Below are 57,671 nucleotides of genomic sequence, written 5' to 3' on the forward strand. Positions count from 1 at the left end.
AAAACCGAAACTGTCTTTTAATTCATTAAGCAGATTTAAAACCTGTGCCTGAACTGAAATATCCAAAGCCGAAACCGATTCATCGCAAACAATTAATTTAGGCTGTAAAGCTATGGTTCGTGCAATTCCGATACGCTGACGTTGCCCTCCTGAGAATTCATGCGGATAACGGTTAAAATAATCTTCTGATAAACCAACACGCTCTAATATTTCAATCACTTTGGTTTTCCGTTCTTTATTCGAATTATAAAGTTTATGCACCTGCATGGGCTCCATAATAGCTTCACCAACAGGGATTCTCGGGTTTAAAGACGAATAAGGATCCTGAAAGATAATCTGAATATCCTTTCTAAGCGATTTAATCGCCTTATTTGATAGTTTGGTAATGTCTGTGCCTTTATAAAGTATTTGGCCGGCAGTAGCTTTATCTAGCTGAAGAATGGCGTTACCTAAAGTTGATTTTCCACAGCCCGATTCTCCAACTAAACCTAAGGTTTCACCTTCATAAAGTTTAAAACTAACATCATTTACGGCTTTAAAGGTAATGGGTTTGCTAAACCATCCACTTTTAGAAATATATTCTTTTTCAACATTAATAACTTCCAATAAAGGTGGTTTGCTGTAAATGGCCTCATGCTTTTGTTTACGGTCTTCGTAAGTAATAATGCTATCTTTGATCGTGCCTTCTAAATAATCCTTAATTGTTGGCAATACTTTTAGTCGTGTGTCTAAAGACGGACGTGCACTAATGAGAGCCTTAGTATAAGTGTGCTGAGCCTTGTGAAATATAGTGTGCGCATCGCCCTTTTCAACAATATCACCTTTATACATAACCAGAATGCGGTCTGCAATTTCTGAAATTAAGGACAAATCATGTGTGATGAAAATGATGCTCATTTTGGTCTCAACCTGAAGCGCTTTCAGTAGTTTGATAATGTCTTTTTGTACTGTAACATCTAAGGCTGTTGTAGGCTCGTCGGCAATTAAAATGTCGGGTTTGCAACTTATGGCCATGGCAATCATTACCCGTTGCTTTTGTCCACCGGAAATCTCATGCGGATAGGCATCGTAAACTCGTGATGGGTTGGGAAGTTTTACCTTTTCAAAAAGAGATAGGGTTTCTTCTTTGGCTTCTTGATTTGATAACTTTGTATGTTGCAATAGAATTTCCTGAACCTGTTTTCCGCAGGTCATAGACGGATTTAAGGAACTCATAGGCTCCTGAAAAATCATGGCTATTTTTTTACCACGAATATCTTGTAATGCTTTGGATGATATTGTGGTTAAATCTTCATTATGAAACAGAATTTGTCCCGAAGTAATCTTCGATATTTTCTTAGGAAGTAGCCCTAAAACAGCTAATGAAGATACCGATTTTCCAGAACCCGATTCACCAACAATGCCTAGTATTTCATTTTCAAATAATTCATAAGAAATGTTGTGAATCACTTGGTTATCGCCAAAAGCAATGGCTAAGTTTTTTATGTTTAAAATGGGGTTCTTTTGCATTTATATATGAATAATTTCATCATCGGTTAATAGCTCGTCGCCTCGTAATCGTAAAAAGATTTGAGCCACGGCAATAGTGTCTTTTTCGCAGTAAATTACAATACGATCGATTTCGTTTTCTTCGTAATACACACGATAGACTTCACTGCCATCAATATCGTCTTTTGGCGAAGGTACACCTAAAACGTTGGTAAGTAGCTTTAACGAGGTGTAGCTTTTAAAATCACCAAATTTCCAGAGTTCTAAGGTGTCGATATGAGGAACTTCCCAAGGTTTTTTACCAAATAAATTGAGTTTGTGCGGGAGTTCAATGCCGTTTATAATCATGCGCCGCGCAATATAAGGAAAGTCGAATTCCTTGGCGTTATGGCCACAAAGCAAATGATTTGGGTGGTTGAAATGTGTATTCAGTAAATTTTTAAAATCTTTTAATAATTTAGCTTCATCACCAAAAAACGAGGTCACTCTAAAGTTTCGGATGTCGCCTTTAAACGTAAAATACCCGACTGAAATACATACAATTTTCCCAAATTCCGCCCAGATGCCGGCGCGATCGTAAAATTCTTCAGCCGTGTAATCGTCTTTGCGTTGGTATTGCGATTTTTGTTCCCATAGGGCTTGTTTGGTTTCATCTAAATCTGTGAAATGCTGAACCTCAGGAACCGTTTCAATGTCTAAAAATAATATGTTTTCTAAGTTGATTTTAGAGATCATTTATTCATCATTTTATAAGCTTCTTCTATATAAATACTAATATCTTTTGTGAAATCATCAACAGGTTCGTCAGGTGATTTTTTGTGTCCTAAGCGTACAATGATGACATTGTCTTCAGGTTGTACGATAACGTATTGTCCTAAATGCCCGCGCATCATAAAAAAGTGTTTGCCAATTACGTCTTTCATCCACCAGCCATAGCCGTATTGCGGACTTTCGGGGAAACGCGGTGTAATGCTTTTTACTACATAAGCCGAATCTAGTAGTTGCTTGCCGTTCCAGTTTCCGTAATCTTTATAAAGTTTTCCAAATCGAGCAAAATCTCTGGCATTACTGGAAATACAACAAAAAGCTTTTGCTAGTTTATGTTTACGGTCGTCTAGTTGCCAAAGGGCATCGTCGGTGGCACCCATAGGTTCCCAAAAACTTTCGGTTAAATATTTGGCAAGCGATTTTCCGGTAGCTTTTTGAATAATCATACCCAATAATTGGGTGTCACCACTTAAATACTTAAATGCTTTTCCAGGCTCTTCTATGACTTTTTGGTTGAGAATGGTTTCGGCTAAATCGTCATCATAATTTGCTCTGGCTGTTACTGAAAACGGACTGGTATAAGATTCTACCCAATCTAAACCAGAGGCCATAGAGGCTAAATCGCCAACAGTGGTTTTGGCATAACTATATTGCGGATAGAAATCACTAATGGGTTGATCTAAACTTTTAATATAACCATCCATAATGGCTTTGCCCAGTAAAGATGTGGTGATACTTTTGGCCATTGAGAACGAATTGGTTTTTGAGTTTTTATCGAAATTTTCGGAATAATTCTCAAACCAGATACTATCATTTTTAATAATAAGATAGGCAATAGTTCCCCAATCGGCATTTACTTGTTCTAGTTTTTCGGTGGCTTCTATTGTGTTGTAATTTTTATGAATTGGCCAAGGGTTGGGATTTGTCCCTGCTTTAATGGTGTCGTTTTCAAAATAGGGGTAATCATCAATAAAGGCTGTATCATGACCTGTTAAATACACTATTCTGGCACCTCGAATAATATAACCGTAATCGAAAAGATAAAGCAAGGCGATTAGTAAAGCAAGAGTAATTACAATCCATTTGAGTAGTTTCTTCAGAAATTTCATGATATCGGGTTTAGTTGAATTAAATATAGGAAATATTTTAAGGAAACAAGGTCTTCATATGACTCGTCCAAACAAAAAATAAGTATTAAAATAAACGTTGTTGCTGGTTGGGGCTTTCGTGTTCCAGTAACCATTGTTTGCGATGTAATCCACCGGCATAACCGGTTAAACTACCGTTGGTGCCAATAACGCGATGACAGGGCACGATAATCCAAAGTGGGTTTTTGCCATTGGCATTGGCTACGGCCCGAATGGCTTTAACGTCACCTAGTTGTTTGGATAATTCTAAATAAGATATGCTTTTTCCGTAAGGTATTTGTTGTAATAATGCCCATACAGATTGTTGAAAATCGGTACCTTTCGGATTTAATTTCAGGTTGAAGGTTTCTCGTTCGCCGTCGAAATATTCATTCAGTTGGGTGACGCAATCTATTAAGGTTTCCGGAATGGTTTCAGAAACCTGTTCTTCCGAATTCAAGACGGTGACTGATGCAATACCAGAAGTATCTCCTGTAATTTGGGCAAAGCCTAGAGGTGATTTAATAATACAGCTATCCATGTTAATTTTCAGAGTCATCAATAATGCCTAAGCGTTTTGCTCGAGCCTCCCAGCTTTTTCTGGCCAAATGTTGTAAATCGGATACGTTATCACTTTCGTCCATAATTTCCAGGCCAAGTAAGGTTTCAATAACATCTTCAACAGTTACAATACCACTAACCGAACCGTACTCGTCAACTACCAAAGCCATGTGATTTCGACTATCAATTAATTTTTCGAATAGGGTAGGAATAGGAAGGTTGCGAGGAACAACAATGATGTTTCGTTTTAATTCAGATAGTTTTTTATTGCCGTTGTCTAAGGCCATTTCTTTGTAAACATCGTCTTTTAAAACGAGCCCTTTAATATTGTCCTGATCGTTAGCATATATAGGAATTCTTGAGAAACGAAGATTGAGATTCTTTTTAAAGAAAGCTTCTACCGTTGTGTTTTCATCTACAATTTTCATAACGGTTCGTGGGGTCATGATATCTTTGGCAAAGACTTCTTTGAAAGTCAACAGGTTTTTAATAACCTTACTTTCATTTTCTTGAAAAACGCCTTCTTCATGGGCTAAATCCGTCATAGCCATAAAGCTTTCTCTGTTTAAAATACTGCCGTGCCCTTTACCGCCAATCAGTTTTGTGGTTAGTTGTAAGATCCAAAGCATCCCTGTCCATTTTAGAGGGAAAATTAAAATAGTTAAGGTTGTGGCCGTAAATCCAGCTAAATTTTTCCAGTAAGTGGCACCAATGGTTTTTGGAATAATTTCTGAGGCAATTAAAATGAGTAAGGTCATAATTGTTGAAACTACTCCTACGGTATTAATTCCAAATAGTTCAATTTTATATGGTAATTTTTCGGATTGAATTCCCACCATCATCGCCCCCATTGTATGAGCAATGGTGTTGAGCGTTAGAATGGAAATAAGCGGTTTATCGATGTCTTTTTTCAGAGCTTCTAAAGTGAACGCATAGTCTTTACCTTCTTGTTTTTTTAGGTTGATAAACGTAGGAGTTACGCTAAGCAACACCGCTTCGAGTATGGAACATAAAAAGGAAAAGAAAATAGAAATTGTTGCCCAAAAAAGAAGTGCGCTCATAAATAAGATATCGTTTTCTACGAAGTTACGAAATCTGATTTACTCCTTTAACAAGAAAAGCATATTCTGAAATTGAATAACCTCAAAATATGCTTTTAAGTGTGTTTTGAGGTTATTTTTTATGAAATTAACTTCACTACATCTTTTGCAAAGTAGCTGGCGATAATATCGCCACCAGCTCGTTTAATGGCGGTAACTTGCTCCATCATTACAGCATCATGGTCTAACCAGCCTTTTTCGGCAGCAGCTTTAATCATGGCGTATTCACCAGACACCTGATACACGGCAACAGGAACATCAACAGTATTTTTAATATCACGCACAATATCTAAATAGCATAAGCCTGGTTTAACCATAACAATATCGGCACCTTCATTAATGTCCATTTCGGTTTCACGAATAGCTTCAATTCGATTTGAATAATCCATTTGATAGGTCTTTTTGTCTTTTGGAATGTCTACCATATCAACCGGAGCAGAATCTAAAGCATCACGGAATGGTCCGTAAAATGCAGAAGCATATTTTGCTGAATAGCTCATGATTCCCGTATTTGTAAAGCCTTCATCTTCTAACAATTCACGCATTTGAATAATGCGACCGTCCATCATATCGCTTGGAGCAACAAAATCGGCACCCGCCTGAGCATGTGACAAAGCCATTTCAGAAAGTACCTGAGACGTAGGGTCGTTTAAGATAATACCGTTTTCAATAATACCATCATGTCCAAAAGCCGAATACGGATCTAAAGCGACATCGGTCATCACTAACATATGCGGACAAGCATTTTTAACGGTTTTAATAGAGCGTTGCATGAGTCCGTTAGGGTTTAATGCTTCTGTTCCCTTGTTATCTTTTAAGTTATCAGGAACTTTAACGAAAAGTAACACCGATTTTAAGCCCAGATTCCAAAGTTCTTTTACTTCCTTTTCCAGTAAATCTAAACTGTAACGGAAGTAGTTTGGCATGGAAGCGATTTCTTCCTTAACACCTGAACCTTCAACTACGAATAAAGGCACTAAAAAGTCGTTAGGTGTAATAATGGTTTCTCTAACCAAGCTTCTTATAGCTTCGTTTGCTCTTAATCGTCTATTTCTTCTTAATGGATACATAATTTAAAGTTTTGTGTTTTAAGCCATATGGTTTATTGACTTAATCCTAGATATTTCCAAATGTTATTTTCTTTTACAAAGGCCGATTTTTCGTAAATGACATCTAACTTGCCGTTTTCATAAAAATAAGCATTAAACGTTACGGTACCGTCGTTATCGGTCGCTGTGCCTTTTGAAGTTTTTTGAACTTCCAATTTTATCCACTGTACCGATTTGGCCCAGTTTACAATGGCTTTTTTCTTTTTTACAGGTCGGGTTGAGCTATGATGACTCAACATTAAATAGTCGCCATTAGCTAACACAAAAGCACTGTAACGCGAGCGCATGAGTTGTTCGGCAGTTTCTGTTTTTCCTCCGTTTTTATGAAATACTTCGCAGCATTCACTATAGGGTTTATTATTTCCGCAGTAACAGTTCATCAACTTTTTAATTTTAGCATTTCGTTTATACTTTCAGCAGTCTTGATAAATTTTTTAGGAGCTTTAAATCTGTAGCCTACAAAAATATTAAAAAATGGGATGTTATCTATTACTTGAGAACCGCTATCTGCATTATGATTTAAACTTAAATAACTATAATGAAGACCACAATATAAATTGTTTATATCATAGTTTGCTGAGCCTCTAAAGCTTAATTCGGTTAAAAGGGTTGTTAAATGGTCTTCGCCACGAGATTTGGAGTGGTTTAAACCAATTCCTGCCGAGATTCCAACTGATAGAAATAAGTTTTTGGAGGGGACATAGTTATAATAATAGGAAGGAGCAAAGGCAATATCCAATGAATAGTAGCTTGAGTCTAAATTATTAAATGCACTATTATCTTTTAAATGAAATTTTGAGTAATAATAGGTTATGTTAGGGATAAAACTTGCGGTACTTTTTAATTGCTTTTCATCTTGTGATGAAATGGCTTTAAAGGAGAAATTTTCGTTAAAGATATAAGATGTTGTTCCTCCAATTTTAAAATTTTTTGTTTCAGGAAAATATTGATTGACCTCATTATTTTTGATATAGAATCCCTTTTGATTAAACAAATGGAAGGTTTGCATGAGGTGTTGACCTGAAAAGGTTCTTAAATTAAGATTGAATAATTTTGAATTTCGATTGTCTTTGTTTTCGCTTATAAAGTCCGGAGCAAATGAATAAGAGACATTAAAGCTTCTAAATGCCAAAGAAAGACCAATTCGATCTTGTTTATTAGGTTCTAAATTAAAAGACTGATTGGATTTTCTATCTTTTACTTTTAGGGTATTTGATGTGTTTGTAAAAAAGGCACGAGTGGTAATAACGTTATGGTAAATCTTTTTGTATTTGGTTAGATTAACGGCATTAGAGTCTGTAATACTTTGTGCTATGTTAGGTGTTGTGTAAAAAGTTAAAGAAATAATTATAACTAAAGTTCTTAAACCCATAATTTAGGATTTTGTAAAATCTTAACTAATTTTTCTTCTTCACTGCCAACTTCCGGATGATGATCATAAACCCATTGTACATGCGGTGGTAAGCTCATTAAAATGCTTTCTATACGTCCGTTTGTTTTTAAGCCAAATAACGTGCCTTTGTCGTGTACTAAATTGAATTCTACGTAACGCCCGCGACGGATTTCCTGCCAGGTTCGGTGAGCGTCGGTGTACGGTAAATCTTTACGCTTTTCAACAATAGGTACATAGGCTTCTAAAAAACTATCACCGACCTCGGTAACAAAATTATACCAGTCTTCCATACTGGTGTCTTTGGTCGCTTTACAATAGTCGAAAAATAAGCCGCCAATACCACGACCTTCATTACGATGGGTGTTATAAAAATACTCGTCGCAACGTTTTTTGTAGGTTGGATAAAATTCCGAGTTATGTTTATCACAAGCGGTTTTACAGGTTTTATGAAAGTGTACGGCATCGTCTTCAAACAGATAATAAGGCGTCAAATCTTGTCCGCCGCCAAACCATTGATCTACAATGTTCCCGTTTTTATCATACATTTCAAAATAGCGCCAGTTGGCGTGAACTGTCGGTACCATCGGATTCTTTGGGTGAAGCACTAAACTTAATCCACAGGCAAAAAAATCGGCATCTTCAACACCAAAATACGCCTGCATAGTATCGGGTAGTTTACCGTGAACGCCTGAGATGTTTACGCCTCCTTTTTCAAATACATTACCGTTTTCAATGACACGGGTTCTTCCGCCGCCGCCTTCGGGGCGCTCCCACAAGTCTTGCCGAAATGTGGCTTTGCCATCAATGTTTTCCAGTTTAGAAGTAATGGTATCTTGAAGTTGTTGTATGTATGTGTAAAATTTATTTTTCATCCTCAATTATATGTTTTCAATCGTCATTCAATGATTTTTTTTTGGAATGCTAAAATAGCATAGCCCACCAAAGTGGATATTAAAGACCCTATTAATACGCCTATTTTGGCAGAGTCAATATACGCTGGACTTGAACTAAAAGCCAATCCTGCTATAAAAATAGCCATTGTAAACCCTATGCCGGCAAGAAAGGATACACCTATAATATGAAAAGTGTTAATATCTGATGGTATTTCTATAATTTTCAGTTTTTTAGCCAGTAATACAAAAACAGAAATTCCAACACTTTTTCCTAAAATCAAGCAGATAGCGATATTAAAAACTAAGGAAAGATCTAAAGGCACACTGCTGTTTAATGCAACACCGGCATTGGCTAAAGCGAAAATGGGAATGACAAAATAAGCAACCCAATCATGTAGTCTATTTTCTAAATGTTGTAATGGGGATTGATATTTTTTTATCCAGTCTTCTAAATCGTCAATTTCATGAATTTGTTCCTTCGATAAAATAGGTTTAGATAATTCATGAGTTTGTTTAACATTGTTGGTTATGCTTATCAGGTTATTAACAAATTCACGTGTTTTAATTTTTTGTCTTATTGGAACAGAAAAAGCCAATAAAATACCGGCCAGAGTCGGGTGAATACCTGCTTTTAAAAACAGCGTCCAGATAATAATACCGAATAAAATAATTATAAATTTTGAATAAAGCCCTTTAAAAGAAAGTATATAAAGAAAGATTAGCATCGCAATGGCAATGCCTAATAAAATAATTTTAATACTTCCGCTGTAGAATAAAGCAATAACTACTACGGCACCTAAATCGTCAACAATGGCAAAGGCTGTTAAAAAAACTTTTAAACTTAAAGGAACCTTGTTTCCTAATGTTTTTAAAACAGCTAATGAAAAAGCTATGTCTGTAGCCATTGGAATACCCCAACCTTTCAAGGTTTCCGGATTTTGGTTTAACATAGTATAAAACAATACAGGAATAACCATGCCCCCTAATGCGCCAAATAAAGGAAAGGCAACTTTCTTAGCTGAATTTAATTCACCAATTAAAAACTCACGTTTAATTTCTAAACCAATTAAAAAGAAAAAGATAGCCATCAAGCCATCATTAATCCATAGAATTAAAGGTTTATTAAGCTCAAAACTTTGAGTCGTAAAACCCATTTTAAATTGCCACAATGTATTATAACTGTCCGAAATTGGTGAATTTGCCCAGATAAGGGCAATAACAGTTGCCAGAAATAATAGAATACCACTTGAGCTTTCTATTTTCACGAATTTTTGGAACGGAGATAGCAGGTTCTGTGACATTATTACATTATTTTTTTTAAATGAAGCGCCTCAATAGTTTTTACTGAAGCCGCGGTTACCGATAATGGTAATACTAATATAACTCCGATAAACGGAATTAATAAGAATAAAATAAACACGATACCATTACCAATGGCTAATCCGCGATGGCGTTTTACAAAGTTAATGCTTTCCTTGTATTTATAATGCCGTTCTAAGGTATAATCCATATTACCAAACCCGGCGTAATAGGATTGAACGAAGAATATAAGTATGGTAAACAGGATGCCTATCAAAGGTATAAAGCTTAATATTAAAAGTGGAATTGTGATAAGTAATTCCATGAGTAAATTTCGCACATTAATGCGAATGGCTCGCCAAAGTTGTTCGGTAAAGGAGGTAATTCGGTAGGTTTTATCACTACCAACTAGGTGAGCTTCAATTTTTTCGGAAACCGGACTCATAAACGGTGCCGATAGGGCCATGATAATATGCTTATACAAAATTAGTCCTAAGATAATAATTACCAATCCACCAATAATATTCCCAATGGTTGTAAAGGTGTCTTTTCCCCATTCCCAAATCCAAAGTTTGGAGATGAAAGCACCAATATTATCTGAAAGTCCGTAAGCAGAAACCCCAATAACCATAGCCGTTATAAAACTAATAAGCATGGGAATGGCAAAGTATTTCCAGAGATTTAGTTTCGAGATTAAACTTAAGGCTCCGAAATAGGCTTTAATTCCTGAAACGATATTTTTAATCATGGCTGTTGTTTTGCGTTAGCGATAGAGGCTTTGTTAAAGCTCTCCCGGTTATAAATAACCGGGAAGCGACTGCCGAAAGCGCGATCTTAGGGGAACGCCCAAAAATTAAGCGCTATAGTTTTTTACAGCATCAACAAATGCTTGTGCATTTTCCAGTGGGATGTTTGGAAGGATGCCGTGTCCTAAATTAACGATGTATTTATCTTTACCAAATTCGTTAATCATTTGGTGAACCATGCGTTTAATATCGGCAGGGGGCGATAATAATCGTGATGGATCGAAATTACCTTGAAGCGTGATATTTCCACCAGTTAAATATCTTGCATTTCTTGCGGAACATGTCCAGTCTATACCTAAAGCGGAAGCGTTACTTTGTGCCATCTCGTGAAGCGCAAACCAACATCCTTTACCAAAGGCAATCACAGGAGCATCGTCTTTTAATGCTTCGATAATCTGATTGATGTATTGCCAGGAAAATTCCTGATAATCGGTTGGAGATAGCATACCACCCCAAGAATCGAATACCTGAACGGCATTAACACCAGCTTTTACTTTTTCTTTTAAGTAAGCAATGGTGGTATCGGTAATTTTTTGAAGTAAGGTGTGTGCTGCTACTGGGTTGGTAAAACAGAATTCTTTAGCTTTATCATAGGTTTTGCTGCCTTGACCTTGTACCATGTAGCAAAGAATGGTCCATGGTGATCCCGCGAAACCAATTAATGGAATTTCATCGTTTAATAATTCTTTGGTGGCTTTAATAGCCTGATAAACGTAATCTAAAGCCTCTTTTACATCCGGAACAATAACATTCTCAACATCTTTGGTGGTACGAATTGGGTTAGGAAGATAAGGCCCGAAATTTGGTTTCATTTGTACCTCGACATTCATCGCCTGTGGAATCACTAAAATATCACTAAATAAAATAGCGGCATCCATACCGTAACGACGAATAGGTTGTACGGTAATTTCACTGGCTAACTCAGGCGTTTGGCAACGTGTAAAGAAATCGTACTTATCGCGTAATGCCATAAACTCTGGTAAATAGCGTCCTGCCTGACGCATCATCCAAACTGGTGGACGGTTAACAGTTTCGCCTTTTAATGCTCTTAAAAACAGATCGTTTTTTATCATTTTAAATGTTTTTGTTTCTTAAATCGTATTCTTCTTCACCCATACAGTAATTTTCGATGTCTTTGTTGTTTCCGTAAACCACTAAAATATCGTTCTCTAAAATTACGGTGTCTGGGTTGGTGCGGCCAATAGTTTCTTTTACTATTGTTTTCTTGCCTATCAAATTTTTCTTCTCCTTTTCGCGAATAACGGTAATCAACGTTAAGCTATATGTGTCTATCGAGTCCAGTTCGCGTAATGTCTTCCCGTAGAATTCTTTTTTGGCTCTAACTTCTGAAATGGTAAAGTTGTTATCCAGCTGATAATTCTCAAGCGTAGATTTAAAGTTGATTTGTTTTGTAAGTCGGTCTGCCGAATCCTGCTCCGGGTGAATAATACTATGAATTCCCATAGCTTCCAACACAGTATCGTGAATAGGCGATAAGGCACGACTGATAATTTTTACCGTACTCAGTTTTTTAATAATGGCTGTGGTAATAATAGCGGCTCCTTCGTTTTCTCCAATGGCTACCACCACTTTGTCGGCATCATTTAGCGGCACAGCTTCGTAAGCGAGCTCATTGGTAGAGTCCATACAAATGGCATGTGAAATTTTGTCTTTCACCAGGTTAATCTTGTCCATTTGCTTGTCTATGGCAATAACTTCATTTCCAGTTTCGGTAAGGCTTAAGGCTAAGGCTGTACCAAAATTTCCGAGTCCAAAAATTATTATTTTCATGAGTTGTTTATTTTGTTAGAATCGGTTTTTAGTTGATTAAAATATTTTCTTTTGGATACTCATAGAACTGATGATTCAACTGGCGTAGTAAACCAATCATTAAGTTGAGCATACCAATTCTCCCTACAAACATCACGATAATGATGACGTATTTGCTTGGGTCTGAAAGTGTAGGTGTAAAATTCAAACTCAATCCAACGGTACTATATGCCGAAAAACACTCAAAAGCCACGGTAAGCAACGGGGTGTCTTTCGGTTCAAAAATGAGTAAAGCCATAATGGCCATACCAATAACAATTAACGAAATACATAAAATAGCAAACGCTCTTAAAGTTGACTCAGCCGTAAGGCGTCGTCCAAAAAGCTCTATTCTACTTTTTCCTCGCGCTATCGCAATGATATTGAGCGTTGCAATAGCAAAGGTACTGGTTTTTATACCACCACCGGTCGATGCTGGTGAGGCTCCAATCCACATCAAAAAAATAACCAATAGCAATGAAGGCAGCTTCATAGACGAGTAATCGACCACGTTAAATCCAGCGGTTCTTGGGGTGACCGATCCAAAAGCGACATTGGTAAACTTTCCAAAGGCTGAGGTGTGATCTAATAAGGTATTGTTAAATTCGGAAATAAACAGAAAACCAGCGCCACCAATAAGTAAAATAATAGTGGTATAAATCACAATTTTTGTATTTAGAGTAATTACTGGAATACGTTTGTGAATGCGTTTTTTACTGAATAGCTCCAGAACATAGGTTTTTATATATTGCACGAAGTTGAAGACAATATTATGTCCTAAACCTCCAAAAACAATCAGAATCATGATAATCCATTGAAAGCTGTAATTAAAACGAATGCTTTCGTCAAATAAACCAGATGAGAAAATAGAAAATCCGGCATTACAAAATGCCGATATGGAATGGAATACCGAAAAGAAAAATTTATTGGTTATGCTGCTAACATCTAGTATGGAGTAGTAAATAAAAAAGGCACCGATAATTTCTAGCGATAACGTAAAAACAACCACATGCAGGGCCGCTTTAAATACGTCTTGCAGTCCTTCCTGAGCAATAAAATCGCGGGTATTTAATCCTTCTTTAAAAGATGAACTACCTCTGAAGAAAAAGGCGAAAAACGAAGTAAAGGTTAAAATTCCAATGCCGCCCAATTGAATTAATACTAAAATAATGGTTTGCCCAATCATGGTGAAATCTAGGCTGGTATCAACCACAGCTAACCCTGTGACGCAAACGGCACTAGTTGCAGTAAAAAGTGCATTGGTAAAGGTGATACCGTGAGTTGTGGCGCTGGGCATAATTAATAAAAAGGCACCTGATAATGCTAAAATGATAAAACTCCCCACAAATACAATAGCCGGATTAAAATAGACATCGTAAATATGACGCACTAAAATAAGTAACCTTAAAAAGAAATAAGCAATGAGGCCACCTTCTAAAACGGGTTTGATTTTTTGAAGGATGTAGTGGTAGTTATAGTCTATGTAAACTATAGACATGATGAGTGATGTCAATAGTAAAGAGCCCATAATGATGATGTTCACCAAAGCTACTTTTTTACTTTTCTTGTATTTGTAAACAATGAATTTTACGACATTGAAAGTCAGTAAAAATCCTGATAGGATAAGTAAACCTAAAACGTGCGGCGTATTAAAGTTATCGGCGAAGTCATAGCCAAAATCAAAAATGATAAAGAACAATACTATAATATCAAAAAAGCGATATACATTATTTAGTAAAGATTCTCTTTTCATTGTTATAATTGGGTTCTCTTAGAGTTTGTAAAATAACACTGATTTTAAGTAAATTAAAATCAGTGTTATTTAAGAACAAAAATAGAACTTTTATATGTAATGCTCGTTAACTAATTCTATAACGCTTTCTACCGTAGGAACTTTGGCGATTCTTACATCACTAAAATGCTTTTTGGCTTCTTTAGCAGTACTGTCGCCAATACAAAATGCAATTACTTCGGCTTTGTTTTTCTGAACAAAACTTTCTACGGTTGAAGGACTGTAAAACATTACACTTTCTATAGAATCGTTTACGCGAATACCATCATATTTTGTCTGGTAAGCTTCAACTTCGGTAACTTTTATATTGTTTTCTTCTAAAATAGTAGGAAGATCATCCAGCCTTAAATCACTGCAGAAATAGGTTACGGTGTTACCTTCCATATATTCTACAAGATAGTTAGCCAGTTTTTTTGCACTATTTTCAAAATGCGTGACTTTACCAATTTTAGTTTCTACCATGCGCTTGGTACGGCGCCCTACGCAGTAAATGTTTTTAAACTGAAGTTCTACAGGAGAAAAACTGGTTAGTAAACTTTCAACAGCATTTTTACTGGTAATGATAACGTTTTCAATTTCGTTTTTTACAAAACGCGGATGAATACGGTTTAAGCTTATTTTTATAAAATCGCTGTGTTCAACAACGGCTTTTTCATGAAAGAGTGCACGTTGGTCTTCAGTAAACGATTTTGTGGAATAGACATTCGTGTTTTTGTGACCGCCTTTTATGCTGTCCATTAAACGCTTTCCGCCACGTTCGATAATGAATTCGGCGCAGTATTTAGCCATATCGTGATGTTCACCCACTTTTTTAACGCGGGTTACATCGATACGTTTGGTGCCATCTACACTTAAAAGTACACCTTTAAATGTGATTTCGTCATTTTTAATAGTTGCCAAAGCACCAATTGGAGCGGTACAACCGCCTTCCAGCTTATTTAAAAATTCACGCTCTATAGAGGTGCAGATTTCGGTTTCTCTGTGATTCAATTGCGAGCAGGCTGTTAGCGAATAATCGTCTTCACCTAAGGCTGTAATCATAATGGCGCCTTGAGCCGGTGCAGGAATCATCCAGTCTAAATTAACGGCTTCTTCCGGACGAATACCAATACGGCCAATGCCGGCAGCCGCAAAAATGGCCCCGTTCCAGTGTTCGATATCGGCAAGTTTTTGTAAACGAGAGTTTACATTGCCACGTAAATCTACAATGGTATGCGTTGGGAAACGATTTAGCCATTGTGCACGACGGCGTAAACTTCCGGTAGCAATGACAGCATCTTTAGCGCCTAAAAACTCTTCGTTGTGCTTGAAAACCAACGTGTCGTTTACGTTACCGCGTTTTAAAACCGCAGCTTGTACAATGCCATTTGGCAATACGGTTGGAACATCTTTTAGAGAATGTACGGCAATATCAATGTCATGATTTAACATGGCGATATCTAGTGTTCTCGTAAAAATTCCGGTAATTCCTAATTCGTAAAGCGGTTTGTCTAAAACAATATCGCCTGTAGATTTTACAGGAACCAATTGTGTTTTATAACCTAATTCTTCAAGTTGATTTTGTACTATTTTGGCCTGCCATAGCGCTAACTCGCTATCGCGTGTACCAATTTTTATAATTTTAGACATGTGTTTTGGTTTCTAACTGAAACACTTTTTTAATGAGTTCCAGACTCTCATCTGTAGATACAGCATCATCTTTTAAATGATGTGCAAAATGATTTGTTATTTTTTGAATAATATTATTGCTGATTAATTCGGCTTGTGCTTCGTTAAAATCGGAAGTTTTTTTGCGTTGTGTTTCTAATTCACTGGTCGCAAAATCCATGAGTTTTTCTTTTAAAGCTTTAATAGTTGGTGCAAACTTTCTAGTTTCTAACCAACCGTTAAATTCAGCTTTTACCTCTTCAATAATAGCTTCAGCTAAAGGAATGTGTTTTTTGCGTTCTTCCAGTGTTTGGTCTGTTATTTTAGATAAATCATCTAAATGAACCAAAGTCACGTTCTCTAATTCTTCAACATTAGAATCCACGTTTTTAGGAATCGATAAATCTAAAATCAATAATGGCTTTTTCGATTGAATCAAGTGCTTGTCAACCGTTGGACGTTGCGCACCTGTAGCTACAATTAAAATGTCTGATTTATTAATTTCTTCCTGAAGATTGGCGTAATCTTTAACAATTAAATTGAACTTACCGGCAATTTGTTCAGCCTTGGTTTTTGTTCGGTTTATTAAAGTAATATGCTCGTTCTTCGTATGTTTTACTAGGTTTTCACAGGTGTTTCTTCCTATTTTACCTGTTCCGAATAGTAAAATGTTTTTAGAGGAAATAGCTTCCACTGTATTGAAGATATATTGCACCGAAGCAAACGATACCGATGTGGCACCCGATGATATTTCAGTTTCTGTTTTGATGCGTTTACTCGCCTGAATTACGGCATTTAGTAAACGCTCGGTAAAGTGATTAAGTAAGCCGTGTTTTTTAGACACACGCGCACTGGCTTTCAATTGACTGATAATTTCGAAATCACCCAAAATCTGGCTATCTAAACCAGAACCTACTTTAAACATATGTGCAATAGCTTCGTTATTTTTGTAGATGTAGGCCACTTGTTGGAATTCATCAACCGTCCCTTTTGTATTGTCGCAAAGCAGCTGAATAAGCTGGTAGGGGTGTTGAGCAAAACCGTAGATTTCGGTTCGGTTACATGTAGAAGTGACAAGCAAACTTTCAATACCGTTTTCTTTTCCTTGATGGATTAGTGCTAGTTTGGCATTTTCATCTAAACTGAAATGTCCTCGTATCTCGGCATCGGCTTTTTTGTAGCTTAACCCAATGGCATAGAAGGAGTTACTTTTAGATATGTTGTATTGGTGCATGCTTGATCTTGAAATTTCAAGGCAAATGTATGTCGATACAAATTAAAAAAATAACGCTGAAAGAACTTTTAATAACGATAGTGGTTTTTTATCTGTTTTTTTCGTTGTAAATTAGCAATTGCTATATTTTTATAGTGAAATGGTTAAGTTTAGAGTTTTTTGTTTAGAACTAATCTAAATAATTTAGTTATGATGCATAATGGGATAGATTTTAAAAATAACGCCACAGGTTCTTTTGATGAAACCGAAATTGAAGATGGGTTTTTGGTTTTCACCTTTAAGAACGATACCAGTAGCGAGCAATGTATAGTTAAAGATATTAACTGTGATTTCATTCAATTTCACTTTTGCATAAAAGGTTCCAGTAAGTTTCATTTTAATGAAGGACGCTATACGTTGAACATACATGAGGAAAACTCGTTGCTGCTATATAATCCGCAGCGCGATTTGCCGATTAATCTGGAGGTGAATCCAAATTCATGGATTGTTTCGGTGTTGATTTCCATAAAAAAATTCCATGGTTTATTTTCTCAGGAGGCTGATTATATATCCTTTTTAAATGCTGAAAACAAAGACAAAAAGTATTATAAAGATGGTATCATTTCCCCGTCTATGGCTATTGTTTTGAATCAATTGATAAACTTTAATTTAAATACGACCATTAAGAATCTGTACTTTAAAGGAAAAGCTTATGAATTGTTGAGCTTGTATTTTAATAGGAGTGAAGATGCCAATGTAGAACAATGTCCGTTTTTGGTAGATGAAACCAATGTTATTAAAATTCGAAAAGCCAAAGATATCATTATAGCAAATATGTCAGAACCGCCAAGTTTACAGGAATTGGCCGATGAAATAGGCTTGAGTCTAAAAAAATTAAAGGAAGGTTTTAAGCAAATTTACGGCGATTCGGTCTATAGTTTTTTATTTGATTATAAAATGGAAGTGTCTCGAAAACTTCTCGAATCGGGAGAAAATAATGTGAATGAAGTCGGATTAAAAGTGGGGTACAGTACGGCAAGCCATTTTATAGCTGCGTTTAAAAAGAAATATGGTACGACACCTAAAAAATATTTGCAATCAATTAGCTAGTGTTATGAGAGGTTTATTATTTTGTTTAGTCGTTGTTTTTTCAAGTTTCGTTTCACCGCCTAAAGAATCTCAGATATTGGTGTTTACCAAAACGGCTGGTTTTAGGCATGAGTCTATTGAGGTTGGTGTTGAAACTTTAAAAGCATTAGGTATCGAAAATCAGTTTGCCATCACCCACACCGAAAACGCAGAAGTATTCAACTATAGAAATTTAAAACGTTACGATGCAGTGATTTTTTTAAATACTACCGGCGATGTTTTGAATGCCGAACAGGAACAAGCCTTTGAAAAATATATTAATAAAGGTGGAAGTTTTATGGGAATTCATGCCGCAACCGACACCGAATTCGAGTGGCCTTGGTTTAACAAGTTGGTAGGCGCTTATTTTCTGGATCATCCAAAACAGCAAACTGCAACGATTAATCGAGTTATTCGGTCGCATCCCGCTACAAAACATTTACCAAACCAATGGCAGCGTTATGATGAGTGGTATAATTTTAAATCTATGAATAAGCAGGTTAATGTGCTTTTAATGTTAGATGAAACCTCTTATGAAGGAGGAAAAAACGGGGCTTTTCACCCAATAGCCTGGTGTCATGAGTTTGATGGCGGACGTGCATTTTATACCGGATTGGGGCATACCGTTGCGTCTTACAGTGAACCGGAATTTAAAAAACATTTGCTGGGAGGGATTTTGTATTGCTTAAATCGATGATTTTTAATATATTAGAAAAACCTAAATCATTGTTTATGAAATATTTAACCCCTGAAATTGAAGCGCTTTCAAAAAGTGTCAGTTCAAAATCATTAGCAAGACCTTCAACCTCCTGTGGCATTTTCCAGGATTGTGATTACAACGAAGAACGACCAAAACCTTATTTTCAGAAAAAAATTGAAGAAAACGATGTGTAGTTTGTTTTTTGAGTTTTAAATCCTTTTATAATCAATTTGGTTTAATTCTTAATAAGAAAATACTATACTAACATATAACGACGATTGTAATTTCTATTGTACTTTTGCAATAAGAGATGAGCCTGAATCACCCATGTTTTAAGTAAAACTTATGCAGGCGAATTCCACTTAACGAAAACATAGAAATTTAGCATTAACAGATGAAAAAAGGTATTCTACTCGTTAATTTAGGGTCGCCAGACAGCCCGTCACCAAAAGATGTAAAGAAATATTTAGGAGAGTTTTTAATGGATGAGCGTGTTATCGATATTCCGCTTTTGGCCAGAACAGCTCTTGTTAAAGGAATTATTCTGAAAACACGTCCTAAGGCTTCGGCAGCAGCTTACAAAAAGATTTGGTGGGAAGAAGGATCGCCTTTAATCGTCATTTCAGAACGTGTACAAAAGAAGCTTCAAAAGTTAGTTGATGTTCCCGTAGCCTTAGCCATGCGTTACGGCAGTATGACTATTAAAAAAGGACTTCAGGAATTGGTAGATCAGGGGGTAGAAGAAGTCCTGTTATTTCCATTATATCCACAGTTTGCCATGGCTACAACCGAAACTATTACGGTTTTAGCTGAAGAACTACGCCAAGAGCATTTTCCAAATTTAAAAATTGAATCGGTTCCGGCATTTTACAATAAGCCAGACTATATTGAAGTGCTTTCAGAGAGTATTAAAAAGCATTTAGAAGGAAAAGATTACGAACATCTACTGTTTTCATATCACGGCGTACCAGAGCGTCACATTCGTAAAAGCGATGTGACCAAATCGCATTGTAAAATAGACGGGAGTTGTTGTAAAACACCTAGTAAAGCACATGAGTTTTGCTACAGGCATCAATGTCTGGAAGTAACGCGCCTGGTTGCTGAAAGACTTCAGCTTAAATCCGATTCCTATTCAACATCGTTTCAATCGCGATTAGGATTCGATCCGTGGTTATTGCCATATACCGACAGAACCATAGAGCGTTTAGGGAAAAGCGGAGTGAAAAATATGGCGATTGTAACACCGGCCTTTGTAAGTGATTGTTTAGAGACTTTAGAGGAAATAGCAATGGAAGGTCAGGAGATTTTCCATGAAATGGGCGGAAAAGATTTTACTACAGTGCCATGTTTAAATGATGATGATGAGTGGGTAGCCCTGTTGGCAAAATGGATAAAAAACTGGGAATCGACTAACGTTATAGCTTAATGGCAAAAGTATCGGCAAAGGATTTAGGAACACAACCCATAAGCAAATTACTGGTTAAACAAGCGGTTCCTGCGTCAATAGGTATTTTAGTGATGTCATTAAATATATTAGTCGATACTATTTTTGTGGGACATTGGATTGGTTCTATCGCTATTGCAGCGATAAACATTGTATTACCAGTGTCGTTTTTTATTGCGGCTTTAGGGATGAGTATTGGGATTGGAGGATCGTCAATTATATCCAGAGCTTTAGGAGCTTCCAATCAGGAAAAGGCGCTGAAAACCTTCGGAAACCAGATTACTCTGGCCTTGTTGTTTACGGTGTCGATGGTCGTTTTAGGTCTGACTTTTGCAGATAATATTATTTTATCCTTTGGTGGAAAAGGGGCAATTTTTGATCCTGCAAAAATTTATTACCAGATTGTGCTTTATGGAGTGCCTTTTCTGGCACTATGTATGCTAGGGAACACCGTAATTCGCGCTGAAGGTAAGCCTAAGTTTGCCATGTACGCCATGATGATTCCGTCGGTAAGCAATTTAATTCTGGATTATATTTTAATAAATCTTTTAGATTATGGTATGTATGGCGCAGCCTGGGCAACAACCATTTCCTATGTTATTTGCTTCGTGTTTATTCTATGGTTTTTTCTGTCTAAACATTCCGAATTAAAAATCAATTTTCTTCATTTCGGACTTAATCTATCTATAGTAAAAGAAATAGCCTCTTTAGGTTTTGTAACCTTGGCCAGACAGGCGGTGGTAAGTATCACCTATTTGTTTATGAATAATATTCTCTTCGATTTAGGAGGAGAAACGTCAGTGACAGCTTACGCTATTGTTGGTCGCATGCTCATGTTTGCTTTATTCCCGGTATTCGGAATTACCCAAGGATTTTTACCTATAGCTGGCTTTAATTATGGTGCTAAAAATTACGATCGCGTTCGGGAGAGTATTAACACGGCAATCAAGTATGCTTCGGTTTTGGCGACTTTGGTTTTTATTTTACTAATGGCATTTCCGGAAGCCATTACTAAAATGTTTACTAGTGATGTTGCTGTGATTCAACAAACCCCAAGTGATATGCGCTGGGTTTTTGCTGCAACGCCCATTATCGCACTTCAACTTATTGGTGCGGCTTATTTTCAAGCCATTGGTAAAGCAACACCAGCGTTGTTACTAACCTTATCGCGACAAGGGTTTTTCTTTATTCCGTTGATTTTAATTTTACCTAAATTTTACGGGGAATTAGGTGTTTGGATGTCTTTCCCTATATCCGATGTCTTATCAACTTTAGTTACGGGATATTTTTTAAACCGCGAGATTCGAAGAGATTTAATTGCTAAAACCACATAAAAACAATTTCAATGGAATACTACAATTATATAAAAGCGTTACATCTTATTTTTGTAATCACCTGGTTTGCCGGTCTGTTTTACATCCCCAGATTGTTTGTGTATCAAATTGAGGCTTCAGAGAAACCTTCACCGGAAAAGGAAATCTTAGGAAAACAACTGGCCTTGATGGCAAAGCGACTATGGAATATCATTACCTGGCCATCGGCGATTTTAGCAACGGTTTTCGCTATTTGGTTGCTTATTTTAATGCCAGGTTTTCTAAAACAGCCCTGGATGCATGTTAAACTGGCTTTTGTGGTTTTACTAATCATCTATCACTTAAAAACCCATCAATATTACAAACAATTGCAAAAAGGAATAGTCGCTAAAACGTCCAATTTTATGCGTTTATGGAATGAAGGTGCCACCTTTATTTTATTCGCTGTGGTGTTTTTGGTTATTTTAAAAAGCGCTATTAATTGGGTGTTTGGAGTTGTTGGAATTCTTGTATTAGGAATTTTAATCACCTTAGGATTCAAAATTTACAAGAATATTCGTGATAAAAATCCGGAGGCATAAGCGCTTGCTTCGAGCCGGGAAAATATTGGCTTAATTATTGCTATATTTAGTCAATTAAAACTTCAGATGAAATTAAAAAAGCTGTCTTTACGAATCCGTATTTTTCTAGCCATGATTTTGTTGGTGTTTCTCGCGTCAGTACTTATTGCGGCGGTTGCGATTTACCAGTATAAGGAGCAGAGTGAAGATTACCATAACGGACATTTAGAGCGTAAGGAGAAGAATATTCAAACGCATTTAAAGCGTATTTTAAACGGACGCCAAAATACCTGGGAGGTTAAAACCGAAAATATCCCCATTATTTTTAAGGAAGAGATTTATAATATCGCCGATATTCACAAGCTTCAGATTAATCTTTACGATCTTGATGGATCGCTGTTAATTTCCTCACGTGCCGGAATTCAAAAGCAAGCTGCCGATATCTGTTTAAATGCAGAAATTTTAAATGCCATTTCCAACACCGCAGAGCATATGTATATGGATGTGCATAAGGAAAACGGAGAGATTTTTCAGTCGTCTTATACCTATTTGCTTGATCAGCAATCGAAAGCAATAGCCATATTAAACTTACCGTATTTAGAGAAAGATGACTTTTTAACCAATGAGATTTTGGAGTTCTTGGAGCGTATTGCTTATGCCTTCATTATTATTCTTTTAATGGCAATTGCAGTAGCGTTTCTGTTGTCAAAATACATTACAAAATCGTTACAAACCATTAGTGAAAAGATAAATGCGACACGTTTGGAGAAACGTAATGAGCGGATTGATGTGGACGATACTAGTGAAGAGATTTCAACCCTGGTTAATTCGTATAATAGTATGATTGACGAATTGGAGGAAAGTGCCATTCAGCTAGCCAGAAGTGAACGTGAACAGGCCTGGCGGGAAATGGCAAAACAAGTGGCACACGAAATTAAAAATCCGTTGACCCCAATGCGTTTAACGGTGCAGAATTTCCAAAGAAAGTTTAATCCGGAGGACGAAAATATTAATGAAAAGCTGGACGAATACACTAAGACTTTGATTCAGCAAATCGACACCATGAGTGCGATAGCTTCGGCGTTTTCAAACTTCGCAAAAATGCCGGCGCAGCAGAACGAAACCTTAAATGTGGTAAAAATTGTAAAGCTGGCCCTTGATATTTTTAATGAAGACTATATTGTGTTTCATGCACAGGAGGAAGAAATAATCGCTAAATTTGATAGAACACAATTGATTCGTGTGATTACGAATTTGGTGAAGAACGGTATTCAGGCCATGCCGGAACATCAGGATCCTAAAATTGAAATCGATGTCGCTTCGGAAGGTAATTCGGTTGTGATTACGGTAAGCGATAATGGTTCCGGGATTTCAGAAGAAAATATAGATAAGGTGTTCGAGCCTAAGTTTACCACGAAAACCAGTGGCATGGGTCTTGGTCTGGCCATGGTAAAAAACATTGTAGAAACCTATAAAGGCTCTATAACGGTTATATCAGAGAAGAATGTAGGAACAACGTTTAAAGTTAAGTTTCCAAAAGAAACGATCCTTTAAATCCTGAAAAATAAAAGTATAATGAGTTTTAATAATATTCTTGTTGAAGAAAATGATGGTATCGCAACCATTACAATAAATCGTCCGAAAAAGTTAAATGCCTTGAATAAGGAAACGATTGAGGAGCTGCATCAGGCGATAAAGGAAGCTGAAAAGGATGATGATGTTAAAGTGTTAATCATTACTGGAAGTGGCGAAAAGGCCTTTGTTGCTGGTGCAGATATTAGTGAATTCGCTGATTTTTCTGTTGAAGAAGGCACAAAATTAGCTGCAAACGGTCAAAAGATATTATTCGATTTTATTGAAAATTTATCGAAACCGGTAATAGCCGCAGTAAACGGGTTTGCTTTAGGAGGAGGACTGGAATTGGCTATGGCGTGCCATTTCAGATTGGCGAGTGATAATGCCAAAATGGGGCTTCCAGAAGTCTCTCTTGGTGTTATTCCGGGTTATGGAGGTACACAACGTTTGCCACAATTAATCGGTAAGGGTAGGGCTATGGAAATGATTATGACTGCCGGTATGATTGATGCTAATAAAGCTTTAAGTTATGGTTTGGTAAATCATGTAACTTCACAGGAAGAGTTACTTCTGCTTTGCGAGAAAATAGCGAATAAGATTACTAACAATTCTCCGGTGGCTATTAGTTCAGCTATTCAGACAATTAATGCGAATTTTAAATCGGGCGTAAATGGTTATGATGTGGAAATTAAAGCATTTGGCAAATGTTTTGGAACCGATGATTTTGCAGAAGGTACTACCGCCTTTTTGGAAAAGCGCAAAGCTAAATTTACAGGAGAGTAAATCTGCTTTTTAATAAAATTATCGTTTTATAATTCTTAATTTTATAGGGCTTATTTCGTCCTTATGAATTCTAATTCACCCATAAAAGGTCGTGGTGCACAACAAAATGTGCCCAATCGTTTTTTCGAGTTGACTCACGAAATGCGAGACGATTTTTTAGAATTTTGCAGAATAGAGGGTGAAGAAGCCGATAAAAATACAACGCAATATTTAGAAGTTTTTCCTAAAACGATTGTCAATAAAATTGAGAGTCCCGATATTGGAATGACCTATTCCATGAACATGTATCAGGGCTGTGAACACGGTTGCATTTACTGTTACGCACGAAATAGTCATGAATACTGGGGCTATAGTGCCGGCCTGGATTTCGAGCGACGTATTTTGGTGAAAAAACAAGCGCCTCAATTGTTGGAATCTTTTATTAAAAGGAAGACTTGGCAGGCTCAAACCATTGTGATGTCTGGTAATACAGATTGTTATCAGCCTGCCGAAAAAGAATTCGAAATCACTAGAAAATGTCTAGAAGTATTTTTAAAATACAAACATCCAGTGGGGATTATTACAAAAAATGCCCTAATTCTACGTGATTTAGATGTGTTGAAAGCCCTAGCAGAGGAGCATCTGGTAGCAGTAAATGTTTCGATTACCTCGTTATCTGAAGAAACACGGCGAGTTTTAGAGCCTCGAACCACCACAATAAAAAGGCGATTAGAAACTGTAAAAACATTGAGCGAGCATGGTATTCCGGTAAATGTCATGTTAGCGCCTATAATTCCATCCATTAATAGTCATGAAATATTGCCTTTAGCCAAAACTGCTGCGGAGCATGGTGCATTATCTATAGCGCATACAGTGGTAAGATTAAATGGTGCAATTGGCGAAATCTTTACTGATTGGATTAGAAAAACCATGCCAGATCGAGCTGATAAAGTCTTGCATCAAATTGAGAGTTGTCATGGAGGTAGTTTAAATGATAGCCGTTTTGGAACTAGAATTCATGGAGAAGGACATATTGCCAGGCAAATAAATGATTTAATGAAGCTGGCAAGGCATAAGTATTTTAAAGATAGGGAGATGCCAAGATTAAATACATCATTACATGAAACGTACAAAGACGGACAGTTAAAATTGTTCTAATAAAAAAGGTGAGCAATTTTGCTCACCTTTTCAGTGGTTTCAAGTGTTAAGTTTGAATGTTTTACTTTGAAATTGATTCAGTAAATACTTTACCTTCCGTTTTGTAAACAATTTTGTAATCGCCTTTGTTTAATCCAGAAAGTCTGAATATTCTACTTACGTTTTCGGTGTTTGTAATCGTTTCAGAATGCATTAATTCCGGAACAGAAGTAACGCCGTTTTCACTTGTAAAATAAACAGCAATTTCTAAAGGTGCTTTGTTTAAAGATAATCTGGAAATGTAAACCATGTCCCCTTTTATGCGCGTAACAGGTTTAAAAATAGTACTTTCCAATTCTTTTTGAAATGCAACAGTGTTGTTGTTTACAGTAAAAGGAATGGTGGTAATTTCTACATCTTTGTCTAATTCAAAAAAGTAACTACCATCTGGAAGCGATGTTAAATCGAATCCTTTAGTGTAGGTTCCTGTTTTCTGTATTAGCTCTTTATATAGTACCATTCCATTATCATCTTTGATAGATAATAGGTTGCCTGCTTTAACATCACTTAACGTTACAGAAGTCTTCTCGGCATCATCTTTAAAAGAAAAATACGATGCGTCATTCGCGAAACTTAACAAGGTAGCAAATAATGTTACCATTAAGAATCTTTTTCTTGTGTTGTTTAATACGTTTTTCATGATTTAGTGTTTTTAACGTTTCACAATGTAAAGATAGGTCGGTAATTTTGTTTGTAAAACACTGAAATTGACTGATTTATGTTCTAAATTATCCGTTATTTTTACATCAATTAATGGTTAAGTTAATATGGATTATGAAGTTGTTAAATGAGTACATATTTACGCGATTTATAGGATTTGTACTGTAAATAGAGCTATCCTCCTTACAGGAATTGTATTCTATGTTCAATTTAAAGCAAAAAAAAAGTGAGCCACCACAGCTCACTTTACCAACTAAACTAAATAAGACATTAAACTAATTATTAATGAATGTCGTGTATTCCTTGTTATCAGAGATGAATACTATTTTGTAGTCACCTTTCCCTAATTTATATGCTTTCTCTATAGACTGAATACCTTTAATTCTTTCCGAGTGAATTAAATCGTATTCGCTATTGTTGTTTGCGTAAATGTGGATGCTTAAAGCTTCTTGTTTTGGCGCCAATTTAGTAACGTAAACAACCCCGTTGTCTTCTCTAACATAAGGCTTGTAACTTGTAGTTTCTTTAGCTTTGTTAAAGTAAACGTTTTCAAAGTTTACGGTAAAAGGAATGGTTCTAACTTCTAAGTTTTTGTCGATTTCAAAAACATATTCACCGTTTGGTAAAGCAGATAAGTCGAATCCTTTTTTATACGTTCCCGTTTCTTTAATTTGTTCTTTATAAAGTACAACACCATAGTTGTCTTTAATAGATAATATGTCACCAGCTTTTACATGATTCAAAGTAATCGCTGTTTTAGAAATTTCAGCAGCATCTGTTGAAACTGTAATATCATTAGCGTTACTTAATAATGATGTAGAAACAGCTAATAATAAAATACTTTTCTTTAATACGTTAATAGTCTTTTTCATAATGATGTGTTTTACAACGTTCAACGGTACAAAGATATGGTAGATATCAAGTTGATAAAACATCACATTTGATGAGTTTATGTGCTATTTTATCAGTTAATTCTATGTTAAATTAATGTGAAGTTAAAATAGCATATATTAAGGTTAAGTTTTTATATAATGGCTTGTTTAAGGTATTCTTTTAGCCTAGTTGTTTGCTTTTGTTTTACGATGGTGTAGATCGAATAATTAATATAGTATATGGTTTGAAAGCAATATGCGGTAATTTAAGCTTAATATAGAAATTAGTATACTCATAGAATAATATTACGGATAGCTATAAACTGAATTTATACTTTATAGAGTATGAGTGATCGAATCGCTTTAGTTGGTTGCCATTCACTTTAAAATCCTTCATTTTAAAGAAAAAAAAGTGAGCCACCACAGCTCACTTTACCAACTAAACTAAATAAGACATTAAACTAATTATTAATGAATTTTGTATATTCCTTATCGTTAGAGATGAAAACCAACTTGTAGTTGCCACCTTTTTCTAATCTGTAAACACGGTCTATGGATTGTATTCCTTTTATTTTTTCAGAGTGAATCAATTCGTATTTACTATTTTGCTCAGCGTAAATGTTAATTTTTAAACTTTCATGATTAGGAGCCAGTTTAGAAATGAATAAGATACCATTCTCTTGCTTTACAAAAGGTTTGTAAGTAATGGTCTCTTCATTTTTGTTAAATGTTACCTTTTCAAAGTTTACGCTAAAAGGAACGGTTTTAATTTCTAAAGCTTTTTCCACTTCAAAAAAGTAATTACCGTTTGGTAAAGCAGATAAATCGAATCCTTTTTTATAGGTTCCAGCTTTCTGAATAGCTTCCATATATAAAGTAGCTCCGTTTACATCTTTTATAGATAGCAAATCTCCTACTTTTACATGATTAATAGTAAAAGCGGTAGTTGTAATTTTATTATTGTTAGTAGACACAGAAACTTCGGTAGCGTTACTCAATAATGAAGTAGATAAGGCTAATACTAATAAGGTATCGTTTAAAATTTTAACTGTGTTTTTCATAATGTGTTGTTTTAATTGTTCAACGTTACAAAGATAGAGTAGGATAACCTGTTGTAAAACAACTGTTTTGATGAATATATGTGCTATTTTATCACAATATGTACTTTTTTAATGGTTATATGAAAATTTAGTTTAAATTTGAGTTAATTAAGTATATAATTAAAGTTGAAGTATAGATAATTAACAGCGATATTTGATTTGTTATGGTATGGGTGATAATTTAGTACAAAAAAAAAGTGAGCCACCACAGCTCACTTTACCAACTAAACTAAATAAGACATTAAACTAATTATTAATGAATATTGTAAACTCTTGTATCGAGTTAGATTTATATCGAAATTTCTGTTTAAAGAAATTTTTGATGTCAAAATTTTATGTGTCTTGAAAAGAATTCAATTTAAATACGAATAATTTTAAGAGCGCGTTGTTATCATAAATCAACAGTACAAATATAGCACAGGTTAAGTGTCGGGAAAACAACTAATTTATCGTATTTATATGCTATATTAACTGTTAAATATATGTTAACAGGATGTGAAGTTAAAATAACACACAATCGAGATAATAAATTATATATTTACATCGTATTATGTTGTAAATTTGCTTAAACCCAATTTGTTATGATTAATAAAAAGCCAACATTTAGAAAGCTTACTCCAAGTTTTGGGAGTTCGATATTAGTTAAGCAACATGTCGATACCGTGGATAAAAGCTTTGCCTACTGGCATTTCCATCCTGAATTAGAGCTTATTTATATAAATAAGGGGCAGGGGAAAACACACATAGGAAATCATCTATCATATTTCAATAATAGTCAGTTAATATTAATCGGTTCAAATTTACCGCACAATGGTTTTACCGATAGGTTAACAGCTAATGGAACGGAAACAACCATACAGTTTAAATCTAACTTTTTAGGAAACGATTTTCTTGAAGTTCCGGAAATGGCAAATATTGTATCGTTATTCGAACGTGCTAAAAAAGGGATTCGTTTTCGAGTGGAAACCAAACAGAAAATTGGTCCTAAAATTGAAAAACTGATGAAATATCAGGGACTGAAACGTGTTTTTAAGTTTTTAGAAATATTAGACTATCTGGCAACCACGGATGATTATACTATTTTAAATGCTGATGGTTTTTCTTTTGAAACTGAGGCACAGGATAGCTCAAAGGTAGATGTCATCTATAAATATGTGAATAAAAATTTTCAACGTCATATTAGTTTAGATGAAATTGCGGATGAGGTAAGTATGACGGTTCCCGCCTTTTGTAGATATTTTAAAAAAGCTACAGGAAAGACCTTTACGCAGCTTGTAAATGAATATCGTGTGGTGCACGCTACGAAATTGTTGAATGAAAGTCAAATGAGTATTGCCGACATTTGTTTTGAATGCGGATTTAATAACTTCTCGCATTTCAATAAACAGTTTAATGAAATCGTAGGGAAAAGTGCTTCGAATTACCGTAAGGAAATTAAAATGATGATAGGCTAAGCGTATTATTTAAGGCCATTCCATTCGTTGTAAAACTGATCTAAAAACTGAGTCATAAAATTATGGCGTTCAATGGCTATTTTTTGTGCCGTTTTGGTATGCATTCTGTCTTTAAGTAATAATAATTTTTCGTAGAAATGATTAATGGTCGGCGCTGTTGAAGTTTTGTATTCTTCTTTACTCATATTTAAGTTAGGCTGAATTTCCGGATCGTAAAGCGCACGGTTCTTAAAGCCGCCATAATTAAAGCAACGGGCAATACCTATAGCGCCAATAGCATCTAAGCGGTCGGCATCCTGAATCACATCTAATTCTGCCGATTTGAATTTTTGGGCTTCATTACCTCCTTTAAATGAAATGTTTTCAATAATGTTTACCACATGTTCGATAATGGTCGAGTCTACATTCTGCTTAAAGAGGAATTCCCGAGTCACTCTTGGACCAACTGTTTCGTCACCATCATGAAATTTACTGTCGGCAATATCGTGTAATAAGGCACCAAGCTGAACAATAAAAAGATTAACAGGTTCTTGTTTTGCTATGAGTATAGCATTATTGTAAACACGTAAGATATGAAACCAGTCGTGTCCTCCTTCAGCATGCTCTAAGCTATCTTTAACAAAGGCTTTGGTTGCAGTGATGATGTTGTCGTTATTCATAATCCTATAAAAATAAAAAATCCTTTCGGTATGGAAAGGAATTTTTATAAACTTAATGTTTTAATTATTTTACAGTTGCTGGCTCAACCCATTTAAACTGGTATGAGTTTTCCGGGATTTTCATACGTTCTGATAAACGATACATTCTTGCCGGAAGTTTCATTAAATAATCTCTGGCTTTTTCAGCTTCATCGGTAAGGTTGGTTAATTTGTCAATATCCCAACGTACCAGTAATTTTTCTAAAATCTGAACATAATCGTGAGAGGTGTACACCCCAATACGTTGCGCGGTATTAGAAAACTCTTCGAAAGCCGTGCTTATTTGGTCGCCTGACTCTCTTAAAAAGTGTGCAGGCATAGTGATTTTTTGCTTCATCATGGTGTAAAACGCCATCATCATTTGGCTCGGATCTACCTTAAAAATACGTTCTACGAAATCGGAATACGCATTGTGATGACGCATTTCGTCTCCAGAAATAATCTGGCACATTTTACCTAATTGTTTGTTACCACTTTTCTTAGCAATTTTAGCCACACGGTTGTGTGAAATATAGGTTGCTAACTCCTGAAAACTGGTGTACACAAAGTTTTTATAAGGGTCTCTGTCTGTTCCAATATCAAAACCATCAGCAATTAAATATTGTGTGGTTTTTTCAATTTCGCGCATGTTTACACGACCTGAAAGGTATAAGTATTTGTTTAGGACATCACCATGGCGGTTTTCTTCAGCCGTCCAGTGGCGTACCCATTTAGCCCATCCGTTTTCGCGGTCTTGTTGCTTAACGCCTTCAACATCCATTAACCAGGATTCGTAAGTTGGTAAGGCTTCTTCGGTAATCATGTCACCAACCAAAACCACCCAGAAATCATATGGTAATTCTTTTGATAATTCTCGTATTTCACGAACCTCTTCGAAGAAATTGTCACCTTCCGAATTCGGTAGGAAATCGGTTGGTTGCCAAATGTTTTCAATCGGGATTAAATATTTTTCTATCAGTGATTCAACGTCTTTTTCCAAAAACTGCATGACCTCTAATCTCACATTCTTTAACGACATTTTTCTATGTTTTTATGAGTGAATACTGTTCTTAATAGTAGTTTCAATACTATTTATAAGCTCTTCTTTATTTGCAAAGGTACTAACTTTTAAAGGCTTATGTATGGTAAATGTAACATGATTGCCCAAACCCATAGGGAAATTACCATATTTTAACATTTTCCAGGAGTTATTAATACTTACAGGAACCACGTAGGCTGAAGGTATTTTTTTGAATAACATTTCTAACCCTTTTGTTTGGAAAGGTTTAGGTTTTCCGGTTTTACTTCGGGTACCTTCGGGGAAAATAACGGCTGCACGCTTATTGGTTTCAATGTATTCACCAAACTTCATAAGTGCAGGCAAGGATTGTCTCGGGTTTTTGCGATCGATTAAGGCCGCACCACCATGACGTAAGTTATAAGACACACTTGGGATTCCTTTTCCCAGTTCAATTTTACTAATGAATTTCGGGTGATGTTTACGCATATACCAGGTAAGTGGGTAAATATCGTGTAAACTCTGGTGGTTCGCTACAAAAATAATGGGTGTGTTTTCAGGAATCTCCTGGGTATTAATACATGAAAAGCGCGTGCCTAACACATAGCCACATAGCATTAAGCAATATTGTAATGCATCGACACTTAATTTATGGGCTTGGTAACCAAAAAGGTTAAAGCAAATCCATTGAATTGGGTGAAAAATAACCAGTGTTAAGAAAAAACACAAGTAATAAATTGCGGTTAGCGGATATGATAATAGTTTTAACATGCCGCAAAAATAAGTAAAACTTAGTTTTAATAAACAGCGACACAGGTGTTATTTTCACAGCGGACCTCTTTAGGAGGGGAGACAAGCATACAATCTGAAAAAATACCCCATTTTTTGTTATAATCGGCTTCCATTTGATTGTAGGTTTTAACTTGTTCCTCAAGAATTTCAACATCGATTGAGGTGGAATAGATTAAATAACCCCATGGTCCGCCACAAGGTTTACTTCCAAAAGCGATGTATTTACAGGTTGTGGTTTCATTACATTCTGAAGCGGATGCTAAAGTTTCAATTTTCGCTTTCAGTGCTGTTAATGCATTTAAATCGTCATCCTGAGATAATACAGGATCGTCATCGCATTTTGTGGAAAGTAATATTAATGGTAGTAAAAACAGCAAATAGGGTTTCATAGCAGGCTTTTATTTGTAGATGCCTGATATGAAAAAAGGTTGCGTTATGAAATAAAAAAAGCCACGATAATTCGTGGCTTCTTCTTTCTAATATTTTTTATTAGCAATACTCGTTGTAAGCATCAACAAGGTTTTCTGCGATTAATTCAGCAGGGCGACCTTCAATGTGGTGACGCTCTAGCATATGTACCAATTCACCATCTTTAAATAAAGCCATACTTGGTGAGCTTGGAGGGAATGGTACCATATGTTGTCTTGCTTGTGCAACCGCTTCTTTATCAACTCCTGCGAAAACAGTAACGATATGATCTGGTTTTTTAGCATTTTGTAAACTTAATCGAGCACCTGGGCGCGCATTGGCAGCCGCACAACCACAAACAGAATTTACTACAACTAACGTAGTTCCTTCTTTTGCTAAGGCAGCGTCTACAGCCTCAGGAGTATGTAATTCTTCAAAACCAACTTTGGTTAAATCTTCACGCATTGGTTTTACTAATTCTGCTGGATACATATATTTTAATTTTTAAAAATTAACAAATTTAGATTGCAAAGATACCAATTGTGTAACAATTAGTGCTTTCAATCTACTAACAAATATTATATTTACACTCATTTTTTATTATCATTAGAACAGTGAGTGTGAGCCTGCTTTAACAAGCTCCTTCTTAAAAATAAAGAAAGAGGTTGGTAGGTTTGACGTTAAACCTTATTTATACTTACATGAATTTTTCAAAATGGATTGGAGCGGCCTTAGGTTGGTCGTTTGGTGGGCCTGTTGGCGCTATTTTAGGATTGGCCTTAGGAAGCCTTGTAGACTCTATGGGGAATGGATCAGAAATAAATCAGGATACACAACAACGCTACAGGCAGCGCCCCATAACGCAGCCGGGCGATTTCGAGGTTAGTTTGTTAATTTTAGCTTCGATTGTTATTAAAGCTGATGGAAAACAAGATCAGCGTGAATTAGATTATGTGCGTATGCATTTTGCGAATATGTATGGTAAAGATCGCGCTAATCACGCCTTTCGATTGTTTAAGGAGATTAATAAGCAGAAGAATATTTCAACCCGGCAGGTGTGTTTGCAAATCAGACAAATGATGGAGCACCCGTCACGTTTGCAACTTGTCCATTTTTTATTCGGAGTAGCCAAAGCCGATGGTGTGGTTACCGAAAGCGAAGTGGCAGCGATTCAAACCATGGCAGGATATTTAGGAATTAGTTCTTATGATTTTGAAAGTATTAAAGCTATGTTTTACGAATCGGCTGATAATGCTTATAAAATTCTGGAGATTGAAAAATCAGCTACAAATGAAGATATTAAAAAGGCTTACCGTAAGATGGCTAAGAAATACCATCCAGATAAGGTAATTCATCTAGGGCAGGAACATCAAAAAGGGGCAGAGGAAAAATTCCGTCAGGTGCAGCAGGCTTACGAGCAGTTGCAAAAGGAACGCGGGTTTAATTAAAACTAAAAAACCAATTATGCCTAAGGGTATAATTGGTTTTAAAGAATTCTTTTGTTAAGACTGGTTTTACGTTGCATATTTAGTAGTCCAGTTTTTGATTTCCGGTATACTCTACAATTTGTCCGTCTTTTTTGAATACTAAAACGACTTTATCGTTGTCATCTAAGTATTTGGCTTTTAATTCCCATCCTGCTTCACTGGCAGAGTCAATCAAACATTGACGCACATCAGGATTATTAAGGTTTAAGTTTAATTCAATAGCTTTAGCGCTTAAGGTCAGCAAAAGCATTCCTGTAAATAGTAGTACTTTTTTCATAGAAAACATTATTAATGTGTTATAAATTGCTTTCTACTAAGGTATTACATGATTTAAGGATTGTTAAATTTTATTGTTGATTGTTGTTTTTTAACGATGAATTCAACATTCTCACCCAGAATAAGCGCCCGATTGTCTTTTTCATGGCCAGCAGGCATGTTAAATGCTATGGGGAAATCACAATCTTTAAGCACATCTAAAATGAGTTGTTCAACAGAAGAACCCCAGGGTGTGGTATTGCGCTTTACTTTGCTCATATCGCCAACCAATACGCCAGCACAGCGGTCAAAATATCCGGCACGTTTTAAACTTTGAAGCATGCGATCAATATGGTATTTGTACTCACCGATTTCTTCAATAAACAGAATTTTGCCTGTCGTATCAATACTGGTTTCAGAGCCCAGCATACTGTACAAAATACTTAAATTACCACCAACAATGGGAGCTGTTACCGACCCTTCCTTATTGTAGTTTGAGCCCGCTAAAGTGTATGATAAGGTCTCGCCAAAAATCACTTTTCTAAAGGTTTCAATCGTTTCAGGAATGGTGGCTTCATCGTCTTGCAGACTCGTACACATCATGGCATGAATGCTTTCAAAACCCTTCACATGCATTAAATTATGTAACGCGGTGATGTCAGAATAACCAATCAGCCATTTTGGATTTTTATTGAATTGGGTAAAATCCAGCTTATCCAGAATTCTTATAGCACCATAGCCGCCTCGGGCACACCAAATAGCACGAATAGTTTTATCGTTCATCGCCCATTGAAAGTCTTCGCATCGTTCTTCATCGGTACCAGCAAAATGATCCGCCTGATTAAATACATGTTTTCCAACAATCGCATGTAAACCCCAGCTGGCTAGCAAGGCTTTAGCTTTTTCTATTTCATCGGTTCTGTTTTTTAAAATACCTGAAGGCGCTACAATGGCAACGGTGTCGCCAGCTTTTAAATATGGTGGTTGTATCAATGTGTTTGTCGTATTTGTTGAAAAGCTTTGAGCTGAAGTGTTCGTTTTTCCGAAGAACAATACAGCAAAAAATAGGAGGCTAAGTATTGAGATTTTTGACATAAGGTAAAAATACATTTTTTTTCTAAATCGCTTCTTAATTGCTTACTTTTGTGCCCTAAATTAAAGTGCTAAGATATATTTAGTCTTCTCGAGCGCAGTCGAGCGGTTTTAAATTTAGGCCTCGACTGCGCTCGACCTGACAATAGTTAAAAGAGATGAACAAACCAAAACGATATACAATTACTTCGGCCTTACCGTATACCAACGGACCAATTCACATTGGACATTTGGCAGGGGTTTATGTGCCAGCCGATATTTATGCGCGCTATTTACGATTAACAGGAAACGATGTGGTTTTTATTGGAGGAAGTGACGAGCACGGCGTGCCGATTACCATAAAAGCTAAAAATGAGGGGGTAACACCACAGGATATTGTAGATAAATACCATGCTATTATTAAGCAGTCTTTCGAGGAGTTTGGTATTTCGTTTGATAATTATTCGCGTACATCGGCACCAATTCATCATGAAACGGCTTCAGAATTCTTTAAAACCCTTTACGATAAAGGGGAGTTTATTGAAGAAACCACCGAGCAATTATACGATGAGAAAGCGAATCAGTTTTTGGCCGATCGTTTTGTGACTGGAACCTGTCCGAAATGTGGGAATGAGGAAGCTTATGGAGACCAATGTGAGAAATGTGGAACCAGTTTAAATGCCACCGATTTAATTAATCCCAAGTCAGCATTAACTGGGAATGTGCCTACATTAAAGCAAACGAAACACTGGTTTTTACCATTAGATAAACACGAAGCGTTCTTAAAAGAGTGGATTTTAGAAGGTCATAAAAAAGACTGGAAACCGAATGTTTACGGACAAGTTAAATCCTGGATTGACGATGGTTTACGTCCGCGTGCCGTAACCCGTGATCTAGATTGGGGAATCCCTGTGCCTGTTGAAGGCGGCGAAGGTAAAGTGCTTTATGTTTGGTTCGATGCGCCAATCGGGTATATCTCATCAACAAAAGAATGGGCGGAACGCGAAGGTAAAGACTGGGAACCTTATTGGAAAGATGAAGACACGAAATTAGTACACTTCATAGGTAAAGATAATATTGTATTCCACTGTATTATTTTTCCAGCCATGCTAAAGGCTGAAGGCAGCTATATCTTACCGGATAATGTGCCGGCAAACGAGTTCCTGAATTTGGAAGGCAATAAATTATCGACCTCTAAAAACTGGGCGGTTTGGTTACCAGAGTATTTAAAGGAATTCCCTGGTCAGCAGGATGTCTTACGTTATGCGTTAACGGCAAATGCACCTGAAACCAAAGACAACGATTTTACCTGGAAAGATTTTCAGGCTAGAAATAATAATGAGTTAGTGGCTATTTTCGGGAATTTTATAAATCGTGTGGTGGTATTAACCAATAAATATTATAATGGGGTAGTGCCGGCTCCGGCAGACTTTACTCAGGTAGATGAAGAAACCTTAGCGGCAGTTAAAGCCTATCCAAATGTTATTGCCAGTTCTGTGGAACGCTACCGTTTTAGAGAAGCCCAACAGGAGTTAATGAATTTAGCACGTTTAGGAAATAAGTACTTAGCCGATGAAGAGCCTTGGAAGGTTGTAAAAGAAGATGAAGCACGTACTCAGACTATCATGTATGTAGCCTTACAGATTGCTTCGGCGTTAGCAACCTTGAGCGAACCATTTTTACCATTTACTTCAGAAAAGCTCAAAAACATTTTAAATGTTACGTCGAGCGGAGTCGAGACGTCTTGGGATGAAGTTTCAGAAAAAGACGAGTTGCTTCCTGTAGGACATCAAATAGGGGCATCAGAATTACTGTTTGTGAAAATTGAAGATGAAACCATACAGTTTCAGTTAGATAAATTGGAAGCGAGTAAAAAAGCTAATGAAGCGGCTAATAAAGCGGTTGAGCCTCAAAAAGAAACCATCACTTTCGATGATTTTACAAAGCTTGATATGCGCGTAGGTACTATTATTGAGGCTGAAAAAATGCCAAAAGCGAAAAAGTTACTGGTGTTAAAAGTTGATACAGGTATCGATACCAGAACCATTGTTTCTGGTATTGCCGAAAGCTTTACACCGGAAGAAGTTGTGGGTAAAAAAGTAACGGTTTTAGTCAATCTGGCGCCAAGAGCCCTACGGGGTGTGGAAAGTCAGGGTATGATTTTAATGACGGAGAATGCTGATGGAAAACTGGTGTTTGTTAATCCGGATGATGCAAACGTTTCAAACGGATTACAAATTAGCTAGAAATGTTCCTCAATCAATATATCGAAAACCACATACGCAAGTATGTGGTTTTTTTTATAGAATAGTTAATTCTGTAATTTTAACATTTCATCTTATTTAGATTTAATAAAAATAAATATATTTGCAGGGTAATTCATTAATTAATAGAGTCTTGGGTAAGAAGAAAAAGGAAAAGACGCTCAAAAAGCTTAAGAAATTAGAAGCTGCAGGCATTGTGCTTCCGGAAAAAGTGAAGACAAGCTGTTGTAAAAAATTTAAAAAGGGCGAGAATAAGCGTTGTAAAAAATGCCCTTGTTTCGATTTACTCAAAAAAGTTGCTTAAAGATTCAGAACAATTTTTTTATTCATACATATTTGAAAAACAGATCATTCTTTTAAAGAGCGATCTGTTTTTTGTTTTAATATGTTACTTAATCCATTTTTTTTGTGTCTAAAGGTGTAGATGTGCCGTTTTATATAGGGTTCTCAGAAGTTATTTTAAGAAAAAGTAATCTATAACCGTCAACCTTTCGTATATTAGTATATGCTATTAATTAATTTAAAAAAATCTATGAAACGCTTAATTTTATTGTTTGTGGCCGCAACCATGATGGCCTGTGGGGGTTCAAAAACCGTTAGAGTATCGAAAAAAGTAATTAAAGGAAACTGGAATTTAAGTACCATTACGTATAGCAAAGCAGGAACTTACGATGTAACATTATTGAACGATGCTGCAAAGTCATGTTTTGAGGGTAGCACCTGGCAATTTATTCCGAATAACAATACCGGTGTGTACACTATTGAGAAGTATGCCTGTGAAGCTGGCGATCGTCATTTTATTTTTACCATTGATGAAGTTGATCCGGCAACCGGACTTTACGACTTTTTATTAAAACCAACCGATGAAAAGGGAAAATCAGAAACCAACAAAGGGTTTAGATTGAGCTTAACATCACTGTCAGACACGCAAATGCAATGGCAGCAAACGGTAATTGTAGATAATCAGCCGTTTACCATTTCTATGAATTTCAATAAATTATAAACGAATAACGGCGAAAGAATTTTCTCTATAAATTCTTTTCGCTTAAGCCGGAAAATATATAACTTTATAGTTAAAATTTAAAAAAGAAATATGAAAGCATTAATAAACCGAATAGGAGTTTTAAGTTTAACAATCGCTTTAGTGGTTTCTGTAACCAGCTGTAAGTCGATTCAGAATGCGAATAATGCGCAAAAAGGAGGTGTTATCGGGGCAACTGGTGGGGCTATTTTAGGTGCGATTATTGGTAATAACGTGGGTAAAGGCGGTAATGGTGAATTAGGAGCTGTTATTGGAGGTGTTGTTGGTGGTGGTGCCGGTGTACTTATCGGAAACAAAATGGATAAGCAGGCACAGCAGATTGAAGAAGAAATTCCAGGAGCACAAGTAGAGCGTGTAGATGATGGTATTGTCGTAACCTTCGATGAAAATAGTGGTGTGTATTTCGATACAAACAAGTACAATGTAAACGCTGCTTCTCAGGAGACTTTAAACAAACTTATTGGAGTGTTTAAAGAGTATCCGGACACGAATCTTTTAGTTGTTGGGCATACCGATAGTACTGGTGATGCAGCTTATAATATGACTTTATCCAAAAATCGTGCTAATGCGGTTACCAGTTATTTAACAAGTCACGGTATTGGATCAAGCCGATTAACAACAAACTGGTTTGGAGAAGAACAACCTATTGCAGATAATAGTACCGTTGAAGGCCGTGCTAAAAACCGACGTGTTAATGTAGCAATCGTTCCAAATGAAAAAATGATTCAGGAGGCGAAAACGCAGGCTGGCGAATAAAAAGAATATAACATTTGTTTAAATCTCGTTTTCAATGTTTCTTTGAAAACGAGATTTTTTTGCATTAAACCCGAAGTAATGACGTCACTAATTCAGTATATCACATCACAAACCCAATTACCGGAATCTTCAGTAAAAAACACAATAGAATTACTTAATGAAGATTGTACCATTCCATTTATATCGCGATACCGAAAAGAACGTACCGGGAATTTAGATGAGGTTCAAATTGGAGACATTGTAAAGTTTAAAGAGCAATTTGAAGCTCTGGAGAAGCGCAAAGCTGCTATTTTAAAAGCTATTGAAGAGCAGGGGAGTTTAACTCCGGAACTTCAAACTAAAATTGAAGGAACTCAGGATTTAACCACGCTTGAAGATTTATATCTGCCGTTTAAGAAAAGCCGAAAAACCAAAGCCGAGAAAGCGAGACAGAACGGACTGGAGCCTTTGGCGAAAATCATCATGAGCCAGAATGCAAATGATGTGGAGTCAATAGCGTTTAAATATGTAAAAGGAGCGGTAGAATCAGTAGATGCTGCTTTAGAAGGCGCACGCCATATTATCGCCGAGTGGATTAATGAACGTACCGATGTTAGAAATAATATTCGATATCAAATGGAACGTTTTGCGATGATTGCAACTAAAGTCGTGAAGGCTAAAGAAGGCGATGAAAATGCTCAGAAATTCAGGGATTATTTCGATTGGGAAGAAAATCTAAGTCGCATACCGTCACATCGCTTATTGGCAATTCTGCGAGCAGAAACAGAAGGTTTTATTAAACTGAAAATTACGATTGACGACGATCGGGCTTTAGCTAAAATAGAAGACCGCATCATACGTTCAAAAAACGCCTGTGTAACACAAATTGAAATGGCCATTGCCGACGCGTACAAACGTTTGTTATTGCCAGCATTGTCTAATGAGGCTTTGCAAATCGCTAAAGAAAAAGCCGATACATCTGCGATAACCGTTTTTGCTAAGAATTTAAAACAATTACTGTTAGGGTCTCCTTTAGGGGAAAAGCGGGTGCTGGCTATAGATCCAGGGTTTAGAACCGGTTGTAAAGTGGTGTGCCTAGATGCGCAAGGAAGTCTATTATATAATGAAACCATTTATCCGCATCCGCCGAAGAGTGATAGTTCAGGGGCTATAAAAAAACTGAGTTCGCTTTGTGAAGCCTATAAAATTGAAGCCATTGCCATTGGTAATGGTACGGCATCTCGAGAAACCGAAGCCTTGGTACGTAAAATTCATTTTAAAAACGATATGCAGGTCTTCGTGGTTAGCGAAGCGGGAGCCAGTATTTATTCGGCATCTAAAATTGCCCGTGATGAATTTCCAAATTACGATGTTACGGTGCGTGGCTCGGTGTCTATCGGGCGTCGTTTACAGGATCCATTAGCCGAACTGGTAAAGATTGAAGCTAAATCGATTGGTGTTGGGCAATATCAACATGATGTAGATCAAACCAAACTGAAAAAGGAATTGGATACCGTTGTGGAAAGTTGTGTGAATGCCGTTGGTGTTAATATCAATACGGCCAGTGTGAGTTTGCTGAGTTATGTTTCGGGAATCGGACCTAAACTGGCGGAGAATATTTTTAATTACCGAAATGAACATGGTATGTTTACATCGCGCACGGCGATTAAAAAAGTCCCGAGATTAGGCGACAAAGCGTTTCAGCAGGCTGCTGGTTTTTTACGCATTAAATCGGCTAAAAATCCGTTGGACGATTCTGCGGTGCATCCTGAAAGTTATACTATTGTGGAACAAATGGCGAAAGATTTAGGTAAAGATGTAACCGCATTGATTGGGAATGAATCTGTTCTAAATGCCATAGATTTAAATAAATATGCCACTAAAACCATTGGATTGCCAACCCTTGAAGATATTATAAAGGAACTTAAAAAGCCTGGATTAGATATTCGTGAGCAGGCTAAAGTGTTTACTTTTAATCAGAATATAAAAACGATTAATGATTTGCAGGTCGGACAACTATTGCCGGGAATCGTTAATAATGTTACTAATTTTGGTGCTTTTGTCGATGTCGGAATTAAAGAAAGTGGACTGATTCACGTGTCAAATTTATCAGATAGTTTCGTAAGTGATGTAAATGCACATGTGAGTTTACATCAACAGGTTATTGTAAAAGTGTTAGAGGTCGATATTCAGCGAAAGCGTATTCAATTGAAACTACATAAGTAAATCTGAAATTTAACATTTATTTGCTGATTTTTGAGCCGATAACATCGGCTTTATTGACTATTTTTGCGCGCTCTTAAAGAGTTGATATTAAATAGAATGAAAAAGGAAAGGTTGGCACTGCTGATTGGGATAATATGTATTTCCATATTCCCGATTTTGGTAAAGTTGAAGTTAACTCCGGGTGTTATTTCGGCCTTCTATCGTATGGCCTTTTCGCTGGTGTTGTTATTGCCTTATGTTTTAATCACCAGACAGTTTAAAATTCCGAAGATAAAAACGGTTTTATTGGCGTTGTTGTGTGGTGTGATTTTTGGCAGTGATGTTGCTGTTTGGAATATCGCTATTCAGGAATCTACGGCAACACAGGCCTCGTTATTAACTAATTTATCACCGGTTTGGGTCGGTATTTTGGCGTTGTGTTTTCTTAAAGATAAACCTAAAGTAAACTTCTGGATTGGTACCGTAATAGCTGTTTTTGGTATGGTGATGCTGGTTGGATTCACGGTATTTCAGAATTTGGATTTCGATTTAGCCTTTAGTTTCGGGGTGTTGTCTGGAGTGTTTTATGCATTTTACATGTTAATTAGTAAAGAGGTGTTGAAAAGCATGAATGTATTAACGTTTATGTCTTTAAGTTTAATGGCCTCATCGGTTTATCTGGCAGGTGTTAGCTATGCTTTAGATGAGCCGTTTTACGGATTTTCAAATGCTGGCTGGTTGGTTTTATTACTTCAGGCAGTACTTTGCCAATTATTAGCATGGATTCTTATTAGCTACGCAACGCAGCATATGCGTGCGACACGCGTTTCGGTAAGCTTACTGGGGCAAGGTATTTTGGCATCGTTTTTAGCTTGGTTGTTTATTGGAGAGGCTATATCGTTTCAAATGGTAATAGGGGGCGTTATTTTGCTGATGGGTATTCGAATTACCTTTTACGATAAACCTGTTTTTGGAAATCTGTTCGTTAAAAAACAGGAAGTATTATAGCATATTTAGATATAAAAAAAGCGAACCCATTAGGTTCGCTTTTTCTGTATTTAGATAAATAATTACTTATTCATATTTTTCATTTCATCCATGAACGTATCGATATCTACACCGTTGCTCACTAAGGTTAAAGCCTTATCGACAATGTATTTTACGTTTTCAGGGTGAAAACCTAGACCTACAGCTATTTTTCTAAGTAATAACTCTTCAAGGTCTCCTTTAATATGATCTACATAAACCATACGAGCTAAGTCGAATAAACGCTCCAGACGTCTTTCGTAATCGTGTGGTGGATTGATAGGATGCGATTTATAATCTTGTAAAATTAAGTTATAATCAGCCTCGCTAATATCTAAGTTTCTTGCTAATCTGTCTAAAAAGGCTCTTTCATCTGTAGAAATGAATCCGTCAGCCATGGCTACGCGAACAATAGCGGCAAAATGGTCTTCATTACGCTTTTTAAACCCACTATCAAATAAATCTGAAAACGACATATGTTTTAATTGTTTTTAACGTGCTGCAAACGTACATATTTTTTGGCAATTTTCTCATAAAAAACAGTTTGAAAATCTGTTTTTTTCATCAATAATTAACCCTGCTAAGCTTATGGTGTTCCTGTCTTATTTTCAACAAGATAATAAGAATCAAAATTATCTCAAAGCATTATAAAAAAAGATTGTAAACTGTATCTTTGTAGCTTTAAAACCCAATACTTAGGTGAGTAAAACAGATATCGCCCAAACCTACGAACAGCTTTTGCAAACGCAAAAACTGCAAATGGCTATTGCCGGTACTCAAAGTAGAATCCATTTAAAGGGACTTGTCGGTTCTGCGTTATCATTTGTCATATCGAATGCGTTTAAAGACAGTGATAAACCCTTTTTAATGGTGTTTAACGATAAGGAGGAAGCGGCATTTCATTTAAATGATTTAGAACAGCTTTGTGGAAAAGACGATGTGCTTTTTTATCCGGGAAGTTACCGCAGACCCTATCAAATAGAAGAAACCGATAACGCCAACGTGCTATTGCGTGCCGAGGTGCTTAATCGCATTAATTCGCGTAAAAAACCGGCGATTATTGTCACCTATCCTGATGCCCTGTTTGAGCAGGTGGTAACCAGGAAGGAGTTAGAGCGTAATACTTTAAAAATTGCAGTCAACGATAAGTTGTCTATCGATTTTGTAAACGAGGTCTTATTCGAGTATCAGTTTAAACGCGTCGATTTTGTTACCGAACCGGGGGAGTTTTCTGTTCGAGGTGGCATTGTGGATGTCTTTTCGTTTTCTAATGACAAGCCGTACCGTATTGAATTTTTTGGGGATGAGGTCGATAGTATCCGAACCTTTGATGTGGAAACTCAGTTGTCGGTCCATCAGATTAAAAAGATAGATATCATTCCTAATGTGGCAAACAAGTTATTGCAGGAAAGCCGACAAAGTTTCTTAAAATACATCGCACAAAAAACAGTGGTGTGTTTAAAAAACACCGATTTGCTTTTGTCGCGAATTGATGATTTTTATGAGAAGGCCGAAGAGGCTTTTAAAACCATATCTTCAGAAATTAAGCACGGGCAACCTAACGAACTGTTTTGTAATTCAAACTTATTGAAGAAGCAGTTACTCGATTTTTCGATAGTAGAATTCGGCAGAACTTCGGTGTTTAATGCTTCAGAGGTTATTGAATATCATACTACGCCACAACCGTCTTTCAATAAACAATTCAATTTGTTGATTGAAGATTTAAATGCCAATCACGAAAAGGGTTATACCAATTACATTGCCTGTGTGAGTGAACAGCAGGCGAAACGTTTTCATGATATTTTCGACGATTCAAATTTAGATGTGAAGCAGTATTCAACCATTATTCTATCCTTACATCAGGGATTTATCGATGCCGATAGTAAAATGGTATGCTATACCGATCATCAAATTTTTGAGCGTTATCATAAATTCAGTGTGAAAAACGGCTATGCGAAGAAGCAGGCGATTACCCTGAAAGAATTAACCAATCTGGATATTGGCGATTACGTCACGCATATCGATCATGGTATTGGGCGTTTTGGCGGATTACAAAAAATAGATGTAGAAGGGAAGCAGCAAGAGGCAATAAAACTGGTATATGGCGAGCGCGATGTGCTGTATTTAAGTATTCACTCCCTGCATAAAATTACCAAGTTTAACGGGAAAGATGGTAAACCGCCTAAGGTTTATAAATTAGGAAGTACTGCCTGGAAAACGCTAAAGGAAAAAACCAAGTCACGGGTTAAACACGTGGCCTTTAATCTGATAAAACTTTACGCGAAGCGTAAAACAGAAAAAGGATTTCAGTACAAGCCGGATAGCTATATGCAGCATGAATTGGAAGCGTCTTTCATTTATGAAGACACACCAGATCAAAGCTCGGCTACGGCCGATATAAAAGCCGATATGGAAAGCGAACGCCCAATGGATCGCTTGGTGTGTGGTGATGTTGGTTTCGGGAAAACCGAGGTTGCTATTCGCGCAGCGTTTAAGGCGGTCGATAATGGTAAGCAGGTGGCCGTATTAGTACCGACTACCATTTTAGCGTATCAGCATTTCAGAACCTTTAGAAAACGATTGAAGGATTTTCCGGTAACGGTAGATTACGTAAATCGTTTTAGAACCGCCAAGGAAAAAAAGGAGACCTTAACGGGTGTGGAAAGTGGTGCGGTCGATATTATTATTGGGACCCACCAGTTAGCGAATAAAACGGTTAAGTTTAAAGATTTAGGCTTGCTGATTGTTGACGAAGAACAGAAGTTTGGTGTTGCGGTAAAAGAGAAGCTGAAGACCATAAAGGATAATGTCGATGTGCTCACCTTAACGGCAACGCCCATACCAAGAACCCTTCAGTTTAGTTTAATGGCAGCTCGTGATTTATCGGTAATTACCACGCCACCACCAAACCGTTACCCTATAGAAAGCCATGTGATTCGTTTTAATGAAGAAACCATTCGCGATGCGGTGAGTTACGAGATTGAACGTGGCGGACAGATTTTCTTTATCCACAATCGTATTGAAAATATTAAGGAAGTGGCAGGTATGATTCAGCGTCTGGTACCCGATGCTAAAGTAGGTGTTGGTCATGGACAAATGGATGGTAAAAAGCTGGAAGAACTGATGCTATCGTTTATGGATGGTGCCTTCGATGTGTTGGTGAGTACCACCATTATTGAAAGCGGACTGGACGTACCGAATGCCAATACCATTTTCATTAATAATGCCAATAATTTCGGATTGAGTGACCTGCACCAGATGCGTGGTCGGGTGGGACGTAGTAATAAAAAAGCCTTCTGTTATTTTATTACACCTGAATATTCGGCGATGACCGATGATGCCAGAAAACGAATCACAGCCCTGGAGCAGTTTACCGAACTGGGTAGCGGGTTCAATATCGCGATGAAAGATTTGGAGATTCGTGGTGCCGGTGATTTGTTGGGAGGAGAACAAAGCGGATTTATCAATGAAATCGGGTTCGATACCTATCAGAAAATCTTAAATGAAGCTATTGAAGAATTGAAGGAAAACGAATTTAAGGACTTGTACCATGAGAATGAAGATGAGAAAGAGTATGTAAAAGACGTAACTATCGATTCCGATTTTGAGTTGCTGTTCCCTGATGATTATGTGAATAATATCGCCGAACGATTAAGTTTATACACACAGTTGAATGGTTTAAAAACAGAGGCTGAATTACAGAAGTTCGAGCGCGAGTTGATCGATCGTTTTGGGGAATTACCAAAGCAGGTTAAAGACTTGATGAATAGTGTACGTATTAAATGGATTGCAACTAAAGTAGGGTTTGAGAAAGTGATTATGAAGCAAGGAAAGTTTATCGGGTATTTCCTTAACGACCAGCAAAGTAGCTTCTATCAAAGTAAAAACTTTACCAAAGTGCTTCAGTTTGTACAAACCCATCCGTCGGCATGTAAAATGAAAGAGAAACAAACACGCAACGGTTTAAGATTATTACTTACTTTTGATAATGTTAAAACAGTAGACCAAGCGTTAAAAGCGATACAGCCACTTATGGCTTAATAATTGATTATAAATAAATTACAAATACCCTGAATTTTGAAAAGGTTTTTATTTCTGATAATTTTAATTTCAAACATAGTAATGGCGCAACACAGCATCAAAGGTGTGTTTTCTCCGCCGGAAGATTATCGTGTGGCGGTGCTGTATAAGGTGACACCAACCATTTCAGAATATATCACCCACGCCGAAGTTAAGAAAGATGGAAAATTCGAAATAAAATTAGATTCTACGGTGGCAAAGGGTATGTATCGCATTGTGTACGCTATTCCGGAAGAAGATTATAATTTCGATGTAATTTATAATAAAAAGGAAGACATCAATCTAACCTTCAATTCTGAAACCGGATTGAAAATTTTGTCATCTTCCGAGAATAAATTAATGGCTTCCTATAGTAATAGCATGTCCATGATTACCCATAGTATCAATAATTTTTATCGTGAAAAAAGTAAGGACACGACCGCTTTAGTTTCTATTTTTAAAACACAGCGCGAAGCTCAGAAAGGCTTTGAAGATTTGGCAAAAAACACCATTGCTTTAGCGTTTATTAAAGCGAATAGGCCTTATATACCAAAGCATTATGAAGATGTTGAGACTTACAGTAAAAATGTAAAAGCACATTATTTCGATTATGTAAATTTCAGTAACAAAACACTTCAAAGTTCGAATTTTTTGAACGAACGTATGGTGAATTATGTTTTTGGTGTAGCTGCCGATTCCATTAACCGTGAAGCGAATTACAAGAAAAATATCAATGTGTTTTATAATGCAATGAAAGAGGCTCCGATTGAAATCAAGCGCACCTTATTGGTCGATTTATGGGAGCAAATGCGTGATTTGAATTATGAAAATACTGCCAATTACATTTCAGATACTTACTTAATCAATATTGCTAAACAATTAAAAGATAAAGATCTGGTTGAAGGCTTAACCTTGTTTAAAAATATATCCTTAGGTAAAGTCGCTCCTGATTTTTCCTATCAACAGGAAAAAAATGGTATAAAGACCACGAAAAAGCTAAGTGAATTAACGGGTGCTAAAAATTATATTCTGGTATTTTGGAATAGTACCTGTGCACATTGCTTAGATGAAATTCCGCAGTTGGAAGCCTTTGTAAAGGATAAGAAGAAAGAAGAAGTCACTGTAATAGCTATTGGATTAGAAGATTCTCCGGAATACTGGAACCGTGTGGTAAAGCGTATACCAGATTTTATCCATGTTTACGGCGCAGGCTATTGGGATAATGAAATAGGAAACAGTTATGGAGTAACCGCAACACCCACATATTTTGTGTTAGATTCAGAAAAGCATATTGTGGCGAAGCCGGAGGATATTGATGCCTTAAAGCTGTATTTCGAAAAACAAAAAAGCAAAGCCAAGAGCAAGGCGTCTCAAAAATGATAAAAGGCATCTTTTAAATGGTCTATATCGTATTTGTTGCCTTGTTTTACAATCGCAATAATATCAAAACGGACTTCAACATCTAAGCTGTTTTCAGTAACGTATTCATCAACTGCTTTTACGAGCTGTTTAATTTGTTTTGGTTTTACAAAATCCTGCGGATTCCCAAAGTCTGTGGTCGATCGAGTTTTGACTTCAACAATAGCCAAAGTATCGTCTTGCTGTGCAATAATATCCACTTCTGCTCTATCAAATCGGTAGTTGCGTTCTACAATAGTATAGCCATTTTTCAAGAGGAAATCGACTGCGAGTTGTTCACCTTTTTTACCTAATTCGTTGTGTTGGGCCATGGTTTGAAATCGTTAAACACCGTTGTTAAATTAACTAATTGTAATGGTATAACCTTCATTTGAAAATATTTATATTTTTAGTCTTGTCTAAAAATATTTTTACCACAATATAAAATGCAGTATATTTGTTGGTGTTTTTTAAGTGTTTTTCTGAAAATAATCATAAAACACAACGACTAAAATTTACACATCAGCTTATAATATGCATACTTATAATCCCATATCGGCACTTCTTGTGTTTTTTAGCATTGGAGCGCTTTTATATTTTTTATTCAGGCCTTCTAAAGGATGGTATTGGATTTTAAAGAATCAATTAACGAGTAACGAAAAGACAATAATAGAAGATGTTCTCAAGCAGCTTTATCATTTTGAAAACTCGAATAACAAGGTTGATATGAAAACCTTGGTGCATATGTTGAGTTTCAGTAATAAAAAAATTGTTGATGCCATTAATATTATGACGGTTAATAATTTAATTTACTTTGAATCCGACATTTTAAAATTAACCGAAAAAGGACGCGAATATGCACTGCGAATTGTTCGGGTTCACAGACTTTGGGAGCGTTATTTGGCCGAGAAAACGGGGTTTCATAAAATAGAATGGCACGATAGAGCCGAGTCTATGGAACACCGGTTAAACCATGATGAGGTTGAGGAATTATCAAGACATTTAGGCCACCCAAAATTCGATCCGCATGGTGATCCTATTCCGACTAAAACGGGTAAAATGGCGCAGGTAAAAGGCGTAGAATTACCGTTGTTACAAGTTGGAGCTATGGGGAGAATCACGCATATTGAAGATGAACCTGAAGTGATTTACAAACAGATTTTAGCTGAAAACATTCATATAGGATCCTTAATCAAAGTGGTCGAAAATAATGTAACACGTATCGTGTTTCTTTCGGAAGGTGAGGAGTTTAAATTAGCTCCGATAGTCGCGGCGAATTTAACCGTGGCACCATTGGAAAAGGAAATTTTGGTTGAAGATAATGTTACGCGTTTATCCAGTTTAACTGAAAATGAAACCGCAAAAATTATTGGAATTTCAAGAGAAAGTCGTGGAGAAAGTCGTAGACGATTGCTTGATCTGGGTTTTGTAAAAGGGGCTCAGGTAAGTATCGATTTAGTCAATCCCTTAGGGGAACCTAATGCGTATTTAATTAAAGGGACATCTATTGCCTTGCGTAACGACCAGGCAGCAAAAATCCTGATTAAAAAAGATTAAATTATGGAAACGAAAATACAAAGTGCCTGCGAAACCTGTGAGCATTTCAACAGGGACGGACTGAAAAAATTGGGTGTTCGTACCGATAATTTCGATTTTGTTGTGGCGCTGGCAGGGAATCCAAATACAGGTAAGAGTACGGTGTTTAATGCGCTTACAGGCTTGCGTCAGCATACCGGAAACTGGCCGGGGAAAACGGTGACAAGGGCAGAAGGAGGTTTTGAATACAATACTAAAAAATATAAACTGGTCGATTTACCGGGAACCTATTCTTTAATGTCGACTTCCGAAGATGAAGAAGCGGCCAGAGATTTCATTCTTTTCGGAAAACCAGATGTTACTGTTATTGTTGTTGATGCTAATCGTTTGGAGCGTAACCTGAATCTTGTACTTCAAATTTTAGAGATTACCGACAAAGCCGTGCTGTGTTTAAACCTTATGGACGAAGCCAAACGTAACGACGTTGAAATTGATGTACGTACCTTATCGCGCGATTTGGGGATCCCAGTCGTGCCGGCTAGCGCAAGATTTAATCGTGGTATTCCTGAACTTATTCAAACCATTAGTGAAATAGCCAGTGGTAAGATGGTGTGTAAACCGCATCGCATAAAAAGTGTCCCTGAAAATATTGAAAAGGCAGTTAAAACTTTAACCGTTGAAATTGAAAAGGAATTCCCGAATATCTCTAACAGTCGTTGGATTGCCTTCCGATTATTAGAGGGCGATAAAAAAATAATTGAAGCGCTGAGAAAAGGTGAATTTGTTTAATTGAAAATTCTAATGAAACAAAATAATATTGATCATATCATCGAATTATCTAACGAGTTGCGTTGGCAAATAGGCGATGAATTTCACGATAACTTAACCGAGAGTATTTATGCCGACGCAGCCGATATTGTTAAAGATACGGTGCGTTCTAAGGATTCTGAAAGAAGATTTAGGTTAGATGCGAAAATCGATAAAATCGTGACCAGTAAACGCTTCGGATTCCCAATCATGTTTTTAATTCTGGGTACCGTATTATGGTTGACAATTCAGGGCGCAAATTACCCATCGTCTCTATTAGCTAATCTCTTACTGGATATCATTCACCCGGCGCTAAAAAGTGGGGCGGCAGGTTTGGGTATGCCTTGGTGGCTTGATGGATTTTTAATTGATGGCGTGTATCTCGCCGTGGCGTGGGTAATAGCCGTTATGCTACCACCTATGGCTATCTTTTTTCCTATGTTCACCTTGTTGGAAGATTTTGGCTATTTGCCGCGTGTAGCGTTCAATTTAGATGCATTGTTTAATAAGTCGGGAGCACATGGTAAACAGGCCTTAACCATGAGTATGGGTTTTGGTTGTAATGCAGCCGGTGTGGTAGCCACTAGGATTATTGACAGTCCAAGAGAGCGACTTATTGCGATTTTAACCAATAATTTCTCATTGTGTAACGGACGTTGGCCAACACAAATTTTAATTGCAACCATTTTTATCGGTGCTGTAGTGCCGAAATCCTTATCCAGTTTTGTGTCATTATTGGCGGTCATTGGAGTAGCGGTACTTGGTATGGTGTTCATGTTTGGGGTTTCATGGGGATTATCAAAAACCGTTTTGAAAGGTGAAGTCTCAACCTTTAATTTGGAATTACCACCCTATAGACCCCCGCGTTTCTGGAAAACCATTTACACCTCCCTGATCGATAGAACCTTAATTGTGTTATGGCGTGCCATCGTGTTTGCTGCCCCGGCAGGAGCCGTAATTTGGTTGATATCAAATATTCACATCGGTAACGAAAGTATTGCAGCCTGGGCGATACATAGTATGGATGGTTTCGGGTTTCTTTTAGGGCTTAACGGTGTAATTTTATTAGCCTATATCGTGGCGATTCCGGCAAATGAAATTGTGATTCCAACTATATTAATGTTAACGGTTTTAGTTACTGGTGTTGGAGTTGGTGAAGGTGCAGGTGTGATGTTTGAATTGGATTCTATTAATGCTACAGCCGACGTGCTAAAAGCAGGAGGGTGGACCTTGTTAACGGCTATAAATCTGATGCTGTTTAGTTTACTTCATAATCCATGTAGTACAACCATTTATACCATTTATAAAGAAACCAACAGTGTTAAATGGACAGTGGTAGCCTCGGTTATGCCGGTAATTTTAGGGTTTATCGTTACCTTTTTAGTGGCGCAACTATGGCGTCTTATGTTTTAAAAGGAATTAATGCCAGATGGAATAGAGTCAAAATCTGAATTTGAATAAATCGATTATTATTTAAGACGTGTCTATATTACCGCAAACACGACATGCTTCTTTTAATGTCAAATGTTAGAAGATATAGAGGTTTATGTTGGGTCCAACTTAAGTTATTTCAAAGTGTATCGTAAACCGAAGAAAAGACGTCTGCCTTGATTGGGTCCATAAACGTATGAAGGATCAAAGGTTAAACCGTAAGGATTTTCAGGGGTAACCATTGCATTGCCATCATTATCGAATGCGACCTGTTCATCAAATGGGTCATGGGCTCTGGCAATAATAAACGGGTTGCCTTTATTTGGTGTCCAGTTCAATAGGTTTTTAATACCGCCGTAAATTTCAAAATGGTTTAAGCCGTCGTAAGTAAACTGAATATTTTGAATACTCCATACAGGTGATTCCGGTAATCTGGGATCTAAGTCGCCTAAAAGGGGTAATGCCATGGGACCATAAATGTTTCCTGTATAATCTAAGCTTAAATTGTATTTGTAAAGTTTGTAGGTTGCAGCCCAGGTTCCGGTAAAACTTTCAGTAAGTATTTGCTGTTCTGTAATCTCGTTTTCAGTTTTAGAAACATCTTGAAATGTAACACCAGCAAGAAGTTTTAAGCCGTTTGAAAACATGGTATCTATGTTTAAGCTTACACCCTTACTTACCGCTTTCCCTTCCAGATTATCATAAATAATTTGATTCGGATTGGTCTCGTAATCCGGTAAAATAATATTCGTAAAGTGGGTATACCATGCCGAGGCATCTAAGCCAATCATAATCCCGCTTTTGGTGTATAGTTTGGTTAAATAATTCAGATTGATATTATACGATCGTTCAGGTTTTAGTGCTTCGGTAATCACTACGTCTCTGGCACCAGTTAAAGCAGCGTGCTCTTCAGTAAATAAATTAACCACTCTAAATCCTGTGCCTGCGTTTAAACGTAGAATATCATTGTTTGAGGGTTTGAATTTATAGGCGATTCGTGGCGTAAATATGTTACCGTGTCGTTTGTCGTAATCGTAACGAGCACCTAATAACATATTGTGTTTTTCATTAAAAGCAATTTCATCTTGTACAAAAAATGAAGGAATAACAATCTCGTCGACTTTGATGGTAGCCGGGGTATTGTCATTGTAAAAATTGTATCGTGCTGCCGCCCCGAATAATAAATTGTGGTTGGTTAAAGATTTATCCCAGGTAAATTGTCCGAACCCGATGCGTTGTGTTGCCAAGTACGGTGTATTTCCGTAAACAGAATTCTGATCGTGATCGGTATAAGAGAATTGAAATAAAATGTTTTCATCGATAGGTAACTGGTATTTTCCTAGTACTTCAAAGCGTTTGGTGTAAATGCTTTCTCCGTAAATGTCATCGCCACCACGGTAACTGGGGTTCCATTCCATTTCCCCGCCCCAGCGGTCTTCATAAAAGAAACGTCCGGCAACAGAAAATAAGCGATTGTTTAATCGGTTGAAGTTCCATTTCTGAAATACAGAAATGCGTTCCTGTAGGGTTAAATCTGTGAAATTATCATGGTTGTTATCTATAGGGTTACTGTAATTGAAGTAATTAATTCCGGTTAAAATATCGGTATTACGCCCTAGTTTAGCTTTAAAGCCTAAATCGGTATTCACTTCTCCCCATCCTGAAACATAACTGTCTGCGAAAACTAAGGGAGCATGCTCAGGAAGTTTGGTGATGATGTTGATTAAACCACCAACAGCTTCACTTCCGTAAAGGGAGGAAGCCGGACCTTTGACGATTTCAATTTGTTCTATTAAAGAATTCGGAATACCCGATAGACCATAAACAGTCGAAAGCCCGCTAACAATCGGCATACCATCAATTAAAACTAAAGTGTACGGACCTTCCAGTCCGTTAATGTGAATGTCACCGGTATTACAGACATTACAGTTAATTTGCGGGCGAACACCATTAACATTCTGTAAAGCTTCAAAAATATTTGGTGTTGGGTTTTTCTTAAGGAAAGCTGAACTGTAAACTTCAACAGGAACGGGGCTTTCTAATCTGGAAACTGCTTTTAATGTTCCCGTAACTACAACTTCGTCAAGCAGGTCCGATTCGTCTAAATGAAAGTTGATTTTAACAGTATCTGTTTTTACTTCAATGGGTTTTGTTTGCGTTTTATATCCTGTAAAAGATGCCGATATGTTATACGTCCCCGTTTCGATATTGTCAATTTTAAAGAAGCCTTGGTCATCAGTAATAGCACCTTTAGAGAGGGCTTTAATAAACACATTAACATAGGGTAGTGGTTCAAGGTTAGAATATACACGGCCACTAATTTGTTGTTGTGCGTTTAAGGAAATAGTAGTTGTTAATAGTAAAAAAATTAGAGGTCTCATTAAATTTGTTTTTGCAAATATAAATATAAATTTAGGTTAGTCTAAAAATAGTTTTAAAATAATGATTAATATATATTTGTAATAATTAAAATTCAGAACCATGATTACGTTAACCGAGGAGAATTATATTAAGTCCATTTATCAATTGGGTAGGTATGGAACATTAACGGTCAGTACCAATAGTATTGCAGAAGCTCTGGAAACGAAAGCCTCTTCGGTAACCGATATGGTTAAGAAGTTAGCCGAAAAAGGTTATGCCAATTACAAACGTTATCAGGGCGTGTCCTTAACTCCTCAAGGCAAGAAAATTGCTGCCGATGTTGTTAGAAAGCACCGTTTATGGGAGGCGTTTTTGGTAGAAAAGCTGAATTTTACCTGGGATGAGGTTCATGATATCGCCGAACAGTTAGAGCATATTAAATCTGAAAAGCTGATTAATGAGTTAGATAAGCTATTAGATTATCCAACGCACGACCCACATGGCGATCCCATTCCGGATAAGAACGGTGATATTAAGAAAACCGATAAAACCTTACTGTTTAATTTAGCTGAAAACACTAAAGGGGTTTGTGTTGGTGTGAAAGATACCTCTTCGTCTTTTTTAAAGTATTTAGATAAACATAAAATTGCCTTAGGCTCTGAAATAACGGTGGTCTCTCGCGAAGATTTTGATGATTCTATGGTCATTGAAATCAATAACTTAAAAATGAGTATTTCTCAAACAGTGGCCAACAATTTATTTGTAAAAGAAGGGTAAGAAACTTGTGTTTAATGACAACCACAGTTGTCCTCACCGCAGGCTTTTTTCGATTTCTTTTTTTTCCAAAAGAATTTTCTAATCAAGTAGAGTAAAGCTAAAGCGACAGCCGAAAAAACGAGAATATTTTGAATAAGGGTGTTCATAAGCAATTAGCCGTTTTATGTTATCGAACCTTTCGCTGTTATTTTAAAAATTGATAAGCGATTAAAGCGACCACATAGGCCAGTCCGCTCATAAATACTAATTGCAATGATGGCCATTTCCAGCTATTGGTTTCCCGCTTAACAATCGCCAGAGTACTCATACATTGCATCGCGAAAGCATAAAATAATAACAGGGATATGCCGGAGGCAAAGTTGAATAGTGGGCCGCCCAAAATAGGGTTCACTTCAGCAGCCATTCGGTTTTTAATCGTGGCTTCGTCATCGCTGCCTACACTGTAAATTGTAGCCAGAGTACCAACAAATACCTCGCGGGCAGCAAAACTACTCACAATGGCGATACCTATTTTCCAGTCGTAACCAAGTGGTCTGATCACCGGCTCGATAGCGCGACCTGTAATGCCAATAAAGGAATGTTCTAATTTAAATGACGCGACATGCTGTTGCAGCTCATCTTCAGATATATCCTGTGATGCATATGCTTTAGTAACAAGCTCTTCCGCTTTATTAAAATTATCTCCCGGACCATAAGAGGCTAAAAACCACAATATTATGGAAATGGCTAAAATAATTTTACCCGCACCAAAAACAAACGATTTTGTTTTTTCTAATACCGTTAGCGTTACGTTTTTAAATAAAGGCAATTTGTAGTTCGGCATTTCAACCACAAAAAACGATTTACTTCGTATTTTTAAAATTTTATTTAAAATATAAGCCGAGCCTACTGCTGCTCCAAATCCTAAAAGGTATAATAGCATAAGGGTTAATGCCTGATATCCTAATCCTAAAAAGCGACCTTCAGGAATGACTAAAGATATAATAATTAAATACACAGGAAGTCTTGCCGAACAGGTAGTAAATGGCGTTACTAAAATGGTAATTAAACGTTCTTTCCAGCTTTCAATATTTCGAGTAGCCATAACTGCAGGAATAGCACAGGCTGTCCCTGATATTAAAGGGACTACACTTTTTCCGCTAAGTCCAAAACGACGCATAACGCGATCCATTAAAAAGACCACACGGCTCATGTATCCGCTTTCTTCTAAAACAGAAATGAATAAGAATAAGAAAGCAATTTGCGGAATGAAAATAACGATACCACCAAGTCCGGGAATAATGCCTTCGGCCAGTAAATTGGTGAACGCACCATCAGGTAATTTATCCTTCACCCATTCGCTAAGAGAAGCAAAAGCGCTATCGATAAAGTCCATGGGTACACTCGACCAGTCGTAAATCGCCTGGAAAATGGTCAGTAAAATGAAAAAGAAAATAAGATAGCCCCAAACTTTATGGGTTAAGATTCGGTCTAGTTTCGTACGTAAGTCTTTAGCTTGAGAGCTGTCTATCGTTTGCCCGACCTTAAGCACGTTATTAATAAACTGATAGCGTTTAATGGTTTCCTTTTGCTGTAAACGTTTCAGGTCGGCCTTACTTTTGGTTTTAAAATCGTTTAAAGCTTCAACTTCGTTTCGGTCAATCTTTCCGAAGTTAACATCTTGTGTAATCACCAGCCATAATTTGTAAAGCAACTGGTTTGGGAAGGCTTTGCGTAGCCTGTTAAAATAGTCAATGTCTACCTCCGATGCATTTAAACAAGGTTCGGCAGAAACGTCTTTGTAATTGGTGATGAGTTGTTTTAACTCGTCAATGCCTTGTTTTTTTCGGGTGCTGACTAAGGCAATTTTTGTTTTTAGTTCTTTTTCTAAATACGGAATATCTAAAGAAATGCCTTTGTATGCCATCCTGTCTGCCATATTAATCACCAGGATGGTCGGGATTTCTAAATCTTTAATTTGAGTAAACAGTAGTAAGTTACGCTTTAAATTTTCAACATCGCTAACTACAACCGCGACATCAGGGAAATCTTTATCATTTTTATTCAGTAGCAATTCAATCACTACATTTTCATCTAACGACGATGCGTTTAAACTGTAAGTTCCGGGTAAATCAATAATATGTGCCTTAACGCCACGTGGCAGTTTGCAAATCCCTTCTTTTTTTTCAACCGTAATACCCGGGTAGTTTCCAACCTTTTGGTTTAATCCTGTAAGGGCATTGAAAACAGAGGTTTTTCCTGTATTGGGGTTTCCTATTAAAGCGACATTAATTTGTTTACTCATCTACTTTCTCAATTAAGATATGATTAGCAGTTTCTTTTCTAATAGCCACATGAGAGCCGTTAATGTTTAAATACATCGGGTCTTGAAAAGGTGCTAATTGAACAAGCTCGACCGTATTACCAGGAAGGCACCCCATTTCTAATAGTTTTAGAGGAATGTGAATGGACGAAACATCGGTGATAGTTGCTTTTTCGCCACGTTTTAGATGTGCTAAAGTATGTTTCAAGCTTATTTAGATTGATTTTAAAGAAGCAAAAGTAATGTAAAT

General features: G+C 36.7%; 53 protein-coding genes and 1 pseudogene (1 of these 54 only partly in view). 22 read left to right on the forward strand and 32 right to left on the reverse strand.

All coding sequences use genetic code 11. From position 1 onward, the window contains the following. From ICJ84_RS00295 to hemA, 16 genes are all read right to left on the reverse strand, one after another. Nucleotides 1–1,509: the 5' portion of an ABC transporter ATP-binding protein gene (locus ICJ84_RS00295; RefSeq protein WP_188214363.1), read on the reverse strand. Its footprint begins 171 nt before the window's first position; only the first 1,509 of its 1,680 coding nucleotides appear in the window; the start codon lies at nucleotides 1,507–1,509; its stop codon lies off the left edge, out of view. Beyond that, a complete protein-coding gene (locus tag ICJ84_RS00300) occupies nucleotides 1,510–2,223 on the reverse strand; it encodes a 3'-5' exonuclease (protein WP_188214364.1) in 714 nt (237 codons plus the stop codon). It abuts the gene before it with no gap. After that, nucleotides 2,220–3,365: a serine hydrolase domain-containing protein gene (locus tag ICJ84_RS00305; RefSeq protein ID WP_188214365.1), complete on the reverse strand. Its 1,146-nt coding sequence runs from the start codon at nucleotides 3,363–3,365 to the stop codon at nucleotides 2,220–2,222. Before ICJ84_RS00305 ends, ICJ84_RS00300 begins: the two co-directional genes overlap by 4 nt. An 85-nt stretch (nucleotides 3,366–3,450) precedes the next feature. Continuing rightward, entirely contained in the window at nucleotides 3,451–3,924 is a 474-nt protein-coding gene (locus ICJ84_RS00310) for a methylated-DNA--[protein]-cysteine S-methyltransferase (protein WP_188214366.1), read from the reverse strand. A gap of 1 nt (nucleotide 3,925) precedes the next feature. Further along, nucleotides 3,926–5,005: a CNNM domain-containing protein gene (locus ICJ84_RS00315; protein ID WP_188214367.1), complete on the reverse strand. Its 1,080-nt coding sequence runs from the start codon at nucleotides 5,003–5,005 to the stop codon at nucleotides 3,926–3,928. Between the two features lie 119 nt (nucleotides 5,006–5,124). Next, entirely contained in the window at nucleotides 5,125–6,114 is a 990-nt protein-coding gene (gene hemB, locus ICJ84_RS00320) for a porphobilinogen synthase (protein WP_188214368.1), read from the reverse strand. Nucleotides 6,115–6,146: 32 nt separating this feature from the next. After that, nucleotides 6,147–6,533, reverse strand: coding sequence for a YchJ family protein (locus ICJ84_RS00325; protein ID WP_188214369.1), 387 nt, complete (start codon nucleotides 6,531–6,533; stop codon nucleotides 6,147–6,149). Then, nucleotides 6,533–7,525: a DUF4421 family protein gene (locus tag ICJ84_RS00330; RefSeq protein WP_188214370.1), complete on the reverse strand. Its 993-nt coding sequence runs from the start codon at nucleotides 7,523–7,525 to the stop codon at nucleotides 6,533–6,535. Before ICJ84_RS00330 ends, ICJ84_RS00325 begins: the two co-directional genes overlap by 1 nt. After that, the gene (gene hemF, locus ICJ84_RS00335; protein WP_188214371.1) at nucleotides 7,516–8,418 is read right to left on the reverse strand and encodes an oxygen-dependent coproporphyrinogen oxidase; all 903 of its coding nucleotides are present in this window, start codon (nucleotides 8,416–8,418) and stop codon (nucleotides 7,516–7,518) included. The genes ICJ84_RS00330 and hemF overlap by 10 nt, the downstream gene beginning before the upstream one ends. Before the next feature lie 23 nt (nucleotides 8,419–8,441). Continuing rightward, nucleotides 8,442–9,740, reverse strand: a complete 1,299-nt coding sequence (gene nhaA, locus ICJ84_RS00340; RefSeq protein WP_188214372.1) for a Na+/H+ antiporter NhaA — start codon at nucleotides 9,738–9,740, stop codon at nucleotides 8,442–8,444. 2 nt (nucleotides 9,741–9,742) lie between these two features. Continuing rightward, a complete protein-coding gene (locus tag ICJ84_RS00345; protein WP_188214373.1) occupies nucleotides 9,743–10,486 on the reverse strand; it encodes an EI24 domain-containing protein in 744 nt (247 codons plus the stop codon). Nucleotides 10,487–10,591: 105 nt separating this feature from the next. After that, nucleotides 10,592–11,617 carry a uroporphyrinogen decarboxylase gene (hemE, locus tag ICJ84_RS00350; RefSeq protein WP_188214374.1) on the reverse strand — a complete coding sequence of 342 codons (1,026 nt, stop codon included), beginning with the start codon at nucleotides 11,615–11,617 and terminating at the stop codon, nucleotides 10,592–10,594. Between the two features lies 1 nt (nucleotide 11,618). Next, the gene (locus tag ICJ84_RS00355; protein WP_188214375.1) at nucleotides 11,619–12,335 is read right to left on the reverse strand and encodes a potassium channel family protein; all 717 of its coding nucleotides are present in this window, start codon (nucleotides 12,333–12,335) and stop codon (nucleotides 11,619–11,621) included. A 28-nt stretch (nucleotides 12,336–12,363) separates the two neighbouring features. Then, nucleotides 12,364–14,106, reverse strand: a complete 1,743-nt coding sequence (locus tag ICJ84_RS00360; protein ID WP_188214376.1) for a TrkH family potassium uptake protein — start codon at nucleotides 14,104–14,106, stop codon at nucleotides 12,364–12,366. A 90-nt stretch (nucleotides 14,107–14,196) separates the two neighbouring features. Next, nucleotides 14,197–15,774: a hydroxymethylbilane synthase gene (hemC, locus tag ICJ84_RS00365; RefSeq protein ID WP_188214377.1), complete on the reverse strand. Its 1,578-nt coding sequence runs from the start codon at nucleotides 15,772–15,774 to the stop codon at nucleotides 14,197–14,199. Next, nucleotides 15,767–17,026, reverse strand: a complete 1,260-nt coding sequence (hemA, locus tag ICJ84_RS00370; RefSeq protein ID WP_188214378.1) for a glutamyl-tRNA reductase — start codon at nucleotides 17,024–17,026, stop codon at nucleotides 15,767–15,769. Before hemA ends, hemC begins: the two co-directional genes overlap by 8 nt. A 189-nt stretch (nucleotides 17,027–17,215) precedes the next feature. Here hemA and ICJ84_RS00375 point away from each other — a divergent pair, with 189 nt between their 5' ends. From ICJ84_RS00375 to ICJ84_RS00415, 9 genes are all read left to right on the forward strand, one after another. Further along, nucleotides 17,216–18,115 (forward strand): helix-turn-helix transcriptional regulator, encoded by a 900-nt coding sequence (locus tag ICJ84_RS00375; RefSeq protein ID WP_188214379.1) that lies wholly within the window; start codon nucleotides 17,216–17,218, stop codon nucleotides 18,113–18,115. 4 nt (nucleotides 18,116–18,119) lie between these two features. Then, the gene (locus tag ICJ84_RS00380) at nucleotides 18,120–18,830 is read left to right on the forward strand and encodes a ThuA domain-containing protein (RefSeq protein ID WP_188214380.1); all 711 of its coding nucleotides are present in this window, start codon (nucleotides 18,120–18,122) and stop codon (nucleotides 18,828–18,830) included. A gap of 35 nt (nucleotides 18,831–18,865) precedes the next feature. Then, nucleotides 18,866–19,027 carry a hypothetical protein gene (locus ICJ84_RS00385; RefSeq protein ID WP_188214381.1) on the forward strand — a complete coding sequence of 54 codons (162 nt, stop codon included), beginning with the start codon at nucleotides 18,866–18,868 and terminating at the stop codon, nucleotides 19,025–19,027. A gap of 200 nt (nucleotides 19,028–19,227) precedes the next feature. After that, nucleotides 19,228–20,259, forward strand: coding sequence for a ferrochelatase (hemH, locus tag ICJ84_RS00390; RefSeq protein ID WP_188214382.1), 1,032 nt, complete (start codon nucleotides 19,228–19,230; stop codon nucleotides 20,257–20,259). Beyond that, nucleotides 20,259–21,611, forward strand: coding sequence for an MATE family efflux transporter (locus ICJ84_RS00395; RefSeq protein WP_188214383.1), 1,353 nt, complete (start codon nucleotides 20,259–20,261; stop codon nucleotides 21,609–21,611). Before hemH ends, ICJ84_RS00395 begins: the two co-directional genes overlap by 1 nt. An 11-nt stretch (nucleotides 21,612–21,622) precedes the next feature. After that, the gene (locus ICJ84_RS00400) at nucleotides 21,623–22,171 is read left to right on the forward strand and encodes a CopD family protein (RefSeq protein WP_188214384.1); all 549 of its coding nucleotides are present in this window, start codon (nucleotides 21,623–21,625) and stop codon (nucleotides 22,169–22,171) included. Between the two features lie 66 nt (nucleotides 22,172–22,237). Beyond that, nucleotides 22,238–23,704, forward strand: a complete 1,467-nt coding sequence (locus ICJ84_RS00405; protein WP_188214385.1) for a sensor histidine kinase — start codon at nucleotides 22,238–22,240, stop codon at nucleotides 23,702–23,704. 21 nt (nucleotides 23,705–23,725) lie between these two features. Continuing rightward, nucleotides 23,726–24,508, forward strand: coding sequence for an enoyl-CoA hydratase/isomerase family protein (locus tag ICJ84_RS00410; RefSeq protein ID WP_188214386.1), 783 nt, complete (start codon nucleotides 23,726–23,728; stop codon nucleotides 24,506–24,508). Nucleotides 24,509–24,571: 63 nt separating this feature from the next. Continuing rightward, nucleotides 24,572–25,645, forward strand: coding sequence for a PA0069 family radical SAM protein (locus tag ICJ84_RS00415; RefSeq protein ID WP_188214387.1), 1,074 nt, complete (start codon nucleotides 24,572–24,574; stop codon nucleotides 25,643–25,645). 61 nt (nucleotides 25,646–25,706) lie between these two features. On the opposite strand, the gene ICJ84_RS00420 is transcribed toward ICJ84_RS00415, so the two are convergent. The 3 genes from ICJ84_RS00420 to ICJ84_RS00430 form a co-directional block, all read right to left on the reverse strand. After that, nucleotides 25,707–26,324 carry a hypothetical protein gene (locus ICJ84_RS00420; RefSeq protein ID WP_188214388.1) on the reverse strand — a complete coding sequence of 206 codons (618 nt, stop codon included), beginning with the start codon at nucleotides 26,322–26,324 and terminating at the stop codon, nucleotides 25,707–25,709. A gap of 295 nt (nucleotides 26,325–26,619) precedes the next feature. Further along, nucleotides 26,620–27,216: a hypothetical protein gene (locus tag ICJ84_RS00425; RefSeq protein WP_188214389.1), complete on the reverse strand. Its 597-nt coding sequence runs from the start codon at nucleotides 27,214–27,216 to the stop codon at nucleotides 26,620–26,622. Between the two features lie 461 nt (nucleotides 27,217–27,677). Next, nucleotides 27,678–28,277, reverse strand: coding sequence for a hypothetical protein (locus ICJ84_RS00430; RefSeq protein ID WP_188214390.1), 600 nt, complete (start codon nucleotides 28,275–28,277; stop codon nucleotides 27,678–27,680). 620 nt (nucleotides 28,278–28,897) lie between these two features. Between ICJ84_RS00430 and ICJ84_RS00435 the strand changes: the two genes are divergently transcribed. Continuing rightward, nucleotides 28,898–29,770, forward strand: a complete 873-nt coding sequence (locus ICJ84_RS00435) for an AraC family transcriptional regulator (RefSeq protein WP_188214391.1) — start codon at nucleotides 28,898–28,900, stop codon at nucleotides 29,768–29,770. A gap of 5 nt (nucleotides 29,771–29,775) precedes the next feature. Here ICJ84_RS00435 and ICJ84_RS00440 read toward each other — a convergent pair whose 3' ends face one another. From ICJ84_RS00440 to ICJ84_RS00460, 5 genes are all read right to left on the reverse strand, one after another. Further along, complete coding sequence (locus ICJ84_RS00440; RefSeq protein ID WP_188214392.1) at nucleotides 29,776–30,429, reverse strand: HD domain-containing protein; 654 nt, start codon at nucleotides 30,427–30,429, stop codon at nucleotides 29,776–29,778. A 64-nt stretch (nucleotides 30,430–30,493) separates the two neighbouring features. After that, nucleotides 30,494–31,486: an acyl-ACP desaturase gene (locus ICJ84_RS00445; protein ID WP_188214393.1), complete on the reverse strand. Its 993-nt coding sequence runs from the start codon at nucleotides 31,484–31,486 to the stop codon at nucleotides 30,494–30,496. Between the two features lie 12 nt (nucleotides 31,487–31,498). Then, nucleotides 31,499–32,236: a lysophospholipid acyltransferase family protein gene (locus ICJ84_RS00450; protein ID WP_188214394.1), complete on the reverse strand. Its 738-nt coding sequence runs from the start codon at nucleotides 32,234–32,236 to the stop codon at nucleotides 31,499–31,501. Between the two features lie 26 nt (nucleotides 32,237–32,262). Beyond that, a complete protein-coding gene (locus ICJ84_RS00455) occupies nucleotides 32,263–32,646 on the reverse strand; it encodes a hypothetical protein (protein ID WP_188214395.1) in 384 nt (127 codons plus the stop codon). A 100-nt stretch (nucleotides 32,647–32,746) separates the two neighbouring features. Then, the gene (locus ICJ84_RS00460; protein WP_188214396.1) at nucleotides 32,747–33,157 is read right to left on the reverse strand and encodes a BrxA/BrxB family bacilliredoxin; all 411 of its coding nucleotides are present in this window, start codon (nucleotides 33,155–33,157) and stop codon (nucleotides 32,747–32,749) included. 209 nt (nucleotides 33,158–33,366) lie between these two features. On the opposite strand from ICJ84_RS00460, the gene ICJ84_RS00465 reads away from it, so the two are divergent. Beyond that, the gene (locus tag ICJ84_RS00465; protein WP_188214397.1) at nucleotides 33,367–34,113 is read left to right on the forward strand and encodes a TerB family tellurite resistance protein; all 747 of its coding nucleotides are present in this window, start codon (nucleotides 33,367–33,369) and stop codon (nucleotides 34,111–34,113) included. A gap of 79 nt (nucleotides 34,114–34,192) precedes the next feature. Here ICJ84_RS00465 and ICJ84_RS00470 read toward each other — a convergent pair whose 3' ends face one another. Both ICJ84_RS00470 and ICJ84_RS00475 read right to left on the reverse strand, forming a co-directional pair. Continuing rightward, nucleotides 34,193–34,429 carry a hypothetical protein gene (locus ICJ84_RS00470; protein WP_188214398.1) on the reverse strand — a complete coding sequence of 79 codons (237 nt, stop codon included), beginning with the start codon at nucleotides 34,427–34,429 and terminating at the stop codon, nucleotides 34,193–34,195. A 53-nt stretch (nucleotides 34,430–34,482) separates the two neighbouring features. Further along, nucleotides 34,483–35,502 (reverse strand): S66 peptidase family protein, encoded by a 1,020-nt coding sequence (locus tag ICJ84_RS00475; RefSeq protein WP_188214399.1) that lies wholly within the window; start codon nucleotides 35,500–35,502, stop codon nucleotides 34,483–34,485. A gap of 155 nt (nucleotides 35,503–35,657) precedes the next feature. Here ICJ84_RS00475 and metG point away from each other — a divergent pair, with 155 nt between their 5' ends. The 6 genes from metG to ICJ84_RS00505 all read left to right on the forward strand — a co-directional run bounded on the left by metG (nucleotide 35,658) and on the right by ICJ84_RS00505 (nucleotide 42,732). Beyond that, a complete protein-coding gene (gene metG / locus ICJ84_RS00480; protein WP_188214400.1) occupies nucleotides 35,658–37,724 on the forward strand; it encodes a methionine--tRNA ligase in 2,067 nt (688 codons plus the stop codon). A gap of 151 nt (nucleotides 37,725–37,875) precedes the next feature. Continuing rightward, nucleotides 37,876–38,046 (forward strand): hypothetical protein, encoded by a 171-nt coding sequence (locus ICJ84_RS00485; RefSeq protein ID WP_188214401.1) that lies wholly within the window; start codon nucleotides 37,876–37,878, stop codon nucleotides 38,044–38,046. A 228-nt stretch (nucleotides 38,047–38,274) separates the two neighbouring features. After that, a complete protein-coding gene (locus tag ICJ84_RS00490) occupies nucleotides 38,275–38,745 on the forward strand; it encodes a lipocalin family protein (protein ID WP_188214402.1) in 471 nt (156 codons plus the stop codon). Nucleotides 38,746–38,835: 90 nt separating this feature from the next. Then, on the forward strand, nucleotides 38,836–39,540 hold the full coding sequence (locus ICJ84_RS00495) for an OmpA family protein (protein WP_188214403.1): 705 nt from the start codon (nucleotides 38,836–38,838) through the stop codon (nucleotides 39,538–39,540). Between the two features lie 78 nt (nucleotides 39,541–39,618). Next, a complete protein-coding gene (locus ICJ84_RS00500) occupies nucleotides 39,619–41,745 on the forward strand; it encodes a Tex family protein (protein WP_188214404.1) in 2,127 nt (708 codons plus the stop codon). A gap of 96 nt (nucleotides 41,746–41,841) precedes the next feature. Then, nucleotides 41,842–42,732, forward strand: coding sequence for a DMT family transporter (locus ICJ84_RS00505; protein WP_188214405.1), 891 nt, complete (start codon nucleotides 41,842–41,844; stop codon nucleotides 42,730–42,732). A 62-nt stretch (nucleotides 42,733–42,794) separates the two neighbouring features. Here ICJ84_RS00505 and ICJ84_RS00510 read toward each other — a convergent pair whose 3' ends face one another. Next, nucleotides 42,795–43,226: a TerB family tellurite resistance protein gene (locus ICJ84_RS00510; RefSeq protein ID WP_188214406.1), complete on the reverse strand. Its 432-nt coding sequence runs from the start codon at nucleotides 43,224–43,226 to the stop codon at nucleotides 42,795–42,797. A gap of 223 nt (nucleotides 43,227–43,449) precedes the next feature. Here ICJ84_RS00510 and mfd point away from each other — a divergent pair, with 223 nt between their 5' ends. Further along, the gene (gene mfd / locus ICJ84_RS00515; protein ID WP_188214407.1) at nucleotides 43,450–46,791 is read left to right on the forward strand and encodes a transcription-repair coupling factor; all 3,342 of its coding nucleotides are present in this window, start codon (nucleotides 43,450–43,452) and stop codon (nucleotides 46,789–46,791) included. An 81-nt stretch (nucleotides 46,792–46,872) separates the two neighbouring features. Continuing rightward, entirely contained in the window at nucleotides 46,873–48,189 is a 1,317-nt protein-coding gene (locus ICJ84_RS00520; protein WP_241748651.1) for a TlpA family protein disulfide reductase, read from the forward strand. Here the strand turns inward: ICJ84_RS00520 and ICJ84_RS00525 are convergent. Continuing rightward, nucleotides 48,180–48,539 (reverse strand): YraN family protein, encoded by a 360-nt coding sequence (locus ICJ84_RS00525; protein ID WP_188214409.1) that lies wholly within the window; start codon nucleotides 48,537–48,539, stop codon nucleotides 48,180–48,182. The genes ICJ84_RS00520 and ICJ84_RS00525 overlap by 10 nt on opposite strands. Nucleotides 48,540–48,741: 202 nt before the next feature. Here ICJ84_RS00525 and ICJ84_RS00530 point away from each other — a divergent pair, with 202 nt between their 5' ends. Beyond that, a complete protein-coding gene (locus ICJ84_RS00530) occupies nucleotides 48,742–49,764 on the forward strand; it encodes a metal-dependent transcriptional regulator (RefSeq protein ID WP_188214410.1) in 1,023 nt (340 codons plus the stop codon). Nucleotides 49,765–49,779: 15 nt separating this feature from the next. Beyond that, a pseudogene (gene feoB, locus ICJ84_RS16885) lies at nucleotides 49,780–51,963 on the forward strand (ferrous iron transport protein B). Between the two features lie 152 nt (nucleotides 51,964–52,115). Here the strand turns inward: feoB (ICJ84_RS16885) and ICJ84_RS00545 are convergent. Next, the gene (locus ICJ84_RS00545) at nucleotides 52,116–54,362 is read right to left on the reverse strand and encodes a TonB-dependent receptor (RefSeq protein ID WP_188214413.1); all 2,247 of its coding nucleotides are present in this window, start codon (nucleotides 54,360–54,362) and stop codon (nucleotides 52,116–52,118) included. Nucleotides 54,363–54,465: 103 nt separating this feature from the next. Between ICJ84_RS00545 and ICJ84_RS00550 the strand changes: the two genes are divergently transcribed. Continuing rightward, nucleotides 54,466–55,119, forward strand: coding sequence for a metal-dependent transcriptional regulator (locus ICJ84_RS00550; RefSeq protein WP_188215405.1), 654 nt, complete (start codon nucleotides 54,466–54,468; stop codon nucleotides 55,117–55,119). Nucleotides 55,120–55,130: 11 nt separating this feature from the next. Here ICJ84_RS00550 and ICJ84_RS00555 read toward each other — a convergent pair whose 3' ends face one another. The 3 genes from ICJ84_RS00555 to ICJ84_RS00565 are packed head-to-tail and all read right to left on the reverse strand — an operon-like array spanning nucleotide 55,131 to nucleotide 57,629. Then, nucleotides 55,131–55,265: a FeoB-associated Cys-rich membrane protein gene (locus ICJ84_RS00555; protein WP_188214414.1), complete on the reverse strand. Its 135-nt coding sequence runs from the start codon at nucleotides 55,263–55,265 to the stop codon at nucleotides 55,131–55,133. A 38-nt stretch (nucleotides 55,266–55,303) separates the two neighbouring features. After that, nucleotides 55,304–57,403 carry a ferrous iron transport protein B gene (feoB, locus tag ICJ84_RS00560; RefSeq protein WP_188214415.1) on the reverse strand — a complete coding sequence of 700 codons (2,100 nt, stop codon included), beginning with the start codon at nucleotides 57,401–57,403 and terminating at the stop codon, nucleotides 55,304–55,306. Then, a complete protein-coding gene (locus ICJ84_RS00565) occupies nucleotides 57,396–57,629 on the reverse strand; it encodes a FeoA family protein (protein WP_188214416.1) in 234 nt (77 codons plus the stop codon). The genes feoB (ICJ84_RS00560) and ICJ84_RS00565 overlap by 8 nt, the downstream gene beginning before the upstream one ends. Between the last annotated feature and the right edge of the window lie 42 nt (nucleotides 57,630–57,671).

The sequence above is a fragment of the Aestuariibaculum suncheonense genome, assembly GCF_014596935.1.
Classification (GTDB): domain Bacteria; phylum Bacteroidota; class Bacteroidia; order Flavobacteriales; family Flavobacteriaceae; genus Aestuariibaculum; species Aestuariibaculum suncheonense.

What these genes read in the sequence shown, in the direction of transcription:
- ICJ84_RS00405 (WP_188214385.1), top strand. Translation starts at nt 22,238, where the DNA reads ATGAAATTAAAAAAGCTGTCTTTACGAATCCGTATTTTTCTAGCCATG.
- ICJ84_RS00445 (WP_188214393.1), bottom strand. Translation starts at nt 31,486, where the DNA reads ATGTCGTTAAAGAATGTGAGATTAGAGGTCATGCAGTTTTTGGAAAAA.
- ICJ84_RS00440 (WP_188214392.1), bottom strand. Translation starts at nt 30,429, where the DNA reads ATGAATAACGACAACATCATCACTGCAACCAAAGCCTTTGTTAAAGAT.
- ICJ84_RS00355 (WP_188214375.1), bottom strand. Translation starts at nt 12,335, where the DNA reads ATGAAAATAATAATTTTTGGACTCGGAAATTTTGGTACAGCCTTAGCC.
- ICJ84_RS00450 (WP_188214394.1), bottom strand. Translation starts at nt 32,236, where the DNA reads ATGTTAAAACTATTATCATATCCGCTAACCGCAATTTATTACTTGTGT.
- ICJ84_RS00300 (WP_188214364.1), bottom strand. Translation starts at nt 2,223, where the DNA reads ATGATCTCTAAAATCAACTTAGAAAACATATTATTTTTAGACATTGAA.
- hemB (WP_188214368.1), bottom strand. Translation starts at nt 6,114, where the DNA reads ATGTATCCATTAAGAAGAAATAGACGATTAAGAGCAAACGAAGCTATA.
- ICJ84_RS00555 (WP_188214414.1), bottom strand. Translation starts at nt 55,265, where the DNA reads ATGAACACCCTTATTCAAAATATTCTCGTTTTTTCGGCTGTCGCTTTA.
- ICJ84_RS00305 (WP_188214365.1), bottom strand. Translation starts at nt 3,365, where the DNA reads ATGAAATTTCTGAAGAAACTACTCAAATGGATTGTAATTACTCTTGCT.
- ICJ84_RS00545 (WP_188214413.1), bottom strand. Translation starts at nt 54,362, where the DNA reads ATGAGACCTCTAATTTTTTTACTATTAACAACTACTATTTCCTTAAAC.
- ICJ84_RS00475 (WP_188214399.1), bottom strand. Translation starts at nt 35,502, where the DNA reads ATGTCAAAAATCTCAATACTTAGCCTCCTATTTTTTGCTGTATTGTTC.
- ICJ84_RS00375 (WP_188214379.1), top strand. Translation starts at nt 17,216, where the DNA reads ATGATGCATAATGGGATAGATTTTAAAAATAACGCCACAGGTTCTTTT.
- ICJ84_RS00490 (WP_188214402.1), top strand. Translation starts at nt 38,275, where the DNA reads ATGAAACGCTTAATTTTATTGTTTGTGGCCGCAACCATGATGGCCTGT.
- ICJ84_RS00430 (WP_188214390.1), bottom strand. Translation starts at nt 28,277, where the DNA reads ATGAAAAACACAGTTAAAATTTTAAACGATACCTTATTAGTATTAGCC.
- hemA (WP_188214378.1), bottom strand. Translation starts at nt 17,026, where the DNA reads ATGCACCAATACAACATATCTAAAAGTAACTCCTTCTATGCCATTGGG.
- hemH (WP_188214382.1), top strand. Translation starts at nt 19,228, where the DNA reads ATGAAAAAAGGTATTCTACTCGTTAATTTAGGGTCGCCAGACAGCCCG.
- ICJ84_RS00380 (WP_188214380.1), top strand. Translation starts at nt 18,120, where the DNA reads ATGAGAGGTTTATTATTTTGTTTAGTCGTTGTTTTTTCAAGTTTCGTT.
- ICJ84_RS00410 (WP_188214386.1), top strand. Translation starts at nt 23,726, where the DNA reads ATGAGTTTTAATAATATTCTTGTTGAAGAAAATGATGGTATCGCAACC.
- nhaA (WP_188214372.1), bottom strand. Translation starts at nt 9,740, where the DNA reads ATGTCACAGAACCTGCTATCTCCGTTCCAAAAATTCGTGAAAATAGAA.
- metG (WP_188214400.1), top strand. Translation starts at nt 35,658, where the DNA reads ATGAACAAACCAAAACGATATACAATTACTTCGGCCTTACCGTATACC.
- ICJ84_RS00465 (WP_188214397.1), top strand. Translation starts at nt 33,367, where the DNA reads ATGAATTTTTCAAAATGGATTGGAGCGGCCTTAGGTTGGTCGTTTGGT.
- ICJ84_RS00425 (WP_188214389.1), bottom strand. Translation starts at nt 27,216, where the DNA reads ATGAAAAAGACTATTAACGTATTAAAGAAAAGTATTTTATTATTAGCT.
- ICJ84_RS00530 (WP_188214410.1), top strand. Translation starts at nt 48,742, where the DNA reads ATGCATACTTATAATCCCATATCGGCACTTCTTGTGTTTTTTAGCATT.
- ICJ84_RS00395 (WP_188214383.1), top strand. Translation starts at nt 20,259, where the DNA reads ATGGCAAAAGTATCGGCAAAGGATTTAGGAACACAACCCATAAGCAAA.
- hemC (WP_188214377.1), bottom strand. Translation starts at nt 15,774, where the DNA reads ATGTCTAAAATTATAAAAATTGGTACACGCGATAGCGAGTTAGCGCTA.
- ICJ84_RS00330 (WP_188214370.1), bottom strand. Translation starts at nt 7,525, where the DNA reads ATGGGTTTAAGAACTTTAGTTATAATTATTTCTTTAACTTTTTACACA.
- ICJ84_RS00360 (WP_188214376.1), bottom strand. Translation starts at nt 14,106, where the DNA reads ATGAAAAGAGAATCTTTACTAAATAATGTATATCGCTTTTTTGATATT.
- ICJ84_RS00470 (WP_188214398.1), bottom strand. Translation starts at nt 34,429, where the DNA reads ATGAAAAAAGTACTACTATTTACAGGAATGCTTTTGCTGACCTTAAGC.
- feoB (WP_188214415.1), bottom strand. Translation starts at nt 57,403, where the DNA reads ATGAGTAAACAAATTAATGTCGCTTTAATAGGAAACCCCAATACAGGA.
- ICJ84_RS00420 (WP_188214388.1), bottom strand. Translation starts at nt 26,324, where the DNA reads ATGAAAAACGTATTAAACAACACAAGAAAAAGATTCTTAATGGTAACA.
- ICJ84_RS00455 (WP_188214395.1), bottom strand. Translation starts at nt 32,646, where the DNA reads ATGAAACCCTATTTGCTGTTTTTACTACCATTAATATTACTTTCCACA.
- ICJ84_RS00310 (WP_188214366.1), bottom strand. Translation starts at nt 3,924, where the DNA reads ATGGATAGCTGTATTATTAAATCACCTCTAGGCTTTGCCCAAATTACA.
- ICJ84_RS00315 (WP_188214367.1), bottom strand. Translation starts at nt 5,005, where the DNA reads ATGAGCGCACTTCTTTTTTGGGCAACAATTTCTATTTTCTTTTCCTTT.
- ICJ84_RS00415 (WP_188214387.1), top strand. Translation starts at nt 24,572, where the DNA reads ATGAATTCTAATTCACCCATAAAAGGTCGTGGTGCACAACAAAATGTG.
- ICJ84_RS00495 (WP_188214403.1), top strand. Translation starts at nt 38,836, where the DNA reads ATGAAAGCATTAATAAACCGAATAGGAGTTTTAAGTTTAACAATCGCT.
- ICJ84_RS00510 (WP_188214406.1), bottom strand. Translation starts at nt 43,226, where the DNA reads ATGTCGTTTTCAGATTTATTTGATAGTGGGTTTAAAAAGCGTAATGAA.
- ICJ84_RS00345 (WP_188214373.1), bottom strand. Translation starts at nt 10,486, where the DNA reads ATGATTAAAAATATCGTTTCAGGAATTAAAGCCTATTTCGGAGCCTTA.
- ICJ84_RS00500 (WP_188214404.1), top strand. Translation starts at nt 39,619, where the DNA reads ATGACGTCACTAATTCAGTATATCACATCACAAACCCAATTACCGGAA.
- ICJ84_RS00435 (WP_188214391.1), top strand. Translation starts at nt 28,898, where the DNA reads ATGATTAATAAAAAGCCAACATTTAGAAAGCTTACTCCAAGTTTTGGG.
- ICJ84_RS00520 (WP_241748651.1), top strand. Translation starts at nt 46,873, where the DNA reads ATGGCGCAACACAGCATCAAAGGTGTGTTTTCTCCGCCGGAAGATTAT.
- ICJ84_RS00325 (WP_188214369.1), bottom strand. Translation starts at nt 6,533, where the DNA reads ATGAACTGTTACTGCGGAAATAATAAACCCTATAGTGAATGCTGCGAA.
- ICJ84_RS00505 (WP_188214405.1), top strand. Translation starts at nt 41,842, where the DNA reads ATGAAAAAGGAAAGGTTGGCACTGCTGATTGGGATAATATGTATTTCC.
- ICJ84_RS00400 (WP_188214384.1), top strand. Translation starts at nt 21,623, where the DNA reads ATGGAATACTACAATTATATAAAAGCGTTACATCTTATTTTTGTAATC.
- hemF (WP_188214371.1), bottom strand. Translation starts at nt 8,418, where the DNA reads ATGAAAAATAAATTTTACACATACATACAACAACTTCAAGATACCATT.
- hemE (WP_188214374.1), bottom strand. Translation starts at nt 11,617, where the DNA reads ATGATAAAAAACGATCTGTTTTTAAGAGCATTAAAAGGCGAAACTGTT.
- ICJ84_RS00525 (WP_188214409.1), bottom strand. Translation starts at nt 48,539, where the DNA reads ATGGCCCAACACAACGAATTAGGTAAAAAAGGTGAACAACTCGCAGTC.
- ICJ84_RS00385 (WP_188214381.1), top strand. Translation starts at nt 18,866, where the DNA reads ATGAAATATTTAACCCCTGAAATTGAAGCGCTTTCAAAAAGTGTCAGT.
- ICJ84_RS00460 (WP_188214396.1), bottom strand. Translation starts at nt 33,157, where the DNA reads ATGTATCCAGCAGAATTAGTAAAACCAATGCGTGAAGATTTAACCAAA.